Source organism: Shouchella oshimensis (assembly GCF_002019765.1).
Classification (GTDB): Bacteria; Bacillota; Bacilli; order Bacillales; family Bacillaceae_D; genus Shouchella; species Shouchella oshimensis.
In genome coordinates this window covers 252,863-299,905 of sequence record NZ_KV917380.1, presented here as the reverse complement: position 1 = coordinate 299,905, position 47,043 = coordinate 252,863, and the positions used below count along the sequence as shown (strand labels likewise).

Sequence of the window (47,043 nt, the reverse complement as noted above, 5' to 3'; positions counted from 1 at the left end):
TGGAAATCCCAAAGGGAGAAAGATTTTATATCTCATCATTCGGAACATGATCCGCCAGCAGAAAGCAGCTCCTAATCATATTGTCGAGTATTATTACAAATTAAAAAAGCAACCTACCCCCAAGAAGGACAAGGTTGCCGTTGTCGCTTGTATGAACAAGCTCATAAAGTGTATGTATTCCATGGCTAGGAATCATACAGAGTACGATTACTCGCACGCGGTCTCAATGGACCAATAACTGTAGTATACCATAGGAACCTTATTTAAAAATAGACAGGGATAAGGTTTATTTCCTATGCCTAGATTTAAAAATAACATCATCAGAATTATTATAAAAACCCTATTGACTAAACGTAGGAAAGAGGCTGGGACATAACGAAAAGTAGTATTTGAAAAGACGAATAGTCTAAAATATGCTGAGTAGCACCGCTGCAGGAGAATCCTTCGCTTTCCGGGGACACGGTCTCAGCCTCCTCCGTGGAAAACCGCCTCTCCAGAGTCTTCAGACACGTGCTGATCCCCTAGGAGTCTTCGGGTTCTCCTTCCGCTCATTTTCATATAAAACAAACGACGAACGTTCCTATTTTCAGGAATGTTCGTCATTTTGGTCTGTCTATCTACTTTTGTCTCAGCTCTTTGTTTATACTTTTTAATTCACTCGTTTCTTCAAAACGTGAACAACATTTTCTTGTTGTTCGCCTTTTAAAGTAATGTCCCGAAGGTACGTGTGAGGTTCTTCTCCATCGACTGGTTCAAGCTTTAACGTAATATGAGGCTCATTCTTTTCCTCTGCTTCTACTTTATACTCATCAAATTCAGCTGCAATGGCTTCAAACGTCGTATTGTTTTCTTCGTCGTTGGCTTCCCCACCAACCCAAATTTCCTTTGGTTGGGTTAATTCCTCATCTTTGTACACGAGTACTAGTTTATTCATTGTCTACGTACCTCTTTTCAAAAGGATATAGGGTACCATTCCTTTTTCAGCGAATCCTTAAACGTCTTACCTTCGTTAGCTGATCTAGTCGTTCCATTCGAACTTCGCAATCATTTCTTCTAATTCATCTGCTAGTTGTGCAAGATTCGTTGTTGAACTTAAAATTTCTTCCATAGATGCAAGTTGTTCCTCAGTCGAAGCCGATACATTTTGAATACTGGCAGATGTCGTTTCACTTGCTGTTGCGATTTGCTCATACGACAGCATAAATTGCTCGGTTTGATTGGCCATTGCCTTTACTTCATCTGTCACACGCTGGATTTTTTCGGTGACGTCATTCATATGATTTTGAATGAAAGCGAAGGATTGGCCCGTTTCTTCAATGATCGTAACCCCTTTTTTTACCTCTCCTTCCCCTACATTCATTTCTTTCACAACGACTTTCGTTTCGTTCTGAACAGTATTAATTTGCTCTTGTACGGTTTTTGCAGCATTATTTGATTGCTCTGCAAGCTTTCGTACTTCGTCAGCAACGACAGCAAACCCACGTCCATGTTCTCCAGCTCTAGCAGCTTCAATAGAAGCATTGAGTGCTAGTAGATTCGTTTGTTCCGCTATATCGGAAATCATTTGACTGACTTGATTAATTGTTGCTGCCTGCTTTTCTAGGCTCTCCACCGTTGTGGCAATAGAAGATACTTTATGTTGAATCGCATTCATTTGCTGAACACTGCTTTTAATCCCTTGTTGACCAGTTTGTACAGCAACTACAGCATTTTTTATTGCTTTTGTTACTTGTTGCGTCGACTGCTGCACATCCATAATTCCACTAGAAACCGTTGTCGCAGCTGCTTTACCTTGATCCATACTCGTCGTTTGTTCATCTACACTGCCAGATACTTCTTGAATGGCTAATGTAATTTGTTCAGTTGCCTGCATATTTTGCTCGGTACTTGCCTGTAATTGTTCAGACGACGCAGCTAAATAGGTGGATTTATCTCGAATCCCTCTAATCGTTTGAATGAGAGATTGTCGCATGTCTTCAAATGAATCAGCTAACTGACCGACTTCATCTTTAAAAGTAGATTTTACATTGTATGTTGAACTTAAATTCCCTTGACTGATAACCGTTGCAACGTTCGACAGTCCTGAAATAGGGCGTACAATCGCCCGAACAATAGCAAAAATAATAACGGATCCAATCAGTAATGTGACGATAATTACGATTAACATCGAGTAAAGAATAGGTTGAACGAGTTGACTCACTTCATTTGGTAACATCGCTCCAGCAAGCACCCAATTCGTTGGTAAAACAGTATCATATGTGATTTGTCGTGGATCTTCACCATCTACTTGAAACTCAAACTGTCCTGATTCTCCACCCTCTACAAACTGGGCACTGAGGGTTGCTGGGACGTACTCGCCAGAATTTAAAACAGGATGATAGACTACTCTCGAAAGATGGTCGACTAAAAACAAATAGCCTGTGCTTCCAATCGAAGCATCTGCTACATAGGATAGAATTGGGTTAAAATCGACTCGCATGGCTAAAACGTTACCCCGATCGCTTGTTAAGGATGCAAAGAGAATATCGGTCTCGTCCTCGTTCGAAAAGATTGGTTCACTAACCGCTACATCCGTTTGTCTTCCAAAAAGATCTCGTAACCAAGTGAATTCTATTACACCATACTGATCAGAAAGTTCTTCTGTACCTGCTACTGATTCAATTGAACCGTCCGCTTGATAAACCGTTCCCTCACCCTTATTGTTGACAATGTATACTTCACGTAGACGATTATCTTCTCCAAATAAAACGTCCAATTGATCAGCTATGTCGTCAGATGAAGCATTTGCATCAATAGTATCGCCGGTAAAAGCAGCTAATTCGGTTTGCAACCCCATGTATTGTTGCAATGATGCATGAACATTGGCTGTCATTTGCTCTGCTTGAGCATTCATTGTACTCTCCACATTTTCCCTTGTTGATAAATAAGAAAATACCCCAATGACTAAACTTGGTACGACAAGCATTAAACCAAAAGCCAGCATTAATTTCCATTTTAAGCTTACCTTTTTTTGTTTCATCCATTTTCACCTCAATCTTCTACTTTTTATTTCGGCTCGTTTATTGCTTTTCTAAAGGCTCTAGATTGAGATTTGAAGAATTGTGCGAAAAAAGTTATCATTTTACCTAAACAGAAAATGAAAGGGTGACTTTTTGATGCAACTTACTGACTTTTTAAAAGTGGATACAGCAACAAATCCACACTTTCACCCACATCACTCAACAAAGCTTGTCTATCTAAACAATGCTACTGGCTTTCCCCAAGCGTATGAGTATGATCGTGATTCGCAACAAGCGACTCGTCTAGTTGAAACATCAGAACGAATCATGCTCGCGACCTATATTGAGAATGACCTCCTCATTGGAATGGATTATGGGGTAAATGAAAAACAGCAATTGTATTTATGGAAAAATAATGAAGACCTTGTTCCGCTAACAAATGATCCTGCACATATACACCATTACGGAGGGGTATCACCTAATAAAGAATGGATTGCTTGGAGTAGTAATCGCAGGCATGAACAATTTTTTGACGTGTATATTCAACATGTATCCACACGTGACATTCAGTGTGTATATAAAGATGATGCTCGCTATGACCCTGTCTGTTTTCATCCAGATGGTCATCACTTGTTAATAAAGAAAACGAATACAAATTTAGATAATGACTTAGGTCTATTACATTTAGAAACAAAAGAACTAGAATGGTTAACGCCACACGAAAGCGAAGCTTCTTTCACAGATGCGGCTTTTAGCAACGATGGCAAATCTCTTTATCTTTTAACGAACGTTGGTCGAGAACACACTGGCATTGCTCGCTTACAGCTACAATCGAAAGAATTGGAATGGCTCTACACAGGAGATTGGGATTACGAAGCCTTAACCCTCAGTCATGACGGTACCTATTTAGCTTATGCAGTGAATGAAGGTGGCGTATCACATGCTTTTCTCACGCATCTTCCGTCCCAAACAGAGAAAAAGCTTCCTATTCAGTCAGGGGTTGTGACAAGTTTCACCTTTTCTCATGACGTAACTCAACTCGTTTTCTCTCTCGATGGAGCTGCAAACCCCGCTGCACTATGGTGTTACCATTTAAAGGAGCAGACTGTAACAAAACTGGCAAACAGCACACGCGAACATACGGTACAAGAGAAGTTAAGAGAACCTGAACAACTTGCATTCACAAGCTCTGATGGTGAGACCATTCCATCTTTTTATTACAAACCAGATGGGGATGGGCCTTACCCAACCGTTATTTTTGTACATGGCGGTCCCGAAAGCCAAATTCGTTCTGTCTACAACCCTTTTTTACAGTACTTTGTATCACAAGGCTTCGCCGTATGCACGCCGAATGTGCGAGGAAGTACAGGCTATGGGAAACGCTACCATCACTTAGATGATAAGCGAAAACGTATGGATGCTGTTAGAGATTTAAATGAGCTTGCAGAATGGTTAAAAACAGAAGGATTCGCTCATCCTGACAAAATCGCTGTAATGGGCAGAAGCTATGGAGGGTTTATGGTGCTTGCTGCCATTACTCATTACCCAACACAGTGGGCAGCTGCCATCGATATTGTTGGCATTTCTAGCTTTAAATCGTTTCTCGAAAACACAAGTATTTGGCGACGAAAAGTAAGAGAAGATGAGTACGGGTCCCTTGAAGAAGATCGTGACTTTTTTGATGAAATTGATCCCATTCATAAGGTCGATGATATTCAAGCTCCCCTTCTTGTGCTGCACGGACGAAACGATCCACGTGTACCGATTTCAGAGGCTGAGCAAATCGTTGAACAACTAAAGCACCGTCATCATCCAGTTGATTCGCTTTACTTTGAAAATGAAGGGCACTTCTTCGTTCGCTATGAAAACAACCTCGCGGCATACGAAAAGTCATTTTCATTTTTAAGGAAGTGGCTTTAACGAACGAAAACACCTCCGCCTTGGTCAAGGCGGAGGTGTTTCATTTACCCTTCCCGTTTTTCATGAATCAACTGATTTTTCATATCCGTTAATTCGTCTGACAGTGAAACGGGATAGACTTCTGGTACTTCTAAGCGTAAGTACTCTTCCCAAAACGATTGCTTTTGATACGCATGGTAGTCTCGCACATCTTTCAATGAAGGCACATCATAGACGAGTCTTCCATTCTCAAATATCGGCTTTAGCAGTTCAACCGCTTTAAAATCTCGAATTCGTTTCGCTTTTAATGGGTTACGTGGGTGCTTTAAGAGTATTTCATCTTTTCCTTCTAACGTTTCATGATCCAAGCAAACATAATCGCCCTTTGCCATCCCATCGTCGCCAAAAAGGCGGTACACTTTTTTGCGTCCAGGATTTAAAATCTTTTCAATGCTTTCCGAGATCTTAATCAGAGCGACCCAATCTTCTTTTTGATAGCTACCAGACTCAATCTCTGAATCAAGAGGTCGTCTAGCTACAATTTTATGGACGCCTCCTAATGCTGGGTTATCATAGGCTGTAATAAACTTTGTTCCAACACCCCAAATATCTACTTTTGCCCCTTGTTGCTTTAGAGAAGCAATTGTATATTCATCAAGATCGTTTGTCGCAGCAATTTTTACATGTTCTAAACCTTCTTCATCAAGACGCTTACGCACTTTTTTAGATAAATAGGCTAAATCTCCACTGTCTAATCGGACAGCCGTCATTTCATAACCTTTCTCCTTTAGACGGTGCGCTGTTTCAATTGCATGAGGCAGACCACTTCCAAGTGTATCCGTTGTATCAAGAAGAGGAATGGTTTTTTGCGGAAAAACATCTGCATACGCAAGAAACGCTTCTAATTCAGATGGGTGGAACATAATAAACACATGTGCTTGCGTGCCTGTAATTGGCATAGAAAATTTCTTTCCTGCCTTCACGTTGCTAGTAGCGTCAAATCCAGCAATATAAGCCATTTTCGCCCCGTACACACTCGCATCTCTACCTTGGGCACGTCTTTTTCCCATTTCAAGCAAACCATCCTCCCCTGCGATGGTTTTAATACGAGCTCCCTTTGTCAGGACTAGAGATTCTGCATTCACAATGTTTAACAACATCGCTTCAATCCAAATACATTCCCAAACAGGGGCTTCAATACGAATGAGAGGCGTATTAGGAAAGACTAAATTTCCTTCTTCAACTGCATGCAAATCTCCACTAAAACGTAATGAACGCAAGTCATCTAAAAACGCTTCGTCAAAGCCCTCTGATTGCTCTCTTAAATAGTGGATGTCACTTTCATTAAAGTATAAGTTCTGTATCGTATCAATTAAATGGCCAAGTCCGCCAAACGCGACATAACCGCCTAATTCCGTGCTAAATTCACCAACGCCGCGAACAAAAGGGGCTTTCCGATAGAAATCATCAAAAACAACTTGAGTTTGATGAAGTCCTTCTTTCCATAGGGCGTACATCATGGTAATGGCATAATAATCCACATCAAGCCCATAATCCTCTGAAGGATTGTAGTACGGGGTCACATGATGAGCGTTTCCACCACATCGGATGCACACTTCTTCACTGGAAGACTCGTTTGAAAAACTTGGTTGGTCACACTCTTTACATATATGTACATAGCGATAACGAGTAGGCTTTACAAAATCAAAGATTGTTTTCATGTGTTCAGACATCTTTCTGCTCCTTTGCGATCTACGCTTTTCACGCATATAAGTCCTCAAAAGTATACTCTTGTTTTGTCTTCATTTCAAATCCATCGTACCTGTAACGGTTCATCATACAAAAAAAACGCCCTGCATTCCGCTAGAGCGTTTCCATATACAATTAAGCAGAGAGAACGTCTTTAATTTGTTCCAAGGCATGTTCCAGCTCTTCTTTTGTAATGATTAAAGGTGGTGCGAAGCGAATAACATTCTCATGTGTTTCTTTACATAATAATCCTCGCTCCTTTAATTGTTCACAATAAGGTCGAGCTGATTCTGTTAATTCAATTCCAATAAATAAGCCACGTCCCCGGACCTCTTTAATTGAAGGGTGTGTTAACGTTTTTAATTCGGTAATAAAATAATCACCGAGCTCTTGAGCATTCCTTACTAAGTCTTCTTCTTCTAAAATTTCTAACGCAGCAACAGAAACCGCACAAGCAAGTGGATTACCTCCAAATGTTGATCCATGAGAACCAGGTTCAAATACACCTAACACATCTTTGTTCGCCGCAACAGCTGAAATCGGTAAAATCCCTCCACCAAGAGCCTTACCGAGAATGTACATATCTGGTTCCACGTTTTCATGATCGCATGCAAACCACTTGCCTGTTCGACCAAGACCAGCTTGGATCTCGTCTGCTATAAAAAGAATCTCATTCTCTGTACAGATGTCTCGCACTTGCTGCAAGTACCCATTAGGTGGTATGAGAATCCCTGCCTCTCCTTGAATAGGTTCAACAAGAAAGGCTACCGTATATTCGGAAATGGCTTCTTTTAGTGCCTCTGCGTCGCCATACGGAATCACTTTTATGCCTGGCAACAACGGACCAAAGCCACGCTTGTATTCTTCACTAGAAGACAGGGAGACAGCAGCTAATGTTCGTCCATGAAAATTATTTGAGCAGACAATGATTTCGGCTTTATTGGTCACAATTTTTTTGTTTTCATATCCCCATCGCCGCGCCGCTTTTAAAGCGGTTTCAACAGCTTCTGCACCTGTATTCATTGGCAATATCATCTCTTTATTCGTAAGTGAAGCTACTTTTTCATAAAAAGGCGCCAGCTGATCATTGTGAAACGCCCGAGATGTTAACGTGACTCGCTCCGCCTGATCCTTTAAGGTTTGAATTAGTTTTGGATGGCAATGACCTTGATTTAGGGCTGAATAGGCACTTAACATATCAAGATAGCGATTGCCTTCTGCATCCCATACCCATACTCCTTTTGCTTTAGAAATGACGATTGGCAATGGATGATAGTTATTTGCACCGTATTGCTCTGTTTTCTTAATAATCTCTGTTGACTTAGACATAGTCATCCTCCTTCAGTTCTGTGCTTCCACTTATGTCTCTTCGCTCTAAAGAAATGAATTCCTGCTACATTTGTCAGGAAAAAAGGTGTTAAGATGAGATAAGTAGGAGGTACAGCGTATGAATTCTGATATAAGACGCGTGCACCATTTTATTTTTTTGGCTTCTGTTTTTTGTTTTTGGCTTGCTACATATAGTTACGTACCGATCTTTAGCCTTTATTTAGAATCCATTCCGTTTAGCTACGGGTCAATTGGCATCATTTTAGGAAGTTACGGTGTAACACAAGTGCTACTTCGCTTTCCATTAGGTGTGTTACTCGATAAACTCGCCACGCTTCGCAAGCATTTTTACGTTGGTGGGTTTGTTGTAGCCATTGTGAGTGGCTTTATTCTTTTATTCTCAAGCTCTTTTCTATGGATATTGACCGGTCGCCTCCTCGCAGAAGTCACTGCTGCCATGTGGGTTATGGCTACCATCATGTACGCAGAGTATTTTCAATCGAACCACGCGAGTAAAGCAATGGGCTTACTGCAATTTTCAACAGTCATGCCCCAGTTTCTAAGCATGTTAACAGCGGGATTACTCGTTGAATGGATGGGCTTTGCTCTTCCATTTTGGGCTGGTATTGTGGCTGCCTCCGTCGGTCTCTTACTCGCTTTGTCAATAAAAGTTGTACCCAGTCATATGGAGACACGACATCCGTTATCTACCGTTTCCATTATTCGTTCTACCGTTACTATGAGGTCATTACTACCTATTACCCTTGTTTCTCTTTTTGCTCATGCTTTGCTCTTTATTTCTATTTTTGGCTTTACCCCTGTATATGCTGGTTCTCAAGGCATAGGTGAAGGTGCAATGGTTTGGATTATGACTGCTTTTTTCGTGCCTCATGCAGCGGCATCCATTTTCATTGCGCTGATCAACTTGCCGCCTACATTAGAGCAGCTACTAATGATTAGTAGTTTAATGGTTACAACCATTACATTCCTATTCCTACCCTTGGCTACTGGAATTCTTTCCATTAGTCTCCTGCACGCCATTATCGGCTTAACCATTGGAATTCTTTTACCCCTTTTATTATCCCAAATTGCAAGCTTACCACCGGCTTCATTAAAGACATCGGTCATGGGATTTTATCAATCGGTTTACGCTATTGGCATTTTTATTGGTCCCTATCTAGCTGGTTTTGCTGCAGAACAGTTTGGTCTCAAGCACGTGTTTACGTTGGCAGCCATTATCTCTTTCATCGCATTAGCCATTGCAGTACTTACAAGATTAAGAGAAGGACAACGACAAATGACCGATGATGCGTCTAAAAACAAAAAGCTGAATCACCGTTAATGGATGATTCAGCTCTTCCTTTATCCTGTTACGACCCAAGGTGAAGCATAAAAATCTCGTCTAAAAAGTTCCCCAGATTCCGGGAAAGAAGGAGGCATTTGACCATAAGGAATATTGGTTGCTCGATACCCGCCGAAGACCGTGTGAGGATTAGGACGTTCAGCTAAATTCCGCAAAAATACTTCTCCATTGAACCGGACAATGGGAATAACACTTCTTTGATGAAATCCATTCCAATAAGCCGTACCACGATCATGACGCGCAATCCAATACAAGCCTTCTTCAAGTTCCTCATCAAGGGTCACATACCCCCAACCGCCATCTGAAGAAATTTCGATTTGATCCGATTCAAAAAGTAAGTCTTTTGGTCTGCCAGTGCCGTCGTCTGTATAAATGCCTACTCTTGCTGCAGCCGTATTCCCTGCACTTCCTAAGCTCATTCCTGCACGTACAATCTTTGTTTTTCTCGTAACAGGAAATGGAAACGCGTCTAGTGTATCTCCATAGACAAGAATACTAAATGCAGGTACATGACTATTCACGTTGTAGCCTTCTGCTGTGAAAGGATTATAGTCTCGTCGGAAATGAGATAAATACGTCCCTGCCGTTGGATAAAATGGCTCCACTCCTCCACCTGCACTTGCCATTGCATCAATTTTATCTTTTAAATCCTCAAGGCTTTGTTTTGTTTGAAGGACATCATCTGAAAGCTGGGCTGTATTGGCTATCGCTTCGTAGTCTGCAGTAATGACGGTATCGGCATGTTGTTGTGCTGCAAATACTACCGCTCCATAAGCAGGATACAGTTCATACTCTCCTGCATCAATGACCTCTCCGTCACGATAAAGAACAGGCACAGGTTGGTCTAGCCAGTTGCGCTCTTCCCCTTCATAAATCCGAAAGCGAAGGGTTGGGTCTGTTTGATCACTAACTGGCGTTAAAGATGCATTGCTTCTTGCAGTCGACCTCATGTTCAGAACTTGTTGAATTTTATTAATGTCCTGCTGCACTCCTGATAGATGTGCAGATAAAATTGCTTCGCTTTTTAAATCCTTATAAGGCGTTTGTGCCATTTTTTTCACATCCTTTTCGTTTTTTTACGCTCGCGGTAAATACGTAAAGACCGTTGGATCTTCTTGCCCTAGTGTCCACATCGCAACACCTTTACACTCCGCCTCTTCGATTAGTTGTAATGTCGTAATAAACCCTTCAATATCACTATTCCATGCAAGGGAATAGCCCTCGGCATCCCCAATATAGAAGTTTCTTAGCCAAACTCCTGCATCCACCACTCGAAGCTGAATCGTCTTAGCGCCTTCCCATGAGTCCACAACCGCAACCGTTAAATTTTCATAGTCATTGCTTATGCCATAAGAAGTACCGGCGTCAGGGTTCAGCCCCGCATACATCAAATACCCAAACTCATCGTAGTCATAGGGACGGTCTTCCTCTAATGCAATTGGTTGAGGTTCTCCATCTACTATCGCCTGCACCTTTTCCATAGGTTCATAACGATTGAGTGTTGCAATATGAAGACGGTGACATCTCACTCTAGCTCCTTGTGCGAAAACGCCATGTGCGCCTTGCACTCTGTTTCCTTGTACCCTGTGACTGAACACTTGTGTTGTGCCATTAAAGCAAAGAATCTGCCCTTCAAAAAAACGTACTCGGAGAGAATACCTTGTACCTAAATAGATTGTAGCTGGAACAGAAGCCAACACTTGCCTTTCACCATTTTCCTCTGATAGTAGTAGGAACTGTTGTTGCACTGCGTCTAGTAAAAACAAATATCCATCATTCGTCGCTCCTACATTGGAAGCCATAAACCGAATGCCAGCACTTCCTCGATCCCATAATGAAAGATCCGCTTCTAAATGAGGAAAGAAGTGTAGCCGCTTATTTAACAGCAATTGATTTTGTCTTCCTCTGGCGTCTGTTTCGACAAAATTTTCACGGTATGGTACCCATTCTCCAGAAGAATAACCGACCGCTTTTCTACTTGATATACATTGCCTATTCTCATAGTTTCCACCATGAACCACCTGGGTTCCCGCTTGTAAATAATAATTCGTCTCCGCTAAATTAACTTTCTCTTGATTCCCACTTTCATCGTACACAACATGAGAGCCAAATAGATCTTCCCAAAAAATAGCAGGACGAGGGGGTCTGCGGAGCAATTCAGCTGTTAAAGCCATTTTCTTAGGCATTTTAGCCTCCACTTGATTGACAATACCTTCTGTTACTGTGCCTCTCTTTTTAGGCGGCTGTAAATTGACATTGTATTGCACCATCCCACCGCTCATATTGTGAGAAAAGCCTGTACTTAAAACCAAACCGAGTAGTTGTGCAGAATCTTCTGTTCCTGTAACAACAATTTCATTCTCCCCTTCTGTAAAAGAGAATGTTCCACAATGGTAAAAATGTCGATCTGGGTTTACTAAGAACGGATACCAACTTGGAATCCCTTCTCCTATCACATACGGTGTACCGTTAACGAGCAAATGAATTTTTGGATTTAAATAAGGGAAGTAAACAGGTGCAATTAATTCATAGGTCCCTGCGGCTGGCAGGGTAAACCGATAGACTGCTCTCCCAGCGTCAACATCTTTTACACAACGCTCCAAATCATGGTCTGCCAAATAGCGAGCACCTCCAACTGCCACCCCCTGAAATGTTTGCGGAAATTGTTCTGCACGCCAGGTCGTATTGGTCCTCGTTGCGTTCCCTGTTAACTGGGTAGGTTGATGTAGAACGGCGTGTACGTGTTCAAAAGTTGCCCGCTGATGCTTACTATAGCTTGTAATATACTCTGTCCCTTGATAAGTTGATCGGTAAATAACAGGACGATTATTGTACGGAAGCAAGTCAGCATACGCCACGCGAAAGCGATCATAACAATGAGAGAATGTTTGCTGGTAGCCGGACTCTTCATCATGTAGACCCGTATAAGGAACGTAAGATTGATCGACCCACGTAAAAGCATCTGTCTCTGGATCTCGCCCAATATGGTGTTTAAAAATGCCATTTTGCCACATGAGCATTTGCCAGTACCGAACAGCCGTACCAGATCGTTTGCTTTCCAGTGGCCAACGTCGTCCATAAGCAGCATTTCCAATCCAAACCGACTCGGACGGAAACACATTTTGCACATGGGCTAAAACTTGTTTAAGCCACCAAACAGGTGTAGATGGACCTGGAGCAGAATTGTTATGAGCAAAATCATAGGACATGATTTGCCATTCATCACAAATCATTTGTCCTCTTTCATCTCTACCTTCAGCAAGCGTACGGTAATCGGTCCATTGATACCAATATGGTGCAAAATCACCTGTCATGGCATGCAAATTAACACGTACTTTTAATTGAAGAGGAATGGCAATTTCATTTTTCACTCGCGCTAAAAAATCTCGGTATTTTTCAGCTTCCCGAGCCTCTCTAGGTCGAGAGCTCGATTTCTCAAAATCAATCTCAATTCCTTTTATTCTATTAGGAAAACGCGTCATGTATTGAGAGACAATTGATCGGAATTGCCGTATAAAAGTCGATTGATTTTCCTCTTGATCAAGCATAGTTTCAACTGGACTTCCAAAACAAATGGCTTGTAAAAACCATTCAACGTTTGGATAGTGGTCCATTAAATAGAGAAGACTATTCCGTGCCCAATATTGGATGGCGCCATCCTGATTCAAAACAGGATAAGAGGTCCCTGCTTTATAGTGATAAACTGTACCATTTTCACGCACACCAAAATCATGTAACCCAAAGGAGGCAATTTTTTCATTGTGTTCCTGAAACGCCGTCCAAAAGTTTCGTTGATCACCTGGCCAGTCTAAGTATGCATCGCGGTTCATGATCGTCCATTCTCCAGCTTCCTCTTCTTTCGCAAACTCCAAAAACTGTGCGTTGGATGGCTCATTTAAACTCCACGACATAAACTGCATGCTCATAACAACGACCTCCCTTCTTTCCAACGTATAAGCTCGGCTACACCATAATAGCCAATCCCGACATCTTGAAGTGTATCGATGACTTCTATTTCACCAAATTCATTTTGTCGCCGTATTTGTGCAAATTTATACCACTCCAGTCGTATCCTCCCCGAACCCATTGGAATACCAAATAGTTGTTGTTTTCCTGTTTGAATGGGTATAGAACCGATCGTTAATGTTCGTGCTTGACGGTCTAACAAAACACCATTCTTTGTAGCTTTATTGAGCGAAGCATGAAGATGAATCTCGTCTCCCGCTTTGCCAGCTGGAACATAGAATTCTCTCGTATATGTTTTGTTTAATGGATGCTCTTCTTCATTCGGAAATGGCATTGTGAAAGTGTCTCTTTTTTCTCCTATATTTGTTGATACACGCAATAAATCAAAATCATCTTTTGGGATAAGTGTTAAATCAACAGGAGTTACAAATGTTTGTCGATCAAATCGTTTTTCGTCAAGATTAGGAATCGTGATAATCTCGTTTCCACGACCTACTAGATTGTAAAAGCGATTTTTTAACTCAGGGAACCTTCTCGGTTGATCACCCTTTATAAGCAACGGTTCAGCAACGCCTTCAGTTGAATCTCGTTCATCCAACTCTCTTAACACCGGAGACAGCCACTCACTTGTGTGAGCCACTGTCCCTGTCACCTGTTCACCGCCCTGTAGCTGTAGATCGGTTATATTTAATTGTCCACTAATCTTTTCAGCGATTACATGAAGATCTACTTGTTTCACTTTTTTTGTTTGATCTTTCTGTATTGGTTGTGCAACGAAGCGAGACCAGTCTAATTTACTCATTAGACCAGCGATGTTCACTTGGATGGCCTGTCCAATTGGTACTTGTCGTACCACCTTGCAACATAGCATCGGTTATTGAAGCTTGACCTGAAAAGTTTGACGCTACAAACCGTACCTCTACTTCAGAAACCGATTTCGACGAATCGGTTTCGACCAATACTGATTTAGCAGAAAACATACGCACCCCTCCCTTCGTTTTGAATCACGATTTAGGTTAACGATATAAAGGTCGGTTCTTCTTCTGTCCCATCTTCGTAACGAACGATTACTTCCACACCAACCCTACCGTTTTCATTTACAGAAAAGTTTTGGACGGCGCTACGAAAAGAGAGAACATAATGATCACGATTTGCCGGATAGACAGTTTGGCTTAAACGTTTTACACCTGATGTTGTCTCTGCTTTAAACGATGCGCTACCGCTAAAACCATTAACTGGGTCCACTTCCCATCCACTATTAGACCAATAGCGGAATCCATCATCTGCTCTGCTGTTAAGCAATAAGTTAAATACAGAGAGCTCTAGCATATCGCTTGAATCAATGGTATCTTCTGATCGTAAAAAACTTGTGCCATCTTGGACGCCTGTAAGCAAGTCAGAAAGTGTAGGTGCCTTAGACTCTAGTACGATTTCTGTTTCCCAAGGCTCAACTAGGTTATAGCGCCAAGCGAGAATGCGTGTTTGCCGATCAATACCTAGCTCTTTATCGTACACTCTAACTAGATCGCCAAGCTTAAATTGTTCATGTTCCATTCCGGATAAAATGGATAAATCAGATGCTTTAATTTGATAGGATGTACGCGGTAAACTAAGACTTTCCAATGCAGCTTGCGCTTGCTCTTTTAAATGAAATGGATTTGTAAACCGATCATCCTTTAGCACCTTTGCTCGCAGTTTTGTCGTGAATGTGTAGTTGGGATCGTCTCGAATATCTAAATAGGGAACTTGGTCATTCACTGAATCAATGGAAAGATTCTCTCTCCCATAAGGATACAGTCGTGTAATGAGTTCATCTGTATCATACGTAGCTTCAATCGATTGGATGTTCTTCTCATAGACAATAGCTGCCCCAGACACTCGACCGATCGGTTCAATGAAATCAATCGTCATCGTATCAGAGTGGTAAACTAATTCACCACCGTACACATCTGGCAATTGTGTTAACGCCTGCAACCTGTTCGTTAGTCCAGATTCAACACTAACGTTACGTGTTGGAAAATTTGAAACGACCCCTAACCGCCATTCTGTTCCTTGTAAAATGTCCGACAAAACGACCACAACACTTTTATCTTCCCATTCAGAAACAGATAAAGGGTCGGAAAATTGCAAATCATACCAAAGTGCTTCAGCAAACACTTCTGTTTCTGGGACACCACTTCCTCCGCGACTATACGTAATGCGTCGAATAATATAGAGCTCATCAACAATTTGAATTAAATGTTCATTTTGTAAGTGCTCGTTTTTTTGATCAGAGAAAGGTAAGACAAACGAAAGTGTATCAATACCGTTTACTTCCTGTTCAAGCAAAATATCATAGGCATTATCTAAGACAGCAAGCTGCTCTCTTTCAGGCGAAAGAACGACTGGTCGAGCCCCTGGTAAACGGGAGAAAATAGCTCTCTGCATTCTACTGTAAGAATGGTTATAAAAAACCGTATGCAACTGGTTATATTGGGATTCATTGACATTGTTATATTGAATCATACAACCACCCTATACCCAGCGACTTCTTGCTTGTATTGTAAGTTCTTCCACTTCACCAGTTCCTTCAAATGCAAGAGATAATTGATTCGCTCCAGGTTGTAAAACAGGAAACTCAATACTGCTTAAATGGTTTAATGCTGAAACTCGTTCACCATTCGGCTTTATCGTATACGCCGTCACATATTGGCTATCCAAACGTAACTGCTCCCCTGATTCAAGCGTCCCGTCGTAAACCATTTCCGTGTCGTTAAGAGTGAGTCGAATCAAACCGTTTTGCAACTGCCCTTTTACTTGTATTAAAGGAAAGGAGTGGATGCTGCCTTTTTCTCTTGTGAAATGATGGGTTCCTTCTGAATGGTAGATAAAAAATTCATCTTCAATCGCATAATAGTAAGGATCGGGACAATAGAAGATTAAATCGCCTCTACCTGAAGCTGCTAATTCGTCTAGCTCTGATTCTTCTGCCAAAAGCCCGTATATCACCTTGTCTCGTTCATCATGAAAAATAAGAGGCTTAGGCTCAGCACGATTGAGTAATCGAGCAATCTCCCTTACCTTTTCACGAAAATCAGTACGATTTGCACCAGCAATCGTAACCGAAATGGTAATCATCAACGCTGCATCTTGTTTTCCGAAAAAAAAGGAGCCATTTCTACCGAATATAGACATGGACCGAATTTCGCGAGCTGGCAAAATAGGCCTTTGAATGTGATGAACGATTAAAGACTGACTAAAATCGAATCCGTCATACGTAAACATATTACCGGCCTCCTTTTGCTCTCATCGTAGACACATGTCTCCGACCAAGTTCTGTGTCCATAAATGGAGCTGTAATTCTTGCAATCTGTTTTCCTTCTAGGTGTACCGGAACCTCGACAGTTAACCTATCTTGTAAAGAGGATCGGTTTAGAAAATCTGGCTGTTGACGAGCCATTAAATGTTGTTCTAATCGCTCTACTCCACGACCTAAGAAGTTCCCCCCTTGAATCGTAGGTAACGCCAAAGCATTCGTTAACGCTCGCTCAATAACAGGTAAGTCCCCTTCTACAGAGTCTTTAATTGGCCCTCCAAAATTTAAGCAGTGAATGTCTTGCAGAGGCCCTTCCTTTGCAGGAGAAAACGGGAGAAAATCACGAATCTTTCCTGCTACATTTGAAATGGCACTCGTGACCGACCCAATGGCACTAGTAATCCCTTGGGCAATACTTGTGACAATGTTACGGCCTGCATCCCGGAACCGACCGATAAAGCCCATGACCGTTTGAAATGCACTTTGAATGCCATTTGAGATCGCACTTCGTATCGCTGTCATGGCCGCCGTTACACTCGTACGAACCGCATTAAATATGGACATAAAGGTCGTTCTGATTGCATTAAGACCCGCTGACACTGCAGAGCTTGCAGCAGAAATACCTGTCGTAATAAAGTTTCGAATAAACGAAATAACTGACGTCACGACTGAGCGAACTGCATTGAATACCGTCATGAAGATCGTTCGAATCGTGGTTAAGATCGTCATGACAACCGTTTGTACAGCTGTCATCCCAGTCGATATAAGATTCCGTATAAATGTCATCACGGTCGTAACAACTAGCTGCACAGCTTCAAAGCCCCTCTGGAAAAAAGCTTGAATGTTCCTTAAAGCTGTGGAAAAGAGAGTTGAAATGGAACTCCACATATTTGTAAATATCGTACGTAAACCTGTAAACAAGGAGCCTGCAATTTTAATAATTTTGCCAAACAATAGGAGCTGTACTAAATTCCAAATCGCTTCTAATGCACCGAAGAATAATTGTTTGATCCCTTCCCACATTAAGGAGAAATCCCCCGTAAATAAGCCAGCAAAAGTTTTAATTAATCCCATAATGATATCGAGTGCACCAGAGATAACACCTTTAATATTTCCCCACACTTGTTGAATCAACGCGGCCACAAACGGCCACACAAACTTCATTAAAGCTAATATTCCGTTCATGATAGGTTCAATAATACTGAGTATAAAGTTAAATACATTTGAAACAGCTTCCATGACTTGTGCGCCATGCTCATCCCAAAACTGCTTAATTTTCGCCAGTTTTTCGGCTACAAACGAAGCAATCACGCTAACGACCGTTTGAATAACAGACTGAATCGTCTGCCACACTTGAATGACGCCGTTTTTAAATGTTTCATTCGTATTCCATAAATACATGAATCCTGCGGCAAGAGCGGCAATGGCAGCGGTGACTAATAGTATTGTGCCGATAAAAGGACTAATAGCTGCTCCTATAGTTGTAAAGCTTGCTCCAATCAAATTTAGAACTGATTTAAACGACGTAAAAGCTTCCCTTACTGCCACAATACTTAATAATAATCCACCAAAACCTGTTAAAAGACTAGCCAAGAATCCGCCCCAATCAGCCTCTCCTATTTTTTGAGTAATTGTTCCAAAGGACTCTGCAATTTTAGTTAAATTCTTTTGCAGATCCTCCAATGCTTTACCGTGTTTTTTCACGTCATCAAAGTCTATTGTTAACCCTGCAGATTGTCCAATTTGAACTGCCATTATATTCCTCCTTTCCATTTTTTCGATTCTTCATTCATTTTGTCTTGATCCCATTCAGCCATGCTTCGATTCTTTTTATCTTGTAAAAATCGTTGAAATGCACTATCTTCAGGTAATCCTCTAACAAACACTAAGAACCGTCTCCATGAGAGACGGTTCTCAAATCCCTCTTGAGTTAAATGAATGCGATAAAACCTGTAAAAGTCAGCCTCTAATGCGGCCCACCCCCAAATAATTATCCGTGAATCTTGGTTTTTTTTTGTGTTTTTGATGATTGAGCACTTGTACCTTTAACGTCATAACCCCATAGTTTCATAATGTCTGGAACGATATGTTGAAACACAAAATTCACTCCAGCTTTTGATTGTTCTAAGTGGCTGAGAAAAGCTTTTCCTAGCATCAGTTCAATAAACTCATACATCTTTTCTTCTGGTACCGACATTTGTGTTTTTCCTTTTACCTTCTGCACACAATGTCGGAAATAGAAGGTAGCAAATTGGAAAGGCATTTCAGTTGGAATCTCAAAATACTCACCAGCAAATTTGACGTATTGATGCTTTTGTTCATTTAACTGTTCAGCCAGTGCATCGTCATAGTCAGCTACTAATTGCTCTTGTTGGATTTCCGCTAGCTCTTCCACCTTTTGATCTAGAAGTTCTAAACGTTCTTCTCTATTATTCGCCACCAGGAGCACTCTCCTCCGTAATCGCTTCTTTTGTATTTACACGGAATTCGCCTGAAAAAGTATATACCCCCTCAGACACTGAACCCTCTTCTTCATAGGTAGTAAAAAATCCAGTAAGCGCATAGCCTGAACCAGTAGAGTCAGTATGCTTAATAACCGCTTCTTGACCTAGTTCCGAGACGCGTTTTAATTCCGATTGTCCATCATCATCTAGAAGCGCAATCCCTTCCATTGATACGGTTTCACCTACAGACGCGGCAATAAATTTTTGACGAAAAACGCCCCCCCCATCAACCGTGTCACCTAAACCGGTCACATCCGCTTCTTCAACTTCTAGTGAATGTGTAAAGGACGTTAGCTTTGCCACCACTTGTTCATTTACTTCTACTCGTGTTCCTGCAAACTTCTTTTCAGCCATGTTAACTCCTCCATAATAAGTGAAATACTATTCGTTATTGTTGGTGTGCCGGCACGAACGCATATTTAACGAATAATGTAGCTAGATACTAAATGTTTTGCTACAACTCTACTTTAATATAAGAACACACGTTCTGTTTTGCCGATTTTCTGCCACGTTTATGTCACTTATTTATGTTAAACTCTTTAGTAAAGATATTTAGAAAGGAAGATTCTTGATGTCACAAGTTTTTAAATTCCTTGAATCCTCATTAATTGTTGAAGAAGATTGCGTAATACTTCGACATGGAAGAATAAAATCTTTGAATGGAGGTGCAAAAAAAGAAGTAATACTCCCATATTCTGAAATTGAAGAAATTATTTTTCAAAAGCCTGGATTCTCAGCAGGTTATTGCTACTTTAAACGACCCGGTGCTTCAATAATTACGACTAAACATCAAGCGGTATACGATGAACATTCTATTTTGTTACACTTTCGATACCACTACAAACGATTTTTGAAAGCGAAGAAAATAATTGAAACACGTTTAGAAAATGTTGAGATAGTTTCAGAGTCAGAACTGGACCGTATTTATCACTCTCTTATTTTGGATTCAAATCAATCCATTACGTATAAAGGCTATGATGGAAGTTTAGAAGTTACAAGAGATAAGATTACGATTTTATACAACGGATTTCTTCATAGTGGAGGACGCGGTCAAAAAACCATTCAAATAAAAGAAATTAACAGTATTTCGCTTTCTAAAAACACCTTTGTTAGTGGGAAAATTCAGCTTCATTACAATGGGTTTCAAGATAGAAGGAATGGCATACTTGCTTCTGCAGCAAATGAACTAAGTATTACAAACATCAACGAGTACAATCGTTTCTTACAGGCAAAAGAACTGATTGAACGGATTAAACATTACCATGACTCACATAGTGAAAATGACTATGAAAACAGCTATTCCCAATATGCCGAACTTGCGCATACTCCCCACTCTACCGCTGATGAACTTCGAGAGTTTAAAGCGCTTTTAGACGAGGGCATTATTACAGAAGAAGAGTTTGAACAGAAGAAAGCCCAGTTACTTCGCTAATGAAATGAGCCCCTTGTTTAGATACGAGGGGCTTTTTTACAACAAGTGTCAAGATGTATTCAGACGCTCTACAACCTCGTCTTTAAAGATTAGATTTATGTTAAACTACTCTAAACAATAACCTTATTGAGAAAGGACGACTCATCATGCCACACGTTTTTAAGGGAGCTCGATCGACCCTAACCATTGAAGATGACAGACTAGTTATTCGTCATAACAAAATAAAAACATTTGCTGGTGGTGCTCGTAAGGAAGTTACCATTCCCCTAAATGAACTTGAAGGAATGATCTTTCAAAAACCTGGTCTATTATCTGGTTTTTGCTATTTTCAATTACGGGGAGCTTCGCCATCTATAACAAGGTTTCAAGCAGCAAATGATGAACATTCTATCATGCTAAATTTCTTCTACCATTACAAACGTTTTCAAAAAGCCAATCAGATTATTATGAACAAACTAGCGACTATTGAACCTTCTTTAGAAGTAGAAATTGATCGAACTTTGAATGACCTTATTTCTATTCCTTCCCATATTGTTAAATTCGATGGTGTTGACGGTACCTTAGAGTTGACTAAAGATACTGTAACGATCTACTACAAACGGTTTCTACATACAGGTGGTAGCGGGAAGCAATCCATATACATAAACGATATTAGTGCCATTACGCTCTCACCTCAAACATTGGTGAATGGGAAATTTGAAATTCATCATGGTAACTATTCTTCGAGGAAATTAAATCCACTTGCTTTAGGATCAAACGAAATTAGTATTGGTAACATCAACGAGTACAATCGTTTCTTACAGGCAAAAGAACTTATTGAACGGATTAAACATTACCATGACTCACATAATGATTTTGAAAACAGCTATAACCAATATGCCGAACTTGCGCATACTCCCCGCTCTACCGCTGATGAACTTCGGGAGTTTAAAGCCCTTTTAGACGAAGGTATTATTTCAGAAGAGGAGTTTGAAAAGAAAAAGATGGGGCTACTGTAAGAATATCTTTTAAGGAGGAGCTAACATGACTATGGCTACTTTTCAATCAATGGGTACGACCTTAATTATTTCTGAAGATCGGATAACCTTAGAACATAACCGCAAAATTGGTAACTTAAGAAAAACAATAGAGATAGCCTTTACTGAATTAGAAAAAATTGAAGAGAGAAAACCTACTCTTTTTTCCGGGTATGTTTATTTCAGACGAAACCACGATCCTTCTATTGATGATAAAGAAGCGATGATTCATGAACAGGCGATGATTATTCGTTCTAAGAAAAAGTATAAAGAATATGAAAAAGTTAGCGAACTGATAAAACAAAGAATAGTAGAAAACGCTCAGCAAACTGGTACACCAGATGATCGAATCGATTCTTTAGTAAAACAACTGACCTCTAATCCACATGAATCATTACGTTATGAAGCTCATCAGGGCCATTTAATCATAAGCGCCCACACGGTTTCTATTCATCATAAAACGTTGCACCGTGGTGGAAATGGACAAAGAGAATTTTCCATTTCTTCTATTAATAGCATTCATTTATCTAAAAGCGGGTTAAAAGCTGGTCGTATTCGCTTTTTTACAGAATCTACGAATAGCAGAGAGAAATATAAAGCCTATTTAGCATCTGAAAATGAACTTCTTATAACAGGTATTGATGACTACCATCGTATGTACGAAGCTAAACTGCTCATTGAGCGATTACGTGTTTACCACGCAGATAAACACGATCCGTCCGTTATACCACCTTCTCCCCGCTCTACCGCTGATGAACTTCGAGAGTTTAAAGCGCTTTTAGACGAGGGCATTATTACAGAAGAAGAGTTTGAACAAAAGAAAGCTCAATTACTTCGCTAATGAAATGAGCCCCTCGTTTGGATACGAGGGGCTTGCTTTTCACACGATGTAACCAGCTACGCCCATTAAATAATGAAGTTTCGCTAATGCTTTTGTTTTCAACCTGTAATACTGCCTCTCACTAATCATCATTTCCATGTATACTTGATAATCAAAACGGTCCTCTTCTAAGTAACGTCGAACGATTAATTCTCTTTCTACTTCGGAAAGTCGGTTAATGCATTCCTGGATAACATCCAAAAATGCTTGACGTTCTGTTTGTTCTTGCTTCATTTCATCTTCTTGCTGTGTGAAAAAAGGTTTACTACTCCCTGTTGAAAGTAGCGTGTACTGTGCAGTCACTTTTGGCATCTCGTCGTATGCAAGCGTAAGCTTATCTAAGTTATATTGTGCTAGCACTTGTTCTACTTTCTGCTTCTCTTCCTTTTGCAACGCAAGCCCCCCTTTACTTAGCAAAGAGAACCAATTCGTTAAAAATCAAAAAAGACGAGGTCATCACCTCGTCTTTTTTTAACTACTTATAACAACCGCATCATATCCACGCCCACGCAGTTCATTCGCCAATGCATCCGCATTAGCTCTCACAGAAAAAGCACCTGCCTGTACAAGGAAAAGAGAACCACTTTGGACAATAATGGATTCATATCCATCTGCACGTAAGCGAGCCTGCTGTTGATCAGCATTGGCACGAACCGAAAACGCACCAACTTGAACACGATATATGGTGCCACCACCACCGCCGCTTCGCTGTAAATTAAACGCTTGCGCCAATCCGTTGACATGGCCTCTTGCTACACGATCCAAGAACGCTGGACTTCTTAACAAGTCTGCATCTGCAGCTCGATCAATAAATAGGTTTTCTGTTAATATCGCAGGCATAGTAGACGTGCGTAATACTGCGAAGTTGGCTCTTTTTTGGCCTCGGTTCGTCACGTTTAGTTGCTGCATAATCGCTGGATGGACAATCCCCTGTATACGTGCTGTTTCAGCCCCTGCATTCGTATGAATAAAGGATTCAAACCCTGTTCCACCACCTGCATTAATGTGAATAGACATAAAGTAGTTCGCATTCCAAGCATTTGCCTGCTGGGTACGATCACTTAAACTGACAAACACATCGCTTGTTCGACTCATACGCACTTCTACACCTTGATACTCACTTAGTAAAATGTCGCGAATACGCGTGGCTATTGAAAGGTTTAACGTCTTTTCCTGTAGGCCATTCCCTACTGCACCTGGGTCACTTCCACCATGTCCTGGATCTAAAAATATTCTTGTCATTTGTACATCCCCCTTATCAATTAGGTGCTCGTCCACATTCTCACTCGAATTGCGAAAAAGCATGCAGCGCTATACGCCACATGCTATTCTTATTCAAAATCTATTGATGTGTAAGGGTGTTTGCTAGACTATTCATAAAAACAGGCATTTCACTGCTAGACTAATAGCTTAGTATGAGGGTTGCATCTCTTTAGCCTCGTTAGCAACAGCTTCCGCCACAACGGTTGCAATTCTTTTATCAAACACAGAGGGTAATATCTGTTCGGCTTCTACTGTTTCAACTAATCCTGCGATGGCTGTTGCAGCTGCAAGCTTCATAGACGTCGTAATTGCCCCTGCCCGGCTATCCAATGCCCCCCGAAAGATTCCAGGGAATGCGAGCACATTGTTAATCTGGTTCGCAAAATCTGAACGGCCTGTTCCGACCACCGCAGCTCCGGCAGCCTTTGCCTCCTCTGGATATATCTCTGGTACTGGATTCGCTAAAGCAAAAACAACAGCATCTGCATTCATCATGCTCACATGATTTTTAGAAAGGGCCTTTGGTCCAGAAACACCAATAAAGACGTCTGCTCCATTTATGGCTTCATTTAACCCACCAGTTAGCTGCTTTGGATTTGTTTTTTGTGCTACTTCTCGTTGGCGAGGGTTTAGCCACGTTTCTTCTTGTTGAATAATCCCTTCTAAGCTTACGAGTGTGACATTGCTGTAGCCTGCTTCAAGTAAGAGTGAAGCTATGGATAAGCCTGCTGCACCTGCTCCATTAATGACAATCTGAGCTGATGCATCTTTTCGAACATATTGCAGTGCATTTATTACTGCCGCTAGCACAACAATGGCTGTACCATGCTGATCATCATGAAACACTGGAATGTTCAGCTCATCTTGTAATCTTTTTTCAATCTCAAAGCAGCGCGGTGCAGCAATATCCTCTAAGTTAATGCCGCCAAATGTTGGGGCAACCGCCTTCACAGTCTGAATAATCTCCTCGACATTCTTTGTATCGAGACAAAGAGGAACAGCATCTACACCAGCAAATTCTTTAAACAGAACCGCTTTTCCTTCCATTACAGGTAGCGCTGCTTCAGGGCCAATATCTCCTAAACCAAGGACGGCAGAGCCGTCTGTCACAATAGCCACTAAATTTCCTTTAATGGTTTGGTCATATACAGCAGATTTATCTTCTGCAATAAGCTTGCAAGGCTCTGCTACACCAGGTGTATACGCAAGACTCATATCGTATTCCGTTGTTAAAGGAACCGTACTCTTTAGCTCCATTTTCCCTTTTCTATGCAAAGCAATTGCTTCTTGCTTTAATTGACGTGTTTGCATGAAACACTCACTCCTTTTCTTTATAAACCTAACCAGCGTAAAATAAATGTTGCTAAGATGACCGTACCTGCTCCTCCAAGACGTGTAGCGACTTGGGCAAACGGCATAAGACTCATCCGATCAGATGCAGACAAGATCGCCACATCTCCTGTTCCCCCTAGCCCACTGTGGCAACCTGTCACAATAGCCGAGTCAACAGGGTGCATATTCATCCATTTTCCAACAATATAACCGGTTGTGACCATCGTCACGACAACGGACGCACATATCAATACATAGGAAACGCTAATGATTCCTGCCACATCTTCAAGTGGAATAAATAAAAGCCCAAGTCCAACCATAAGTGGCCATGTAAAGCTCGTCGATACAAACTTATATAGATGGAAAGCACCTTGTTCCAGCTGGGACGGGATCAGCTTAAAGATCTTACAAAAAGCTGCGATAAGTATCATTAGAATCGCTGCAGGAATATGAAGGCTGCTCTCCATCAAATGCCCAAACACGTAAAAGCTACAGGCAACTAATAGACCAGCCCCCATTAAGCTGAAATTAACAGGTTTATTGTCATCCACAGAGGTAGGGATTCTATCCCCTTTTGTTTTAACGAGAACGCCATTACCTGTAAGATGCTGCTTTCTTAGACCTAACTGCTTTAATAAAGCAGCGCATATGATCGCAAAGATGTTTCCAATAATAGCAGCAGGAATCATTTGCGAAATTAAATCCGCTACAGGTGTTCCTAGGATGGCACTGTATCCAGCAGATAACGGTAGAATGCCTTCTCCAATTCCACCAGCTAGAATTGGGACAACAATAAAAAATAACGTATGCTTTGCTTCATACCCAAATAACATACCAACACCTACGCCTGCTGCAACCGCCGTTACCGTGCCGAGTACAAGCGGCACAAGCATTTTCGTGATGCCTTGCATGAGCACTGTCCGATTCATGCCGAGAATACTTCCTGCTACAAGACAAGCAATATAGAAATAAAGGAAATTCGAAGTTGTCATTAAATTTGATACAGCATTCACAGTTGTTTCATTTAATAAGTTAAAAAACATAAACGCTGATGGTACGAATAGAGCTAGAATAGCCGGTCCACCGATACTCCGAAAAATAGGAATACGCGATCCAATTTCCCCTAATAACATTCCGACAACCATAATGATGGCAAAGCCACCAATCATATCCGCCGGTAACTTTTGAAAATAGGCAGCTAATAATACGATTGTCGCAACAGCAACATAAATAGGAACAGGCAACACGCCAATTTTCCAATGTATAGGGTTCCAACGTTGAGATTTAGAATCATTTGTATGATGACTATCAGATGTAACCGTTTTTAATTGTTCCAAGCTGAACACCTCCTGCTTCATACTGTAATAGTAGGAGGTCGGTCGTTTTTTAGATAGATTTTGTAAATAAGAACCTTCTTTTTGAAACTAAAAAAAGCAGCTCAATGGTAAGCTGCTTCATAAAAATGCTTTTATACGTTGCTTGTGTTCATATTTAAGCTTATAAAGATGAATAGGCCTGCCAATCGATCCATAGGTAGGTTGTAGTTCCAGTACTTCCCATTCAAGTAAAAATGTTAGATATTTTTTCACTGACACACGGGAAATACACGCATGCAAGGCTACATCTTCTGTAGAGAAGCTATTTTGACCAACTCGTTCTATTGCTTGCCATACCTGTCCAAGTGTTTCCTTAGTCAAACCCTTTGGCAGGTCGATTTTTGCGTTTTTTTCGTTATCTTTTCGAAACCACAGTTCATCTAATTCTTGCTGACTAACCGGCTCTTCCTTCGTCCAAATGGTTTGCTTCTTCTTAAAATGCATGAGCGCTTCTTGAAAACGTTCAAATTGATACGGTTTTATTAAGTAGTCAACGGCACCATGGCGTAGTGCGGTCTGTATGGATTCTTTATCAGATGCAGCGGTTAATACGATCACATCAGCCGCCACACGTTTTTGCCGTAATTCCGTTAACAATGTCAAGCCATTCTCTCCTGGCATGTAAACATCTAATAAAATAAGACGTATATGTGGATAGTGAGTAAGAGCTTTTCTTGCCTCCTCTACATTTCTAGCGTGAGCCACTAACTGGAAACCAGCTACATCTTTAAGGTAATTGGTTGTTACTTCAGCGACCATAGGATCATCTTCTACAATGAGCACGTCAATCATCAGTATCGCTCCTTTTTATATCGTGCAGTGGCATAAATACCGCAAATGTTGTTCCTTGTCCCTTTTCGCTTTGAACCGTCATAGAGCCTTGTATCTGTTCAACACTTTGCTTTACTAAAGACAATCCGTAGCCACGGTTCAACCCTTTTGTAGAGTAGCCCTGCTCATACATGTTTTGTAATTCATCTGCATTCATCCCTGGCCCATTATCGAAAATATAGATAATCAGCTCTTCTTCTATAACAAACAACTTTAAGCGGACGACTCCTTTCTCTTGATTCACCACTGCATCAAATGCATTATCAATCAAGTTTCCAAGAATCGTTGTTAATTCCAGTGCTTGTTCATTTGTAGCGAATGATTGAATTGCTGTGTCTATGGAGATGTCTAACTCAACACCTCGTTCACGCGCATAGCTTTTCTTCCCTAGCAATAAGCCCGCAAGAACAGGCTCTTTTAATTTAACTGTTACTTCGTTCACTTCTACTAATTGATTTCCTGTAATTTGCTGCACGTAGGACTCTAATTTTTCGTATTCCTTTGAATGGAGCATCCCTAAAATGATTTGCATACGATTCATAAATTCATGGGTCTGTGATCGGAGCGTAGATGCATATGTTTTTACCCCTGTTAATTGCTCTGCTAGCTGCTTCATTTCAGTCTTATCCCGAAACGTAGCGATGGCTCCAATAATGTGATTGTTCAAATGCACAGGCACACGGTTTACAACGATCGTTAAGTTGTTCAACGACTGTTCTTGGTTGTATTCGGGCTTTCCACTCTCTATTACATGTCTCAGTCTAGAGTTTTGCATATACGTTTCTACTTTTACACCGACTGCATTTGGTGGCAGACCGGCACGCTCAAAAATCGTTTGAGCTGATTTATTTACGAGGGTAATATTCCCTGATGCATCCACTGCAATCATACCTTCTATCGTCGATTGCAGCATGGCGCTTCGCTCTTCTAGTAATGTGGCAATCGCTTTTGGCTCTAAGTTAAAAAGGGTTCGTTTAATATAGCTTGCTAACCATATAGCCCCGACTAAACCTACTAATAAGCCAAAGAAAGTGCCAATAAATAAGTTCGTCCGATTCTCAGAGACCGCTTCCTCTACTTTATCCAAAGAGATCCCCACCGCTACAGCTCCAATTTGTTGCTGTTGTTCATCATAAACCGGTGTAAACGCACGCAGTGAGCGTCCTAACGTCCCTTCTGAAATCGATAGGCTTTCTTCACCAGTTGTTAGCACCGTTTGCTCATCTCCACCAACAAAATGAGCACCGACTTTCTCTCTTTCAGGGTGGGCATAACGAATACCATCCATGTTCATGACAACAATAAACTGAACATCTGTCTTATCCATAAGGGTTTCTATATAAGATTGAACCGAAGTTTCCTCTTCTTCTATTAGTGCCTCTCGCACAATGGGTGTCAATGCCACAACCTTTGCTAACTGCTGCGCTTTGTTTGTTTGGTTTTCCTCTACTTCTTCTTCAATCGATCGATGCACTAAGAGATCGGTCACAAGAAGAGATAGTACCACAACAACGAACACAAGCAATAGAATGGTTGATTTTAGCGTTAAACGGTTACGCAGTTTTTTTATACTCATAAGATGCGCTTCCTCTCTGCGTCTATTCCCTCGCAGTATAGCATAAAAAAAACAAAAAAAAGAGGCTCTCTCCCATTTGAGACAGCCTCTTTCCTTACTTAATATGGATCGGATGGCTTGCTATCGCGTTTTGCCTCTTCCACCTGTTGTGCTTGGCGATCTTTCATGCTTTCTCGCTCTTTATGAATGGCTTCTTTTAGTCGCTTCCCATAATCTGCATCCGCTTCTGTTACATTCGTAATCATTTGTTCTCGTACGGCATCATGAACATCTGCAAGAGCGGAAGATAAATTGGAAATTAACTCGTCCTTTTCCCAATCCGCTAAGCGACGGTATGTTTCGCCCGCTTGTCCAAAGTTGTTCGGCCGGTCGATTGCCTCACCTTTCACTTCACCAGATACATGCGGTGTATGTTCTTTGCCTGTTTTTTCTGCCTCTTTTAACCCACCGATTACAGACGGCTCATAGTTAATATGGGGATTGTTGCTGGGCGGTGAATCCACTTGATACGTCATCTGCCCATCTCGCTGATTCGTTGCAACGCGCTTTTTAGGTGCATTAATCGGCAGCTGCAAGTAGTTTGCACCGACACGATAACGCTGTGTATCTGAATAAGAGAATGTACGACCTTGCAAGAGCTTGTCATCAGAGAAATCTAGTCCATCGACAAGCACTCCTGTACCGAATGCCGCTTGCTCTACTTCTGCAAAATAGTTTTCTGGATTTTTATTTAACACCATTTTTCCGACTTTGTGCCACGGATATTGATCCTTATACCAAAGTTTTGTTGGATCAAGAGGATCAAAATCAAGCTCAGGGTGATCGTGGTCCTCCATTATTTGAACATAAAGTTCCCATTCTGGATAATTTCCTTCTTTAATTGCATCATACAAATCTTGAGTTGCATGGTTAAAATTTTGACTTTGAATCTCATCTGCTTCTTTTTGCGTTAAGTTTTTAATGCCTTGAACAGGCTCCCAGTGGTATTTCACAAGAACTGCTTTTCCTTCTTCATTTACCCAACGGTAGGCGTGAACACCAGACCCTTGCATATTTCGATAGTTTGCAGGAATGCCCCAAGGAGAAAACAAAAACGTAATCATATGAGTCGCTTCAGGGCTTTGTGATACAAAATCAAAGAACCGTTCCATACTTTGACGATTTGTCACTGGATCAGGCTTAAACGCATGAACCATATCAGGAAACTTTAATGGATCACGAATAAAGAAGATTTTTAAATTATTACCAACTAAGTCCCAATTCCCATCTTCTGTATAAAATTTAATTGCAAAGCCTCTTGGGTCTCTCAATGTTTCTGGTGAATGTGTACCATGAATGACAGTTGAAAATCGAACGAACACCGGGGTTTTTACTTCTGTATTTGTAAATACCTTTGCTCGTGTATAGGTAGAAATTGATTCGTCTCCCACTTTTCCATACGATTGAAAATAGCCATGTGCACCCGCCCCACGACCATGTACAACACGTTCTGGAACACGTTCTCTGTCAAAATGACTTACTTTTTCTAAGAAATCATAGTTTTCAAGTGTTGTTGGACCACGGTTCCCTACCGTGCGAACGTTTTGATTGTCCTTTACAGGGTGACCTTGACGATTCGTAAGTGTTTCGTCCTTTTCATTCGCTGCTTTACGCTTGTCGAGAGAATCGCCTGCACCTGTCACATTTGTTCCAAATGAGGGGGACTTATGTTTCTCATCCATTTTACACAGCTCCTTTATCATTCTTTCATCTCTATCATTACCAAATGAAGGGAGCCTATTCACCAAAAAAGCAAATCACCCTAGGATGATTTGCTTTTCCATTTAACTATTGTTTAATTTGAATACTATTTAACGTTGCAAAGACGCCGTTATTCTCTATTAATTCATCGTATGTGCCTTGCTCAACAATACCGTCCTTCGTCACAACAACAATATGATCTGCATGACGAATGGTTGCCAATCGGTGCGCAATTACAAGTGTTGTACGATCCTCAGCCAGTTCTTTTAGTGATTGCTGAATGAGTGCTTCTGTCTCTGTATCTAAAGCAGATGTCGCTTCATCTAGTATTAAGATTGGAGGATTCTTCAAGAACGTACGTGCAATAGCAATACGCTGCTTCTGTCCGCCAGATAACTTCAAACCACGCTGACCAATTTGCGTATCATATCCATTCGGAAGGGATTCAACAAGCGCGTCTAAATTCGCTAGTTTGGCAGCATGGTAGATGTCTTCATCCGTTGCATGTAAATTACCATAACGAATATTTTCTCTCAACGTTCCACCGAATAAAAAGACATCTTGCTGTACAATCCCAATTTGTGAACGAAGAGATTCTTTCGTCATCTCTGTAATATTGATGCCATTAATCGTAATCGCTCCACCATTAATATCGTAGAAGCGTGGAATTAAAGAACTAATGGTTGTTTTTCCAGCTCCAGATGGACCAACAAAAGCAACCGTCTTTCCTGCTGGAATGACTAAATCAACATTCTTTAATACTGGTCGGTTTTCTTCATAACCGAACGTTACATCGTTAAACTCAATGGCACCATCTAAAAGAGGAGCAGGTTTTGCGTCTTCTTTATCAACGACATCAACTTCTTCATCCATTAAATCAGTGAAACGCTTAAACCCTGCCATTCCTTTTGGATATAATTCAAGTATGGCACTGATTTTCTCAATAGGTTTGAATAAAATATTAATATATAGAATGAAAAGAACAAATTCTCCTACATCAATCGTCTCAACATAAAGCAGCCATGCACCGTAAATAAGCACAGACAAAATCATTAAGCGAGTCGCCAAAAAGATTCCTGAAGACGTGTAGCCCATTACTTTATAGCCGCCTACTTTTGCATTACGGAAGCGTTTATTGTTTTCACGGAACGTCTCAACTTCATGATCCTCATTCGTAAACGATTGAACGACACGCATACCGGATACGCTATCTTCTACTCGTGCATTTACATCACCAATTTCCGCATACATCTTTCTCCATGCTTTATTCATTTTAATATTGGTATATGTAATTAAAGCAATTAAAATAGGAACAAAAATCAATGCAATAAGTGCTAAGCTTGGATTTACATAGAACATAATGCTAAATGCACCAACGAACGTCATGACTGCAATAAATAAATCTTCTGGTCCATGGTGAGCGAGTTCACCAATATCAAATAAGTCATTTGTAATTCGACTTATAATATGTCCTGTTTTCGTATTATCAAAGAATCGAAACGACTGCCTTTGTACACTTTCAAATAAATCTTGTCGCATGTCTGTTTCAATATTGATTCCTAACTTATGCCCAAGAAAGTTTACATTGTACTGTAAATAAGCACTAACTAAGTAGGTAGCCAATAAACCTCCGGACACCCATACTACGGTTCCCCATTCTTGTTCAGGCAATAGTGTATTAATAAACCACTGCACCACAAGCGGGAAAATTAAATCTAAAATTGCTACTACGATGGCACTAAAAAAATCAACATAAAACAAGCGTTTATGCGGTACGTAGTAAGCAAAAAAGCGTTTTAACATGATTTACCTCTCTCTCTGCCTAATCAGCAGACCCCTCCTTAATTTAACGAAAGGAAACAAAAAATGCAAAGGTTATTTACTGACAATAAGGACAATAATACAATCTTCGTCCATTTTTCGTTACTTTCACAATCGTTTCCCCACACGCATAGCATAATTTACCTTCACGGTTAAACACATAGTGGCGATAATCCCGGCGTTTTTTCCCTGCATTCCTTAATTCATTCGCCAATGGATGACTCACAGTTATGCCTTCTGTTTCATAAGAGCGCTCTGACAACGTGATCAGTGCTTCTGCCATTGCATGTTGCTGCTCATCTGAACATTCACTAGGTTTAGCATCAGGGGAGATACCTGCTACATAAAGCAGTTCACTTCGCAAATAGTTTCCGTTCCCAGCTACGAAGCCTTGATCTAGTAAAAGCGCACTCCACGACCGGTTTTTAAACGTACTTGATTGCATACGCTCTAAAAGCAGTGATTCGGTTACGTAATCAGATAAGACATCTGGCCCAGCTTTCGCAATAAACGGATGGTTTACAAGCTCGTCTGTTTTAAGAACTTCAATATCAGAAGCACTGTATAGTAGCGCTGCTTTCTTTCCTGTGTAGAGCGCCAGACGTAGCTGCCGTTTTGTTGTAGGATACGTGAACGCTTTTCGGATCATCCATTTGCCATACAATTGATTATGAGAATAAATGCTATATCCATTAGAAAAATGAATAAGCATGGCTTTTCCCTTTGTTCGTACCGCCTCTACTTTGGCAGCTACTAAATGGTCTTCATGTTCTTTTAAATGCGGAAAAGCAAAATAGACTTCAACTAAGGTTTGTCCTTTAACAGCTTGTTCCACCTCAAATGCGGCTCTTCTTATTTCTGGACCTTCTGGCATGACGCTCCTCCTACATACACAGAAGCCCTGTTAATTAATCATTAACAGGGTCTTCAAGATCTTCTCCTATTGTAATGACTTCCGTTTCCAGCATAACCCCAAACGTTTCATGTACTTTTTCACGCACATATTGAACGAGGTTCATGTAGTCTGTCGCTGTAGAACCATCGACATTCACGATAAAACCAGCATGCTTTTTTGAGACTTCTGCTCCGCCTATTCTTGTTCCTTGCAAACCACTTTCTTGAATGAGTTTGCCTGCGAACATTCCTGGTGGTCGCTTAAAAACACTCCCACAGGAAGGATACTCAAGAGGCTGCTTCGTCTCTCTTGCAATCGTTAATTCATCCATCTTTTGTTTTATTTGAACAGCATCGCCTTTTTCAAGTAACATCGTACCTTCTAACGCAATATAACGTTTCTTCGAGAACACGCTTTTACGGTAGTCAAACTCAAACTCATCCTTTTGAAGTGTGAGAAAATCGCCTTCTTCTGTTAGCACAAGCACACTTTCAAGTACGTCGGCAATTTGGCCTCCATAGGCGCCGGCATTCATGTAAAAAGCACCACCCACGGTTCCTGGAATACCGCAAGCAAATTCAAGGCCAGTTAACGATTGTGTTAGAGCTTCTCTTGATGCACCAATAATGGTCGCACCTGTTTGCGCAACCATCTTTGTTCCTGTAATCGTAACCTTATTTAATTGCTTTAGACAGAGGGTAATCCCTCGAATTCCACCATCTTTTACAATGACATTTGATCCGTTCCCGAGTAATGTAACCGGAACTTGATGGGCATGCGCAAATCGTAAAACGAGTTGTGTTTCTTCGTAGGTGTTTGGCGTAATAAATAAATCTGCTAAACCACCCATTTGCGTGTACGTATGCTTGTAAATTGGTTCATCTTGTCGTACCACTTCATTCGGTAGTTCATTTAATAATGCTTCACAGCGTTCTATATATTCGTTCATTATCATCGTCCTCTAATTAAGGTCATCACTCACTTACCTTTTAAACGATATGCCTAGTGTACCTATATGCATTCGTCATGGTGAATGTGCCCGATTTGCCTCCTTTTATTCTATACAGGATAGGCGTAAACAGTATCTTCCCTATTATGAAGGAAAACCATACAAAAAAACAGACCAAACTTCTGTTTTAGCTAAAGCTCAATGACAGACAGAATGGAACTTTGACTCGAAAAAAGGTTGTCTACATTTAGTTGAATGAATCTCGACAATCCCCAAACTAATCGGGTCGCTTTAACGAAAAAAATTCACCTAAACCGGCATAGTTTGGTCCAGATAGCCTAGCAACAGGCTTCAATTTGTCAGGAAGTACGTAGTTTTTTTCTTTATTATAAACGGTTTCGTCTAGATGAATGACGATTACCCTAGCGATAAGTAAGTCAAAAGAGACTTCTCCTTCATCATTTTGAATTGGTAGATGAGATTCAAGCTGACATTCAAAGCGTACTAGAGCCTCTTTAATTCCTGGTACTTGGATGGATGTGCTTTCTACAAGACTAAGGGAAGTTAAATCCACTTCACTTTCCTCAGGCTTTAGCGTCGCAGCCGTTTGATTCATATCAGACACAAGATCCTCATGAACGACATGGATAACGAGTTCCTTCGAGGCAACCGCATTTCGAGCAGTATCTTTCATCAATCCTTTTTTTCTCCCTACAGCAATTGAAAGCAACGGCGGGTCACCTGCCAACATGGAAAAAAAACTAAAAGGAGCAGCATTCGTCTTTCCGCTTTCAGTCGAGCGCGTCGTCACAAACGCAATTGGACGTGGTATCACTGTACCACTTAAAAGTTTATAGCGTTCTTTTGCCGTTAAATTCATTACATTAATTTTATGCATCAACGAGTTCCTTTCTCACTTAGGTTAACCATCTCGTTATTGGTAGATTAGGAAAATAGTAGCCAGTGCATTTCCTAATGATCCTTAAACAGGTAGTATGTTCCAGTGAATGAATCCTTCGTATTGTCTCTTAAAAAATATTTATTTGATTTATTTTATTATACAACAACTCTGTTTTACAATTGTTTCTCTTCAACCATTTCATTGCTCTTATCCTCATCACGTTGTTAAGAAATTCGCTTTCTATATCCAATTAGAATTTATTTTATTTGTATATAAAAAATGTCATGTTCACCTTGTAAGCGCTGTTGATCTTTTTCCGTACGCAAACTAGCTCTTTTTTCTAGTTTCTAACAATCAACTGTTTAGAGACGAATATTCAATTCTATTTCCAAATCAATCTTCGTAAAATTCATACGCTAGCTTTACAAAATCTCAAATTAAATGAAGTGAAAATTTAGTGAAATAAACTTTTCTACTAAAGTTTTTTTCTATTTTTGTGTTTAAAATGCTAATTGACTGAATTTTATATAGTCGTTATACTCTGGATTAACTTTCTCATCTTTTTTCATTTTTTCTAACACTTTTTTTAAATGATGAAGCTAAAGATGAAACTGTTACTGCAAGAATTGCAACTTATGCGAGAAGGGGGAAACGTTTTTGAAAAAGATTAGTGCATTACTTTTAGGGGTCAGTGTATGTTTAGCAGCATGTGGAGGCGAGACAGAAGATGTTCAGTCTCTTGATGAGGGAGCTGCCTCTATTGATGAAGAGAACAGAACATTAACCATTGCTTTAGGAACAGATGTCGTCTCGTTTGATATTCATGACCATAATAATACGTCTACCGAGGCTGTGCACGACAACATGTTTAACTATTTATTTAAACGGGATAGCGAAAACGAGATACAACCAGAACTTGTAGATACGTATGAGCACATTGATGATGTAACGGTAGAAATGACATTAAAAGAAGGAGTTACCTTCCACAATGGCGATCCACTAACGTCAGAAGACGTGAAGTTTACACTTGAACGTGTGGCAAATGATGACACATTGCAAGAGTATCCTAACTATCGTCAAATAAAAGAAGTGGACATTATGGATGACTTAACATTCCGAGTCATTACGCATGAAGAGGAACCTTCCCTATTCCACCGACTATCGAGATTAGGTTCAAGCATTCTACCAAAAACGTACATAGAAGAAGAAGGATGGGATCATTTCCTAGCCAATCCGATTGGAACAGGACCTTACCAGTTTGAGGAATGGGTACGCGACTCACAAGTTGTCATGACGCCGTATACTGAATATTTCGAAGGCGAAGTGGATGAATGGGATGAAGTCATTTTCCGTGTCATACCAGAAAATTCCACACGCGTATCTGAACTTTTAACTGGCGGTGTGGATATTGCCGTTAATGTACCTCCTGCAGATTGGGATCGTGTTAATGGAAATGCAGGTACGTCGATGGCATCAGAAACGTCTAACCGAACGATGATGCTCATTCTCCGTGCTACAGAAGGGTTTCCAACAGCTGATGTTAGAGTTCGTCAGGCACTCAACCTAGCTATAAACAATGAAGCTATTACAGAGAACGCCCTTCGAGGCGGTGGCGTACCAACAAGAACGAGAGTTGCTCCTGGCAATTTCGGAGCGGAAGAATCCTTGTATGATTCATATGATTATGATGTCGAACAAGCTCAAGCCCTTATGGATGAAGCAGGTTACCCTGATGGATTTGAAATGACGCTACATTCCCCGCGTGGACGCTATTTGCAGGATGCTGAAATCGCAGAACTTGTAGGCGGCATGCTAAAAGCCATAAATGTAGATGTTACGGTTGAATTTATGGAGTGGAGTAATTTCGTGGAAATGCGTCAAGCTGGCACGAACAAAGATGCTTATTTAATTGGTTTAGGTAACTCCATGTTTGATGGCGCGTATGCAGTGGACTGGTATCGAGGAGATCGTTTCGTTGGTGAAACGGACTATCAAAACGATGAAATTGATGCATTACTTGATGCTTCGGCAATCAATATGGATGAAGCAGAACGTGCTGAGCAAATTCAGGAAATTCAGCGTATCGCTAATGAGGAACAGCCTCACATTATGCTTCACCAAGAAACTGTCAATTATGGAGTCAATGATCGGGTCAACTTCTCACCTGCAATGGATGAAATGATTTATGTTCCATCCATCTCAAAAAACTAATTGTAACGGCCAGGGAAATCCTGGCCTTTCCTAAGAAAAAGGAGGCGACGATTTGGGTTTATTTTTATTGAAACGCCTTGCGCAAATCATCCCTGTTCTACTTATTATTTCGTTTATCGTATTTGCACTTGTTTTTATAGCCGGTAATCCTGTGGCGCTTATGTTGCCGGACGATGCCTCTCAAGAAGATATTGCTCAATTAACCGCTTCTCTCGGTCTTGATAAACCTTTTATTGTCCAGTACGGTCACTATTTACTTAACTTGATACAAGGAGACTTTGGGGAATCATTTCGATACAGCACAAGTGCACTGCCTCTTGTACTCGAACGACTTCCAGCCACATTGGAGTTAGCTATAGCAGCAATGATTATTGCTGTTACGGTAGCTATTCCTCTTGGTATTTGGTCTGCTACACAACAAAATACACCGTTAGACTTACTTGCTTCAGGCGGAGCAGTACTTGGAAAAGCCATGCCTAATTTCTGGTTAGGTATTATGCTCATTTTACTGTTTTCTGTCACGTTGGGATGGCTACCTGTATCAGGAAGAGGAACATTTGCTCATTTACTTTTACCTGCCATCACACTTGCAACTGGTATTGCAGCCGAAATTACACGGTTGCTACGCTCCAATATGATCGAAATTTTAAATCAAGATTATATCCGCACTGCTAAAAGTAAGGGAATTCGCAATCTTTTTGTCGTTTACAAACACGCATTTCGTAATTCATTAATCCCCCTAATTACCATCACCGCACTTCAAACGTCAACGGTGGTCGGTGGGACGTTAATTACGGAAACCGTCTTTTCTTGGCCTGGTCTTGGACAATTGTTAATACAAGCCGTAAATACAAGGGATATGGCTATTGTTCAAGCATGCGTATTTGTCATTGCCATTCTAGTAATTTTAATGAATTTGCTTGCTGACATTTTGTACAGGCTGTTAGATCCGCGGATTAAATATGACTAAAGGAGGCCTTCTAAATGGCTTTACAACCAGAACCGCAACTGCCTGGCTCTCAACAACTAAGTACACCTATTAGGAAAGGACGACTCAAACGCTGGAGTCAATTGTTGTGGCGAAGTAAGACAGGGACAGTTGGTTTTTTTATCGTTGTTGCTGTCATTTTAGTGGCAGCTTTTGCTAGTGTATTAGCGCCTCACGATCCCAATGAAATTAACCCCATTAATATGTTACAGCCACCAATGTGGATTGAAGGAGGCTCCATCAGCCATATACTAGGAACCGATAATCTTGGACGGGATATATTGAGCCGAATTATTTACGGTTCCCAAATCTCTTTATTAGTCGGAATAGCTTCCGTTGTTGTTGCCGGAATCATCGGTGTCACAATTGGCATCATAGCTGGCTTTTACGGGGGATGGATTGATTCCATTTTAATGCGATTAGTCGATTCTTTTTTATCCATCCCTAATATCTTATTTGCTCTTGTTATTTTAAGCGTATTTGGTCCCAGTGTCTGGACGCTCATATTTGTTCTTGGGGTTACAAACTGGGTAAATTACGCGCGACTTGTTCGAGGGGAAGTACTCTCAATTAAAGAAAGGGAGTTTGTAAAAGCAGCTCGTTCTATCGGTGTAAAGAATCGGGTTATTATGTATCGTCATTTATTACCGAATGTCATCTCTTCTTTTATTGTTATCTCCACCTTAAGTGTCGCAACCACCATTATTTTAGAAGCGTCTTTAAGCTTCCTTGGTTTAGGTATACAGTCACCTGATATTTCTTGGGGTGGGATTTTAAGTGACGGACGGGATTATTTGGCAACAAGCTGGTGGCTCGCAACATTCCCTGGATTAGCCATTACAGTAGCAGTATTAGGAATAATTTTTTTAGGCGATTGGCTTCGCGATGTTCTCGATCCTCGTAGCCAAACCCGTCGGTAAGGAGAAGGTAAACATGAGCGAAGACGTTCTTTTGTCAGTAGAAAACCTGCAAACACATTTCTTTACAGAGAATGGTGCTGTTCCGTCTGTGAATGGTGTATCTTTTTCAATTAAACACGGGGAAACAGTTGCAATCGTAGGCGAATCGGGTTGTGGTAAAAGCGTGACTTCCTTATCAATAATGGGACTTGTGTCCTCCCCAGGAAAAATTGTCGGCGGTTCCGTTAGGTTTAATGGTCAAGATTTGATTGGCATTAGCGATAAACAGTATCGTAAATTAAGAGGCAATGACTTATCGATGATTTTTCAAGAGCCACTCACCTCTTTAAATCCTTTATTTACAATCGGAAATCAGTTAGCAGAAGTAATCTTACTGCACCAAAACGTATCAAAAGAGCAAGCGAAAGAAAAAGGCATTGATATGCTTAAAAAAGTCGGAATTCCGCGAGCTGAAAAGGTCTACCGTTCCTTCCCACATTCCTTAAGTGGCGGTATGAGACAGCGTGTTATGATTGCTATCGCACTTGCTTGTAGCCCTAAATTACTCATTGCTGACGAACCTACTACAGCTTTAGATGTGACCATCCAAGCACAAATCTTAGGGTTAATGCGTGATTTAGTTCAAGAAAACGATACAGCGATTATGCTCATTACTCACGATCTTGGCGTTGTAGCAGAAATGGCAGATACTGTCATCGTTATGTACGCAGGGCAAGTCGTTGAAGAAGCAGACGTATTTACATTGTTTGAGAAACCAGCACATCCATATACACAGGGACTACTTGCTAGCACACCAAAAATTAACGAGCTAGAAGAAACATTAACGTCGATAGAAGGAACAGTTCCCACCCCTGAATCAATGCCAACTGGATGTCGCTTTTCTCCTCGCTGCCCTCATGCAATGGAACGTTGTATCACAGAAGCACCACCACTGTTTTCCGCAGAAGCAGGTCAGCATGTCCGTTGTTGGCTTTTCAGCAAAGAGGAGGCAGCAATTGTATGAAAGATGTATTACTTGAAGCAAAAGGATTAACAAAGCATTTTGATGTCAGTGAAGGTTTTCTAAAACGAAATAAACGCTTGCTCCGAGCAGTAGATGGGGTCGATCTTACCATTTATTCTGGCGAAACCCTTGGTGTCGTTGGCGAATCTGGTTGCGGAAAGTCGACGCTTGGCAATGTATTAATGCGCTTGCTTGAACCAACGAGCGGGGAAATCTTATTCGAGGGAAGCGATTTTTCGCAATTACGCGGAGAGCCTTTACGGAAAAAACGCGCGGATATCCAAATGATTTTCCAAGACCCATTTTCTTCGCTTAATCCGCGGATGAGCGTAAAAGATGTCATTGCAGAGCCTCTTAAAACGCATAAAAATGAGTCAGAAAAAAGTATACTTGATCAAGTGTATGAGCTGATGGATGTCGTCGGGCTTGATCGCTCGTATGCGAAGCGCTATCCTCATGAATTTAGTGGTGGTCAGCGGCAAAGAATTGGCATTGCGCGAGCCATCGCCCTAAAGCCTAAACTCATTATATGTGATGAACCTGTTTCAGCCTTAGACGTTTCGATTCAAGCACAAATCTTAAATTTAATGGCACGACTGCAAAAGGAATTTCAGCTTACTTTTCTATTTATTGCCCATGGCTTACCTGCCGTTAAGCATATTAGTGACCGCATCGCTGTGATGTATTTAGGAAAAGTAGTCGAGCTTACGTCTAAAGAGGATTTATTTGAACGTCCTATGCATCCTTATACACAAGGATTAATTAGCGCTGTACCTGTGCCTGATCCAAAACAACGAAACCAAAGGGAGCGGATTGTTCTTGAAGGCGATATGCCAAGCCCTGTTAATCCCCCATCTGGCTGCCGTTTTCATACACGCTGCGCAAATGCGCAGGAAAAATGTGCGATTGAGGAACCTGCGTTTCTTGAAAGAGAACCAGGTCACTTTGTAGCCTGTCATTATCCACTACATTAATCCGTTAAAGAGGTGATTACAATGAAGATCGCGTCAACAGAAGAGATGTTAAACATGCTAGAAAAGCTCGTTAACATTGATAGCGGATCTTATCATAAAGATGGCGTTGACCGAGTTGGACAACAATTAATCGACGCTTATCAAACAATCGGTTTTCATGCAGACATATATGAACAACACACATACGGCAATCATATTGTTCTTATGCATCACGAAGCAACAGAGCCAGACATCCTAGTTGTTGCGCATATGGATACCGTCTTTTTAGAGGGCACAGCGGCAGAACGACCATTTCACATTGTTGGTGATCGCGCTTATGGACCAGGTGTCATAGACATGAAAGCAAGTCATGTCACAACGTTCTCTGCGTTACAAGCACTTCTAAATGCTAATAAGGAAGCCGCTAAAAACGTTGTTGTATTGCTAACGAGTGATGAAGAAATCGGCGCACCATCAGCGCGGAAGCTGATTGAGGCACAAGGTGCAGGCAAGAAAGCCGTGCTTGTGATGGAACCAGCTAGAAAAGACGGTTCCCTCGTCACGTCACGTCGCGGTGGCGGTAGATATACCTTGAAAGTCACAGGAAAAGCGGCTCATTCAGGTATTGAACCAGAAAAAGGACGGAGCGCGATTGAAGAACTTGCGCATAAGACGATTAAGCTACATCAGTTATCTAATCACGAGGAGGGCATCAGTGTGAACGTTGGTATCAGTCATGGTGGTTCCTCTGTCAATACTGTCGCTGATTATGCCGAAGGGAAAGTTGATATTCGCATTACCACTCAAGACCAAGCGGCGCCTTTAGCAAAAGCTATAGAGAACATATGCGCTCAGCCTGATGTTCCTGATACGTCAATAGAACTTGAAGGCGAGATTACCCGCCCACCAATGGAGCGAAACGAGCAAACCATTGCTCTATATGAAATCATTAAAGACGTTGCTTCATCATTAAATATTGATTTAACAGAAACAAGTACGGGGGGCGGATCGGATGCTTCTTTCACTTCTGCACTCGGTATCCCAACAATTGATGGAATGGGACCAATTGGCGGGAATCAGCACAATGACGAGGAATATTTAGAGATTGATTCACTCGTAGAACGAACAAAGTTGCTTGCATTAACGATTGAAAGGTTAAGCAGTTAAATTCAAATCATTGTCTAAGACCAGAAATTAACAATAAACGTTTTAAAAAAATGCGGTGACGCCTACTGAAAAAGGAGCCGCATTTTTTGTATTAAGTTAAAAAGAACACTAACGAACCTATTCCAATAATAAACCCTCATCCTCTATAGTAAGAAGAGGGTGTTTTTTGCTATGATCAAACAAGCTTTTTACTCTTTTTACTCTCTTTGCTCCTTACAAGTGGTGCTATTACCAAGCCGATTTAGAATAATTGCATGTTTCTTGATTCTTTCGCTCATACTTTAAACGAGGTGATCAGCTTGGACCAACTACTGTCCATACTTATACGCACGGTTATTATGTTTATCGCCGTTTTAATTTTCTTTCGTTTAACTGGCAAAAAAGAACTTGGGGAAGTAAGTGTTCTCGATGTCATTATTACCTTAATGATTGCTGAATTAGCTGTCGTTTTAATTGATGATCCAGAACTGCCTTTATATAGGGGTTTAGCACCTATTGCCCTTCTCATTCTATTGCAACGTATCTTTACTTATTTACAAGTAAAGAATCAAAAGTTTCGAGATCTCGTTGATGGAGAACCTGTCATCATAATTAAAGATGGCCAATTTTTGCAAAAAAACCTCTCGGATCAGAATTATAATATTGATGATATTATGTTGCAGCTTCGGGATAAAAACATTGCCGATGTACAAGAAGTTGACTGGGCTATGCTTGAAGCCTCTGGCACATTATCTATCTTTAAAAAAGGGGACAACGCACCCTTTACCTTGCCTCTAATTATGGATGGAGTACTGCAAACAGATCATTTAAACATACTAAATCTAACTGAAGAATGGGTTCACGAACAATTAAATAAAAAGGGCATCGTCGCCGTTGAGCACGTTTTTTACTGTAGTTACTTTAATAACACATTTGCCGTTCAAAAAAAGATTATTACACGTAGTTGAAATAAAGGAAAAAGGGTATAGATGTATAGAAGAGGTGAAGTCAAGTGACCATGTATTCGAAAGCCATGCTCATCTACAATCAAGCAGCTGGACAAGGTGAACTAGAAGATTTACTTAAAGACATTGTTCCTAAATTAGCCCCTTCCATAAAAGAATTCACTTTATACCAAACCGAAAAAGCAGGGGACACGGAAGCTCTATGCGTGGAAAATGGAAGCAAAGTGGACTTAATCCTCATTATGGGTGGAGACGGTACGGTTCACGAATGCGTAAACGGGCTTATGCAGCAAGCTGGCCGTCCTACCGTTGGCATCTTACCAACAGGAACATGCAACGACTTATCTCGCTCATTAAACTGTTCAAAATTAGAAGATGCAGTGGATGCTATACTTGCTGGACAGACGACTGATATTGATATTATTAGCCAAAACGATCGTTACTTTAGTAATTTCTCTGGGGTTGGTCTGATTACAGAAGCATCAAAAGAAATAGAGGAATCCACTAAGGAATCGTTTGGGAAGTTAGGCTATATTATTAGCGCCATCCGCTCCCTAAAAGAACCGACACCTTTTTCCTATGAAGTAACAACCAATACAGGAATAAAAAAAAGCGGAGAGGCCGTTATGATAGTCGCTATGAACGGTCAATACATCGGAACGGTTGGCTTGTTTAAAGACGTTATCTCTTTAAACGATGGCATTCTTCACATGATTATCGTAAAAGAAGCAGGCGCAACATTGCTAAAGAATATGTATAATCAAGCACGCACGGACGAAGGCTGGCTCGATGACCCAGAGCAATTGGAAATGCTTAATGTAAGCCAATGTTCTCTTACTACCTCGCCTGTCCTTGATATTGATAGCGATGGAGAAAAGATAGACAACACACCTGTAACCTATCTTGTTCACGAAAAAGCATTGACCTTTATTCATCATCAATGATAAAAAGAGGAACCAAGTAAGTGTTGGATTCCTCTTTTTTATTTAACAACTTTCATCTGTGCAGGTATCGCCTTGATTCACGACTTGAATCTGAGGTTGATCTTCTTCTTTTACTTTTTCTAATACTTGAAGAAATGCCTCTTTTGGCTGAGCGCCTGAAACAGCATATTTTCGATTAAAAACAAAGAATGGAACGCCTTGAACGCCAATTTGGCTTCCTTCTGCCTGATCTTGCATGACAACGTCCTTATATTGATCGCTGTCTAGTACGGCGTTAACCTCTTCTTTCGATAGACCAGCCTTTGCCCCAATGTTGATTAACTCCTCTCGGTCACCAACATAGCGTCCCTGAACAAAATGCGCGTCTAATAGCGCCTCCATTACTTCTCCCATTTTCCCTTTTTCTTTCGCCAAATGACTTAAGCGATGAGCATCCATTGTATTCACAACTCGGATACTCTCTAGATCATAGTTTAAACCTACTTCTTTCGCCTGAGCAGTAACTTGACTATTCATTTCCTTTGCCTTTTCAACAGGAATATTGTATTTTTTCGCAAGAACCGTAACCATGGACTCTGTTGAGTGGTGTGGTGCATTCGGGTCAAGCTGAAAACTTTTAAACGTCACGTCAACAGGTTGATCAAATTCGTCTAGAGCCTGTTCAAACTTCCTCTTCCCAATATAACAAAACGGACATGCAATATCCGACCAAATCTCTACTTTCATTCTTTATTCACCCCTTCTTTTTTATACGATATACCCATCAGTAAACAAGTGCAACGGATGTGCTCGGCCATCATTTTAAACCATTTTTTAAAAAAATTATAAAAAAAAGTGATCCAATGTGATCTCTCCTGCGTTAGCTAGGTAAGTAAAAACAATAAAGCTTTTTAAAAGGAGGTTCTGTCATGTTTACAGATATTCTCGTACAAGCTTTTGAATCAGTTTCTAGCATTATCGGCACTCTTGGCTAATTCTTTTTTTCTTATTTTCAAACTGGAGGTGGATTTTATGTTTACAGATATTCTTGTTCAAGCTTTTGAATCAGTTTCTAGCATTATCGGCACTCTTGGCTAATTCTCTTTTTCCTTATTTTCAAACTGGAGGTGGACCTTATGTTTACAGATATTCTTGTTCAAGCTTTTGAATCAGTTTCTAGCATTATCGGCACTCTTGGGTAATTCTCTTTTTCCTTATTTTCAAACTGGAGGTGGATCTTATGTTTACAGATATTCTCGTTCAAGCTTTTGAATCAGTTTCTAGCATTATCGGCACTCTTGGGTAATTCTCTTTTTCCTTATTTTCAAACTGGAGGTGGATCTTATGTTTACAGATATTCTTGTTCAAGCTTTTGAATCAGTTTCTAGCATTATCGGTACTCTTGGTTAATTTTCTTTTTCCTTATTTTCAAACTGGAGGTGGACCTTATGTTTACAGATATTCTCGTACAAGCTTTTGAATCAGTTTCTAGCATTATCGGCACTCTTGGCTAATTCTTTTTTCCTTATTTTCAAACTGGAGGTGGATCAAATGCTCACAGACGTACTTACACAACTTTTTGAATCGGTTTCTAGCATCGTGGGAACTCTTGGGTAACCAATATGAACGGGCAGTGATCCTTATCGCTGCTCGCTTTTTTTGTTTTTAACACGCCAAAGCACTATACACGGCTACCTCCTCCAATGGCCCCTAACGTCTTTAGCAACCTTCTTTTTGGCAAACCCTCATAAGATTAGTGTAGTATGGAGACAGTGATTGCTTAAAGGAGCAAATGATATGAAGCATACAGCGCTTATTACCGGTGCAACAAGCGGAATTGGCTTTGAAACAGCCAAGTTTTTACTAGCGAGCAACTATCGGGTAATCATTGCCAGTCGAAATAAAGAAAAAGGGGAAGCCACCGTTAGACTTCTCCGCTCTTATGGAGCTGTCTCTTTTTCTTTCCTCGATTTAGGGAACCTTTCTTCCATTCAAGCCTTTTCAGAAAGCGTACCATTTTCAAGATTGGATTTACTTATCAATAATGCAGGGGTTATGAATCCACCATATGAGCTTACAGTAGACGGTTTTGAAAGACAGTTTGGTACGAATCATCTTGGTCACTTCGCATTGACCGGGTACCTTTTGCCACTCTTAACTTCTACTCCTTCATCCCGTATTGTGACGATCACAAGTATCGCTGCCATTAAAGGAACGATTCAGTTTGCTAATTACAATGGAGACTACGGTTACAATCCAATGACCTTTTACCGACAGAGTAAGCTTGCCAACTTTTTATTTGCTCGAGAGCTGGATCGACGTTTAAAAGTACATCAAAAATCCACTATTAGTGTCGCTTGCCACCCTGGGCTAGCTTATTCAAACTTGCTCTCCAAAGGCTCAGGCAAGAAAGCCCATTGGTTGATTCGCAGCATTTTACCCTATCTTGTTCAATCAGCTGAACAAGGCGCTGCATCGACATGTTATGCTGCCACAAATGCCATGCTTAACGGTGGAGAATGGATTGGGCCTAGTGGCTATAGGGAATGGTACGGAAAACCTAAACCTCAAACAACTGGGGATACTATTTTTAATAAACACCAAGCGGGGTCTTTATGGTCGCTTTCAGAAAAACGAACCGGCATCTATTATTTATCGTAAGGAGTGTTTACTTATGTCTGATCAAATGTATATGAAGCTAGCCCTTGAAAATGCAAAAGCCATGCTAGGTCAAACAGGGGCAAACCCTATTGTCGGCTGCGTACTTGTAAAAGAAAGTCGAGTGGTTGGAATAGGTTCTCATTTAAAAGAAGGAGGG

The 47,043-nt window shown here is 40.8% G+C and carries 41 protein-coding genes and 1 pseudogene (1 of these 42 running past the window's edge); 16 read left to right on the top strand and 26 right to left on the bottom strand.

Annotated features, from left to right (window positions below; genetic code table 11):
* Window positions 1–238: pseudogene (locus BK583_RS21045) on the top strand (IS110 family RNA-guided transposase); the annotation flags it as partial.
* 411 nt (window positions 239–649) lie between these two features.
* Here BK583_RS21045 and BK583_RS01405 read toward each other — a convergent pair.
* Both BK583_RS01405 and BK583_RS01400 read right to left on the bottom strand, forming a co-directional pair.
* Entirely contained in the window at window positions 650–934 is a 285-nt protein-coding gene (locus BK583_RS01405; RefSeq protein ID WP_038484324.1) for a hypothetical protein, read from the bottom strand.
* Between the two features lie 84 nt (window positions 935–1,018).
* The gene (locus BK583_RS01400; protein ID WP_038484327.1) at window positions 1,019–3,019 is read right to left on the bottom strand and encodes a methyl-accepting chemotaxis protein; all 2,001 of its coding nucleotides are present in this window, start codon (window positions 3,017–3,019) and stop codon (window positions 1,019–1,021) included.
* Between the two features lie 136 nt (window positions 3,020–3,155).
* On the opposite strand from BK583_RS01400, the gene BK583_RS01395 reads away from it, so the two are divergent.
* Entirely contained in the window at window positions 3,156–4,919 is a 1,764-nt protein-coding gene (locus tag BK583_RS01395) for a S9 family peptidase (protein ID WP_078439989.1), read from the top strand.
* A gap of 44 nt (window positions 4,920–4,963) precedes the next feature.
* On the opposite strand, the gene BK583_RS01390 is transcribed toward BK583_RS01395, so the two are convergent.
* Together BK583_RS01390 and BK583_RS01385 are read right to left on the bottom strand one after the other, a co-directional pair.
* Window positions 4,964–6,631, bottom strand: coding sequence for a nicotinate phosphoribosyltransferase (locus tag BK583_RS01390; protein WP_236702392.1), 1,668 nt, complete (start codon window positions 6,629–6,631; stop codon window positions 4,964–4,966).
* A gap of 151 nt (window positions 6,632–6,782) precedes the next feature.
* On the bottom strand, window positions 6,783–7,976 hold the full coding sequence (locus BK583_RS01385) for an ornithine--oxo-acid transaminase (protein WP_038484333.1): 1,194 nt from the start codon (window positions 7,974–7,976) through the stop codon (window positions 6,783–6,785).
* A gap of 118 nt (window positions 7,977–8,094) precedes the next feature.
* On the opposite strand from BK583_RS01385, the gene BK583_RS01380 reads away from it, so the two are divergent.
* Window positions 8,095–9,318, top strand: a complete 1,224-nt coding sequence (locus tag BK583_RS01380; RefSeq protein ID WP_055736182.1) for an MFS transporter — start codon at window positions 8,095–8,097, stop codon at window positions 9,316–9,318.
* Between the two features lie 20 nt (window positions 9,319–9,338).
* Here BK583_RS01380 and BK583_RS01375 read toward each other — a convergent pair whose 3' ends face one another.
* From BK583_RS01375 to BK583_RS01335, 10 genes are all read right to left on the bottom strand, one after another.
* Window positions 9,339–10,391: a hypothetical protein gene (locus tag BK583_RS01375; RefSeq protein ID WP_038484339.1), complete on the bottom strand. Its 1,053-nt coding sequence runs from the start codon at window positions 10,389–10,391 to the stop codon at window positions 9,339–9,341.
* Between the two features lie 24 nt (window positions 10,392–10,415).
* A complete protein-coding gene (locus BK583_RS01370; RefSeq protein WP_236702391.1) occupies window positions 10,416–13,265 on the bottom strand; it encodes a glycosyl hydrolase family 18 protein in 2,850 nt (949 codons plus the stop codon).
* Entirely contained in the window at window positions 13,262–14,161 is a 900-nt protein-coding gene (locus BK583_RS01365; protein WP_236702390.1) for a hypothetical protein, read from the bottom strand. Before BK583_RS01365 ends, BK583_RS01370 begins: the two co-directional genes overlap by 4 nt.
* Window positions 14,100–14,285 carry a hypothetical protein gene (locus tag BK583_RS01360; protein WP_035398992.1) on the bottom strand — a complete coding sequence of 62 codons (186 nt, stop codon included), beginning with the start codon at window positions 14,283–14,285 and terminating at the stop codon, window positions 14,100–14,102. The genes BK583_RS01365 and BK583_RS01360 overlap by 62 nt, the downstream gene beginning before the upstream one ends.
* A 31-nt stretch (window positions 14,286–14,316) precedes the next feature.
* Window positions 14,317–15,810 (bottom strand): phage tail spike protein, encoded by a 1,494-nt coding sequence (locus BK583_RS01355; protein ID WP_038484346.1) that lies wholly within the window; start codon window positions 15,808–15,810, stop codon window positions 14,317–14,319.
* A gap of 9 nt (window positions 15,811–15,819) precedes the next feature.
* Window positions 15,820–16,569, bottom strand: coding sequence for a distal tail protein Dit (locus BK583_RS01350; RefSeq protein ID WP_038484349.1), 750 nt, complete (start codon window positions 16,567–16,569; stop codon window positions 15,820–15,822).
* 1 nt (window position 16,570) lies between these two features.
* On the bottom strand, window positions 16,571–18,355 hold the full coding sequence (locus BK583_RS01345) for a phage tail protein (RefSeq protein WP_055736181.1): 1,785 nt from the start codon (window positions 18,353–18,355) through the stop codon (window positions 16,571–16,573).
* Window positions 18,355–18,486: a hypothetical protein gene (locus BK583_RS21360; RefSeq protein WP_307188675.1), complete on the bottom strand. Its 132-nt coding sequence runs from the start codon at window positions 18,484–18,486 to the stop codon at window positions 18,355–18,357. The genes BK583_RS01345 and BK583_RS21360 overlap by 1 nt, the downstream gene beginning before the upstream one ends.
* 104 nt (window positions 18,487–18,590) lie before the next feature.
* The gene (locus tag BK583_RS01340; RefSeq protein ID WP_035397348.1) at window positions 18,591–19,040 is read right to left on the bottom strand and encodes a hypothetical protein; all 450 of its coding nucleotides are present in this window, start codon (window positions 19,038–19,040) and stop codon (window positions 18,591–18,593) included.
* Window positions 19,030–19,458 carry a hypothetical protein gene (locus BK583_RS01335; RefSeq protein ID WP_055736180.1) on the bottom strand — a complete coding sequence of 143 codons (429 nt, stop codon included), beginning with the start codon at window positions 19,456–19,458 and terminating at the stop codon, window positions 19,030–19,032. The genes BK583_RS01340 and BK583_RS01335 overlap by 11 nt, the downstream gene beginning before the upstream one ends.
* Before the next feature lie 217 nt (window positions 19,459–19,675).
* Between BK583_RS01335 and BK583_RS01330 the strand changes: the two genes are divergently transcribed.
* From BK583_RS01330 to BK583_RS21115, 3 genes are all read left to right on the top strand, one after another.
* Complete coding sequence (locus BK583_RS01330; protein WP_055736179.1) at window positions 19,676–20,536, top strand: SHOCT domain-containing protein; 861 nt, start codon at window positions 19,676–19,678, stop codon at window positions 20,534–20,536.
* Window positions 20,537–20,682: 146 nt separating this feature from the next.
* Window positions 20,683–21,534, top strand: coding sequence for an SHOCT domain-containing protein (locus BK583_RS01325; protein ID WP_055736178.1), 852 nt, complete (start codon window positions 20,683–20,685; stop codon window positions 21,532–21,534).
* Between the two features lie 25 nt (window positions 21,535–21,559).
* The gene (locus tag BK583_RS21115; protein WP_055736177.1) at window positions 21,560–22,393 is read left to right on the top strand and encodes an SHOCT domain-containing protein; all 834 of its coding nucleotides are present in this window, start codon (window positions 21,560–21,562) and stop codon (window positions 22,391–22,393) included.
* A gap of 39 nt (window positions 22,394–22,432) precedes the next feature.
* Here BK583_RS21115 and BK583_RS01315 read toward each other — a convergent pair whose 3' ends face one another.
* The 11 genes from BK583_RS01315 to BK583_RS01265 all read right to left on the bottom strand — a co-directional run bounded on the left by BK583_RS01315 (window position 22,433) and on the right by BK583_RS01265 (window position 35,113).
* Complete coding sequence (locus tag BK583_RS01315) at window positions 22,433–22,825, bottom strand: ArpU family phage packaging/lysis transcriptional regulator (protein WP_038484369.1); 393 nt, start codon at window positions 22,823–22,825, stop codon at window positions 22,433–22,435.
* Between the two features lie 78 nt (window positions 22,826–22,903).
* Complete coding sequence (locus tag BK583_RS01310) at window positions 22,904–23,674, bottom strand: N-acetylmuramoyl-L-alanine amidase (protein ID WP_055736176.1); 771 nt, start codon at window positions 23,672–23,674, stop codon at window positions 22,904–22,906.
* Window positions 23,675–23,842: 168 nt separating this feature from the next.
* On the bottom strand, window positions 23,843–25,006 hold the full coding sequence (locus tag BK583_RS01305) for an NAD(P)-dependent malic enzyme (protein ID WP_055736175.1): 1,164 nt from the start codon (window positions 25,004–25,006) through the stop codon (window positions 23,843–23,845).
* A gap of 20 nt (window positions 25,007–25,026) precedes the next feature.
* Window positions 25,027–26,385 (bottom strand): 2-hydroxycarboxylate transporter family protein, encoded by a 1,359-nt coding sequence (locus tag BK583_RS01300; RefSeq protein ID WP_095151005.1) that lies wholly within the window; start codon window positions 26,383–26,385, stop codon window positions 25,027–25,029.
* A gap of 96 nt (window positions 26,386–26,481) precedes the next feature.
* A complete protein-coding gene (locus BK583_RS01295) occupies window positions 26,482–27,195 on the bottom strand; it encodes a response regulator (RefSeq protein WP_055736174.1) in 714 nt (237 codons plus the stop codon).
* A complete protein-coding gene (gene dcuS / locus BK583_RS01290; RefSeq protein WP_055736173.1) occupies window positions 27,188–28,810 on the bottom strand; it encodes a DcuS/MalK family sensor histidine kinase in 1,623 nt (540 codons plus the stop codon). Before dcuS ends, BK583_RS01295 begins: the two co-directional genes overlap by 8 nt.
* 98 nt (window positions 28,811–28,908) lie before the next feature.
* Entirely contained in the window at window positions 28,909–30,531 is a 1,623-nt protein-coding gene (locus BK583_RS01285) for a catalase (protein WP_055736172.1), read from the bottom strand.
* A 106-nt stretch (window positions 30,532–30,637) separates the two neighbouring features.
* Window positions 30,638–32,353: an ABC transporter ATP-binding protein gene (locus BK583_RS01280; protein ID WP_055736171.1), complete on the bottom strand. Its 1,716-nt coding sequence runs from the start codon at window positions 32,351–32,353 to the stop codon at window positions 30,638–30,640.
* A 76-nt stretch (window positions 32,354–32,429) separates the two neighbouring features.
* Window positions 32,430–33,245: an endonuclease VIII gene (gene nei / locus BK583_RS01275; RefSeq protein ID WP_055736170.1), complete on the bottom strand. Its 816-nt coding sequence runs from the start codon at window positions 33,243–33,245 to the stop codon at window positions 32,430–32,432.
* Window positions 33,246–33,279: 34 nt separating this feature from the next.
* Window positions 33,280–34,215: a UDP-N-acetylmuramate dehydrogenase gene (murB, locus tag BK583_RS01270; protein ID WP_139366145.1), complete on the bottom strand. Its 936-nt coding sequence runs from the start codon at window positions 34,213–34,215 to the stop codon at window positions 33,280–33,282.
* A gap of 277 nt (window positions 34,216–34,492) precedes the next feature.
* Window positions 34,493–35,113 carry a flavin reductase family protein gene (locus BK583_RS01265; protein ID WP_055736168.1) on the bottom strand — a complete coding sequence of 207 codons (621 nt, stop codon included), beginning with the start codon at window positions 35,111–35,113 and terminating at the stop codon, window positions 34,493–34,495.
* A 660-nt stretch (window positions 35,114–35,773) separates the two neighbouring features.
* Between BK583_RS01265 and BK583_RS01260 the strand changes: the two genes are divergently transcribed.
* The 8 genes from BK583_RS01260 to BK583_RS01225 all read left to right on the top strand — a co-directional run bounded on the left by BK583_RS01260 (window position 35,774) and on the right by BK583_RS01225 (window position 44,246).
* Window positions 35,774–37,327: an ABC transporter substrate-binding protein gene (locus tag BK583_RS01260; RefSeq protein WP_055736167.1), complete on the top strand. Its 1,554-nt coding sequence runs from the start codon at window positions 35,774–35,776 to the stop codon at window positions 37,325–37,327.
* A gap of 52 nt (window positions 37,328–37,379) precedes the next feature.
* On the top strand, window positions 37,380–38,297 hold the full coding sequence (locus tag BK583_RS01255) for an ABC transporter permease (RefSeq protein ID WP_038484399.1): 918 nt from the start codon (window positions 37,380–37,382) through the stop codon (window positions 38,295–38,297).
* 14 nt (window positions 38,298–38,311) lie between these two features.
* The gene (locus tag BK583_RS01250) at window positions 38,312–39,235 is read left to right on the top strand and encodes an ABC transporter permease (RefSeq protein ID WP_055736166.1); all 924 of its coding nucleotides are present in this window, start codon (window positions 38,312–38,314) and stop codon (window positions 39,233–39,235) included.
* Window positions 39,236–39,248: 13 nt separating this feature from the next.
* Entirely contained in the window at window positions 39,249–40,238 is a 990-nt protein-coding gene (locus BK583_RS01245; RefSeq protein WP_055736165.1) for an ABC transporter ATP-binding protein, read from the top strand.
* The gene (locus BK583_RS01240) at window positions 40,235–41,212 is read left to right on the top strand and encodes an ABC transporter ATP-binding protein (RefSeq protein WP_038484407.1); all 978 of its coding nucleotides are present in this window, start codon (window positions 40,235–40,237) and stop codon (window positions 41,210–41,212) included. The genes BK583_RS01245 and BK583_RS01240 overlap by 4 nt, the downstream gene beginning before the upstream one ends.
* Window positions 41,213–41,233: 21 nt before the next feature.
* Complete coding sequence (locus tag BK583_RS01235; RefSeq protein ID WP_055736164.1) at window positions 41,234–42,358, top strand: M20 family metallopeptidase; 1,125 nt, start codon at window positions 41,234–41,236, stop codon at window positions 42,356–42,358.
* A 299-nt stretch (window positions 42,359–42,657) separates the two neighbouring features.
* Window positions 42,658–43,305 (top strand): DUF421 domain-containing protein, encoded by a 648-nt coding sequence (locus BK583_RS01230; RefSeq protein WP_038484429.1) that lies wholly within the window; start codon window positions 42,658–42,660, stop codon window positions 43,303–43,305.
* A gap of 50 nt (window positions 43,306–43,355) precedes the next feature.
* A complete protein-coding gene (locus BK583_RS01225) occupies window positions 43,356–44,246 on the top strand; it encodes a diacylglycerol/lipid kinase family protein (protein ID WP_055736372.1) in 891 nt (296 codons plus the stop codon).
* Window positions 44,247–44,288: 42 nt separating this feature from the next.
* Here BK583_RS01225 and BK583_RS01220 read toward each other — a convergent pair whose 3' ends face one another.
* Window positions 44,289–44,972, bottom strand: a complete 684-nt coding sequence (locus tag BK583_RS01220) for a DsbA family oxidoreductase (RefSeq protein ID WP_038484431.1) — start codon at window positions 44,970–44,972, stop codon at window positions 44,289–44,291.
* A gap of 1,050 nt (window positions 44,973–46,022) precedes the next feature.
* Here BK583_RS01220 and BK583_RS01215 point away from each other — a divergent pair.
* Window positions 46,023–46,886, top strand: a complete 864-nt coding sequence (locus BK583_RS01215; RefSeq protein ID WP_055736163.1) for an oxidoreductase — start codon at window positions 46,023–46,025, stop codon at window positions 46,884–46,886.
* Between the two features lie 13 nt (window positions 46,887–46,899).
* A protein-coding gene (gene ribD, locus BK583_RS01210; RefSeq protein WP_055736162.1) for a bifunctional diaminohydroxyphosphoribosylaminopyrimidine deaminase/5-amino-6-(5-phosphoribosylamino)uracil reductase RibD crosses the window boundary here: on the top strand, window positions 46,900–47,043 show its start. Its footprint extends 960 nt past the window's final position; 144 of the gene's 1,104 nt are visible here — the first part of the coding sequence; it begins with the start codon at window positions 46,900–46,902; its stop codon lies off the right edge, out of view.

What these genes read in the sequence shown, in the direction of transcription:
- BK583_RS01265 (WP_055736168.1), bottom strand. Translation starts at nt 35,113, where the DNA reads ATGCATAAAATTAATGTAATGAATTTAACGGCAAAAGAACGCTATAAA.
- BK583_RS01325 (WP_055736178.1), top strand. Translation starts at nt 20,683, where the DNA reads ATGCCACACGTTTTTAAGGGAGCTCGATCGACCCTAACCATTGAAGAT.
- BK583_RS01375 (WP_038484339.1), bottom strand. Translation starts at nt 10,391, where the DNA reads ATGGCACAAACGCCTTATAAGGATTTAAAAAGCGAAGCAATTTTATCT.
- BK583_RS01215 (WP_055736163.1), top strand. Translation starts at nt 46,023, where the DNA reads ATGAAGCATACAGCGCTTATTACCGGTGCAACAAGCGGAATTGGCTTT.
- BK583_RS01245 (WP_055736165.1), top strand. Translation starts at nt 39,249, where the DNA reads ATGAGCGAAGACGTTCTTTTGTCAGTAGAAAACCTGCAAACACATTTC.
- BK583_RS01310 (WP_055736176.1), bottom strand. Translation starts at nt 23,674, where the DNA reads ATGACAAGAATATTTTTAGATCCAGGACATGGTGGAAGTGACCCAGGT.
- BK583_RS01405 (WP_038484324.1), bottom strand. Translation starts at nt 934, where the DNA reads ATGAATAAACTAGTACTCGTGTACAAAGATGAGGAATTAACCCAACCA.
- BK583_RS01225 (WP_055736372.1), top strand. Translation starts at nt 43,356, where the DNA reads ATGTATTCGAAAGCCATGCTCATCTACAATCAAGCAGCTGGACAAGGT.
- BK583_RS01345 (WP_055736181.1), bottom strand. Translation starts at nt 18,355, where the DNA reads ATGGCAGTTCAAATTGGACAATCTGCAGGGTTAACAATAGACTTTGAT.
- murB (WP_139366145.1), bottom strand. Translation starts at nt 34,215, where the DNA reads ATGAACGAATATATAGAACGCTGTGAAGCATTATTAAATGAACTACCG.
- BK583_RS01370 (WP_236702391.1), bottom strand. Translation starts at nt 13,265, where the DNA reads ATGAGCATGCAGTTTATGTCGTGGAGTTTAAATGAGCCATCCAACGCA.
- BK583_RS01330 (WP_055736179.1), top strand. Translation starts at nt 19,676, where the DNA reads ATGTCACAAGTTTTTAAATTCCTTGAATCCTCATTAATTGTTGAAGAA.
- BK583_RS01355 (WP_038484346.1), bottom strand. Translation starts at nt 15,810, where the DNA reads ATGATTCAATATAACAATGTCAATGAATCCCAATATAACCAGTTGCAT.
- BK583_RS21115 (WP_055736177.1), top strand. Translation starts at nt 21,560, where the DNA reads ATGACTATGGCTACTTTTCAATCAATGGGTACGACCTTAATTATTTCT.
- BK583_RS01390 (WP_236702392.1), bottom strand. Translation starts at nt 6,631, where the DNA reads ATGTCTGAACACATGAAAACAATCTTTGATTTTGTAAAGCCTACTCGT.
- BK583_RS01295 (WP_055736174.1), bottom strand. Translation starts at nt 27,195, where the DNA reads ATGATTGACGTGCTCATTGTAGAAGATGATCCTATGGTCGCTGAAGTA.
- BK583_RS01240 (WP_038484407.1), top strand. Translation starts at nt 40,235, where the DNA reads ATGAAAGATGTATTACTTGAAGCAAAAGGATTAACAAAGCATTTTGAT.
- BK583_RS01285 (WP_055736172.1), bottom strand. Translation starts at nt 30,531, where the DNA reads ATGGATGAGAAACATAAGTCCCCCTCATTTGGAACAAATGTGACAGGT.
- BK583_RS01220 (WP_038484431.1), bottom strand. Translation starts at nt 44,972, where the DNA reads ATGAAAGTAGAGATTTGGTCGGATATTGCATGTCCGTTTTGTTATATT.
- nei (WP_055736170.1), bottom strand. Translation starts at nt 33,245, where the DNA reads ATGCCAGAAGGTCCAGAAATAAGAAGAGCCGCATTTGAGGTGGAACAA.
- BK583_RS01300 (WP_095151005.1), bottom strand. Translation starts at nt 26,385, where the DNA reads ATGAAGCAGGAGGTGTTCAGCTTGGAACAATTAAAAACGGTTACATCT.
- BK583_RS01400 (WP_038484327.1), bottom strand. Translation starts at nt 3,019, where the DNA reads ATGAAACAAAAAAAGGTAAGCTTAAAATGGAAATTAATGCTGGCTTTT.
- BK583_RS01395 (WP_078439989.1), top strand. Translation starts at nt 3,156, where the DNA reads ATGCAACTTACTGACTTTTTAAAAGTGGATACAGCAACAAATCCACAC.
- BK583_RS01335 (WP_055736180.1), bottom strand. Translation starts at nt 19,458, where the DNA reads ATGGCTGAAAAGAAGTTTGCAGGAACACGAGTAGAAGTAAATGAACAA.
- dcuS (WP_055736173.1), bottom strand. Translation starts at nt 28,810, where the DNA reads ATGAGTATAAAAAAACTGCGTAACCGTTTAACGCTAAAATCAACCATT.
- BK583_RS01235 (WP_055736164.1), top strand. Translation starts at nt 41,234, where the DNA reads ATGAAGATCGCGTCAACAGAAGAGATGTTAAACATGCTAGAAAAGCTC.
- BK583_RS01305 (WP_055736175.1), bottom strand. Translation starts at nt 25,006, where the DNA reads ATGCAAACACGTCAATTAAAGCAAGAAGCAATTGCTTTGCATAGAAAA.
- BK583_RS01250 (WP_055736166.1), top strand. Translation starts at nt 38,312, where the DNA reads ATGGCTTTACAACCAGAACCGCAACTGCCTGGCTCTCAACAACTAAGT.
- BK583_RS01360 (WP_035398992.1), bottom strand. Translation starts at nt 14,285, where the DNA reads ATGTTTTCTGCTAAATCAGTATTGGTCGAAACCGATTCGTCGAAATCG.
- BK583_RS01385 (WP_038484333.1), bottom strand. Translation starts at nt 7,976, where the DNA reads ATGTCTAAGTCAACAGAGATTATTAAGAAAACAGAGCAATACGGTGCA.
- BK583_RS01280 (WP_055736171.1), bottom strand. Translation starts at nt 32,353, where the DNA reads ATGTTAAAACGCTTTTTTGCTTACTACGTACCGCATAAACGCTTGTTT.
- BK583_RS01350 (WP_038484349.1), bottom strand. Translation starts at nt 16,569, where the DNA reads ATGTTTACGTATGACGGATTCGATTTTAGTCAGTCTTTAATCGTTCAT.
- BK583_RS01380 (WP_055736182.1), top strand. Translation starts at nt 8,095, where the DNA reads ATGAATTCTGATATAAGACGCGTGCACCATTTTATTTTTTTGGCTTCT.